This window comes from Parafrankia elaeagni, assembly GCF_000374165.1.
GTDB classification, from domain to species: domain Bacteria; phylum Actinomycetota; class Actinomycetes; order Frankiales; family Frankiaceae; genus Parafrankia; species Parafrankia elaeagni.
The window spans coordinates 57672-115191 of the sequence record NZ_KB893715.1; the positions used below are offsets into that span (position 1 = coordinate 57672).

Sequence of the window (57520 nt, forward strand, 5' to 3'; positions counted from 1 at the left end):
CGCGGCGACCTCCAGCTCGAAGTCGAAGCTCCTGGAACCCGGAGGTACCGGGACGTCGTCGTCGGGGCCGATGGTGGCCACCGGATTGGTGAAGTAGAAGAGCGGCTGGCGATAGAAGACCTTCGGTGGCCTGCCGTTCGGGCCCTGGTTCAACGAGGTGCCCACGATGTGCTGTTCGAACGTCATGAAGTCGCGGACCGACGGTGGCGTGGGAATCGGAGCACGCAGGCGGGCCTGCGTGAGCTCGACGACGCTGGCCGGTTCCCGCAGCGCGAGGCCGCCCGCGTCGCGCAGCGTCGCGGCATCGTCCAACAGATCCACCAGGCGGCCCGCACCCGGGATCTCGTAGAGCTGGTCGCCATGCGCGACGCCGACCCGGTCCCGGCCGGTCTCGTCGTCTGTCAGCTGGTAGGTCGCGAAGCGCATGTACTCATCTCCGGAGCAGTTGGTGGAACCGTCATCACATCGCTCCCGGTTCGGAACGATCTCGGCCAGCTCATGAGCGGAAACTGGTCGGAACCCGTCCAGGTCACCGGTGGCCTGGGAGACAGGTTAGACGAACAGTGTGCCTTACGTACTACCCTGAGGATCCCTCCTCGGGAAAAATCGTTCTCTACCCAGAGGGCTTGCAAAGTAGACAGATATCGTTCAATATGTCAAGTATCGATCGGCATCGTGGCTTCCGGTGCGGCGGCCCGTGGATCTCGGGCTCTCGGTCCTCGCGGCAGACGGCAGCGCGGTCTCGCGCCCGGCTGTGGGCGGCGCGGGCAACGGAGGGGTCCGTGCTCGATGGTTTCGGAGAGGTAAGAGATGAAACCTCTGATCGTTGGCCTTGGGGGCACGCTCCGATCGGGATCATCGTCGGAGACGGCGATGGAGCTGGCGTTGGAAGCAGCTCGTGACCGGGGTGCTGAGACTCTTTCCTTCACAGCCAAGGACCTCCAGCTCCCGCACTACGATCCTTCGGCGCGCGAGCGCACCGTCGACCAGCAGCGGCTGGTGGACGCGTTCCGGCGGGCCGATGGTCTCATCCTTTCGAGCCCGGGATATCACGGTGCCGTGTCCGGTTTGATCAAGAACGCACTGGACCACGCCGAGGACCTGGCGAGGGACGACCGTGTCTATTTCTCGGATCTTCCCATCGGATGCATCGGTGTCGCGTACGGGACCCAGGCCGCCACGAGTGTGGTGCAGAATCTTCGGACGATCGTCCACGCCCTGCGGGGGATGCCCACCCCCTACGGGGCGGCGGTTGTGATCGCCGAGACGAACTACAGGCAGGGCGAGTGGATCGACCCGGGAACCCGGGCGGGGCTGATCCTGGTGGGCACCCAGGTCTCCACCCTCGCCGCCGCGCTCGCTCCACATTTGAGGCCGGCCAGTATCGCCCTCCGCTCCGAGGCGGGCCGTGGCAGTCTCGGGGAATCGGGCCGCGGCACCTGCGCGACCGAAACTCCTCATCTCCGTGCGTGAGCTGACGACCGGAGCGTGACGGCCTGACACGCTGACCGCGCCGGTGATGGTTCAGGCCGTCACGCTCCGGTCAGAGCGGCAAGATCGGTCGAGGGGTCCACGAGCACAGCCGGGTCCGCCGTCGTGCCATCCCGGATCAGGCGGCGCAGGGCACGCACGTCGTCGGACCGGTTGATGCCCACCGCGCCGGTCACCACGCCGCCGCGATCAAAGATGGCGATTCCGTCGAGCGCGTCCAGGTCGCCACGCACGCGGACGCGGTCGTCGAACGACGGCCATCCGCATATCTGCAGGTTGACGTCGTACTGGTCCGACCAGCACCACGGGACCTCGGTGACCTTCTCCTGGTACCCGAGCATGGCCCGAGCCGCGGACGCGCCCTGGTGCTGGGCGTGCTGCCACTGCTCGGGCCGATGAGTGCCGCCGAACCGGGGCCGTGGGGCCCGTGCGACATCGCCAGCCGCGAAGACGCCGGGTATCGAGGTCGCGCAGTGCTCATCGACGATGATCCCGTCGGCCACGACGGCGCCGGCCCGCTCGGCGAGGTCGGTGTCCGGGACCATGCCGATGCCGAGCACGACTACCTCGGCCTCGATACGTGTGCCGTCAGTCCCGGTGGCGACCGTTGTCGCGCCGGTCCGCTCCAGCCCGTGGAGGCCGACGCCAGTCCGAAGGTCGACACCGTGAGAGCGGTGGATATCGCGGTAGATCGCTGCGACCGACGGTGGGAGAACCCGGCTCATCGGGGTGGATGCGGCCTCGATGACGGTGACCTCGCAGCCCAACGTGCGCGCGCTGGCGGCCACCTCCGCGCCGATGAAACCGGCGCCGACGACCAGGACTCGAGGACGAGTGGCCAGCGCGTCGCGCAGGGCGACCGCATCGTCTCGCGACCTCAGCGTGAAGACCCCCGCCACGCCGTCGGCCTGAGGCAGGGTCCTGGCCTTTCCCCCGGTCGCGAGCAGTAGCCGCCCGTACCGCAGACAGTCCCCGTCGTCGAGCCGGACGAGCCGGGCCACCGGGTCGATCGCGACCGCCTGGACGCCGGTGCGCAGCTCGATCTGGCGTCGGGTGAACAGCGTCAGAGGACGCAGAAGCTGGCGCTCGGGCGGTGTCTCGCCTCGTAGGACGTCCTTGGAAAGCGGTGGACGCAGGTATGGCACATGGGACTCCCCGCCCACAAGCACGACGCGTCCCTCGAAGCCGGCGGACCGGAGTCCGAATGCCGCGCTCACCCCGGCGACTCCTGTGCCGATGATCACGCAGCTCTCGGTCGAGCTCAACGGGCCGGCGGGCCCCACGGCGGAGTAGGTCACGCGCTGCCTCCAACATGCCTGATCGGCCGGCGGGTCGGGCATGACATGCGGTCGGCCCTTGTCGGCGTTCGTCGAAGGTACAGATGAGACAGATTATGTGCAAATAAATCCGACGGCGTTAGGCTGAGCCGCGATGCCACCTGCCACCGGCGTCGGCGGTCCGCTGACGGGCCGGGTCCCGCGGGAGCCTGGTGGATAGAGGGGAGGTCGGGCGGGCGATGGTGCCTGACACAGGACGGCTGGCGGGAAAGGCCGCGCTTGTCACCGGAGCGGGCAAGGGGATCGGCCGGGGCATCGCCCGCCGGTTCGCGCGTGAGGGGGCGGCGGTCCTCGTCGCCGAGATCGACGAGGCCGCCGGTGCCTCGGTGGCCGCCGAGATCGCCGAACTGGGCGGACAGGCGGTGTTCCTGCCCTGCGACGTGCGCGAGAAGCAGCAGGTGGTCACAGCTGTCGAGGAGACCTCCCAGAGGTTCGGTAGCCTCGACATTCTCGTGAACAACGCGATCGCTCTGTCGCCGAACGTGGTGCTGGAGGAGAAGTCCGACGAGATGCTCAGCTCGGTGCTGACTTCCGGGTTATGGGCGACCTGGTGGGCGATGCGGGCCGCGCTGCCGGCGATGCGAGCCGCCGGTGGCGGTCGCATCATCAACTTTTACTCGATCGACGCCGAGGCCGGTGCCTGGCTGCACTCCGACTACAACGCGGTGAAGGACGCAATCCGCGGCCTGACCAGGTCGGCCGCGATGGAATGGGCACGTGACAACGTCCTTGTCAACGCCATCGCGCCGGCCGTGGCCGGCAATCCTCTCGGTCGGGTCGGCGATCCGGAGGAGGACATCGCGCCGGTGGCGGTATTCCTCGCCTCCGAGGACGCCCGCTACGTCACCGGGGAGACCATCCACGTCGACGGTGGGCAGCACCTTCCCAGATACCAGAGCCGCCCCCCCGGCCTTTAGTCCCGCGGCACCGCTGATCCGACTCGGGCTCATCCAGTGCAACGCCTGAGCACATATGCACTGTCTGTTCTAGATGCAATGTCGATCACTTGGCGGGGCGGGTGTCGGGCGGCCTGTGGCCGGTCGTTCACAGGCGAGAGACACGGGAAGCCTGCTGACCGTCGGCGGCGGCGTGCGCTGACGAAGGCCCCCCGCCGGCTGTCCTCCCATCGGGCTCGCTTCCCGGATCGGCATCAGCTACCGATATCAGACCAGACGACTATCTGGCCAGACGACAACGAACGGTGCCGCCAGCGGCACCGTTCGTTGTCGTGGACCCTCGCTCGTCAGGGTCTGAGAATCAGAGTTTGAGAAGGGGGATGGCGTTCTCGCTGCGGATCTTCGCCTGGTCGGCCTCGGAAAGGCCGAGGCCGTCGGTGAGGTCACCGTCGTGGACGTCGGACCCGGCGAAGTTGTCTCCGTAGAGCATCTGGTCGACCCCGACCTCGTCGATGATCGCCTTACGCATGATCGGCGAGTGGATGTCGAGATCGTAGTAGAAGTGCGGGTTGTACTCGATCAGTTCTTTCTTGTTCTTCGAGTCCGGAGCCATCGTCTTGTTCGTCTGGTTGAACCGGCCGAGCTGGAACGGCACGAAACCACCAGCATGCGTGATGAGGATCTTCAGGTCGGGGAAGTCGTCGAGGACCCCGCCGTTCGTCATGTACCAGTAGAAGAGTGTCTCATCGCTGTTCATACCGATGATCGACGTGGTGTCGAACGGGTCGTCACACGCCCGGTCACCCCACGTCACCGACTGGTTGAAGCCGTGCACGAACACCAGCACACCCAGCTCGGAGATCTTCTCCCAGACCGGGTACAGTGCCGGGTCGTGGGCGTGGCGGCCGCCGAAGTTGTCCCCGCCGATGCTCACGCCCTGCGCCCCGAGCTGGGTGACGGCACGTTCGAGTTCCTTCGCCGCGGCCTGGGGGTCCTGCATCGGGATCTGCGCCCAGAAGTAGAACCTCTCCGGGTTTGACGAGCAGTACTGGGCGAAGCTGTCGTTGACCGTCTGCGCCCACCGGGTCGCGAAGTCCACATCGGTGTGGTACATGACCATGTGGAGCGGCATCGAGAGCACGACCTTGTCGATGCCCGCCCGGTCGAACGCAGCCAACCGCGGCTCCGGCTTCCACAGCTCCAAAAGCTGGTCCTGGGTCTTCGGGGTCGGCCCGCCCGGGTACCGCTTCGTGCCCAGCTTCCAGTCACCGATCCGCAGCGTACCGTCGTCCCAGAACGGACCCCAGTGCTCGTGCTGGTCGAACATCTCCGGGGTCATCTGATGCGCATGCAAATCAATCAACATGCTACGAACTCCTTTTGGATAATGTGCCGGGGGCGGGTGGTGCGAAACGCATTCTCTGTGACCGCCATTTCGATCATCGCTGTCGGCCGTTCGCGTACCGGGCTGTGCCTAGGAGAGGTTCGGCTGCTTGAGAGTGGCGCCGGCGTCGACCTTGAGCTGTAGACCGGTGACGTACCTGGACTCGTCGGACGCGAGAAAGAGGACGGCGTTGCTGACCTCTCGCGGGCTGATGTACGGAACGTTGGGCATGGCCTGCAGGGATGCGAAGGCCGACTCCGCGTCCTCGCGGGTCGGCGCCTCGAGATCCGGCCGGAACAGGCGGTACATCGGTTCGGACTGCAGCATGCCGGTGTCGCAGTTCGTCGGGTGCACCGCGTTGACCCGGATCATCTCCGGGGCGAGCGCCAGCGCGAGATCCCGTACCAGCGGCACGATCGCGCGCTTGGCGTGGGCGTAGCCGGCACCGCCTGGACCGTTCGTGGGGCTGTCCGTATGGCCGACGACCAGGGAGGCCACGGAACCGGTGGCGATGATCGAGGCTCCGGCGCCAAGGTGGGGCAGAGCCGCCGAGATAGTGTTGATCACCCCGACCAGGTCGACCTCGACCGTTTCCAGGAACGCGGCGGCCGGTAGATCGGCACCCAGCGGGCAGAGCCCGGCGTTGGCGACAACGATGTCCAGACGGCCGAGTTCGGCGATGCCGTCCGCGACAACGGAGACGAGAGCCGCCCGGTCCCGCACGTCGGCGGTGCGTGCGATGATCCGCCGGTCCAGCTTCTCGACCAGTGCGACAGTCTCGGCCAGATCGTCCGCGGTGGCGAGGGGGTAGTTGGCGAACTCGGTCTGCTCGCAGATGTCGACCGCGATGATGTCGGCACCCTCCTCGGCCAGCAGGAGTGCGTGGCTCCGGCCCTGCCCCCGGGCGGCTCCCGTAACGAAAGCGACCTTTCCTGATACTCGACCCATAGTGGCTCCCTTCAGTCGCCACACCCCGGGCTACCTGGTCGGCCAGCCGAGATGGCGAGAGTCATACTAGACGCAGACTGTTCTACATGTTCAAGTCTTGGATGGTAGTCGTGACGTTCTGGTGAGTGCCAGGGCGTTCCTCGGGACCGGCGCCCTCGCCGGCCTCCGGAGTCGTGGGCTTCGTCCTGACCTGTGCTCGCCCTGGCTGCGCGATGCACTCCTGTGCACGATCCGGACGAGCGTGTCGACGCCTGCCGTGGTTCGGGGCGCTCGTGTCGGGCCGTCGCCGCCGACCGTGTCCGGCCTCTGTCGGGACGCGGCTGGGACCGGTCCACAGACTGACCGCTTGACGATCAATGACGCAATACGTAATATACAAAATGCGTTAAAGTTGTTACGTCGTACTGGCTGGCAGGTCGGGACCACCTCGGACCGCCGGCCGATCTCCATGTCGTGCCGGTACGAACGAGGAACCGGTGCGACGTGGTACAGCGGCGACCCCCCAGTTAGGAGACAGCGATGGCCAGTCCGTCCACGACCCCCAGTTTCACCGATCGTGCTCAGCTGGACTGGATGATCTCTGTTGACGATCATGTTCTCGAACACCCGAGGGTGTGGCTGGACCGCCTGCCGGCCAAGTACGCGGAGGTAGCCCCCCAGGTCGTCCGCGAGGGCGACGAAGAGTACTGGGTGTACGAGGGGAAGAAGGTCCCGACGACGGGGCTCGGTGCCTCGGCCGGGCGAGCCCGGTCCGAGTTCACCACCAAGCCGCTGCGGTTCGACGAGATGCGGCCGGGATGCTACGACTCGAAGGCCCGGCTCGAGGACATGAACGTCGACGGGGTGCTCGCCTCGCTCTGCTTCCCGTCCTTCCCCCGCTTCTGCGGCCAGGTCTTCCACGAGGCCGAGGACCGTGAGCTCGCCCTGCTGTGCGTGCAGGCCTACAACGACTGGATGATCGACGAGTGGTGTGGCTCGGCGCCGGGGCGGTTCATCCCGCTGACGCTGATCCCGCTGTGGGATCCGCAGCTCGCGGTCAAGGAGATCGAGCGCTGCAAGGACAAGGGCGCCAGCGGCTTCTGCTTCTCCGAGGGCCCCTCCGCCCTCGGCCTGCCGTCGCTGTACGACGCCGGGCGCTACTGGGACCCGGTGCTGAAGGCGGCCGAGGACACCGGCATGGTGGTCTGCACCCACATCGGGTCGTCGTCGCGGATGCCGACCACCGCGCCCGACTGCCCGATGATGGTCAGTGTGGTGCTGCAGCCCCTCAACGCCATGAACAACCTGACCGACTGGCTGTTCAGCGGTGCCCTGGTACGTTTCCCGCAGATCAAGGTGGCGCTCTCCGAGGGCGGCATCGGCTGGATCCCGGCGACTTTGGAGCGTGCCGCCTACGTGTTGGACCGGCACCGCTACTGGGCCGGCAAGGACGGCGTTTCGATCAAGGGCCAGGACGGCGCGTCGCTTCCCCCCGAGGTGCTCGACGCCGACCTGCACCAGCTGTTCCGTGATCACATCTACGGCTGCTTCATCGACGAGGAGTTCGGGGTCGCGAACCTCGACGCCATCGGCATCGACAACGTCATGGCGGAGACGGACTACCCGCACTCCGACTCGTCCTGGCCGAACTCGCGCAAGGTGATCCATGCGCGGCTCGCCGGCCGCACCGACGAAGAGGTGTACAAGATTCTGCAGGGCAACGCGATCCGGGTCTTCGACTTCACTCCGGCGCCGATCCCGCAGGTCTGAGACTCGCCGTCCGTTGTCACCACCGACAGGAAGGGCGGGCCCCAGCTCACGCGGGGCCCACAGTGAGGAGGTCGCTCCCGTGCGCGTCACCGTCGACCACGACAAGTGCCAGGGGCATGCCCTGTGCTTTGGACTGGATCCCGAGAACTTTCCGCTCGACGATCTGGGCTACTCGGCGGTGGACGAACGGGTGATCCCTCCCGGCAGTGAGGACAACGCCCAGCGGGCCTACCAGGGCTGCCCTGAGCGGGCCATATCGGTGCACCTGTGACGCTGGCGGGAGCGGGGAGACCGTCCGCCGGCGCTCCGGCGCCCGCGGCCGAGATCCGCGAGGCTCCGGTGGGTGCGCGCATTCCCTGGCCGCAGTGGTCGGTGGACACCACGTACTTCTGGCGGGGTGGAGCGGACGGAGTGCTGCGCATCCTGCGCTGTGCGAGCTGCGCCCGGTTCGCGCACCCACCGACTCCTTCGTGCCGCGCCTGCGGACATGAGGGCCTGGGCCCGGCTCCGGTCAGCGGGCGGGCGACGGTCTTCTCCTACACGGTGAACCGGCAGCGGTTCATCCCGTGGCTGGAGGTTCCGTACGTGCTGGCGATCGTCGCCCTCGCCGAGCAGGACGACGTGCACCTGACCACCAGGCTGGTCGACGTCGAGCCCGAGGACGTGTGGATCGGTATGGAGGTCGGGGTCGTGTTCGAGCACCACGGGCGGGACGACGGCGCTGGCGGCGCCGATGACGTCTACCTCCCGCTGTTCTCGCCGCGGGCGGTGCGGCATGGGTGACCGGCGTCCCGAGGACGGCGCCGTGATCGGCGGCGTCGGGCTCTCGCGGCTCGGCCGCCGGCTGGGCCGGTCCGACCTGGACCTGACCACGGAGTCGTGCCGTCGTGCCGTCGCCGACGCGGGCCTCACCCTGGCCGACATCGACGGCTTGGTGGGCTGGCCCGGGGAGTACCCGGCTGCCCCCGGATTCTGCGGTCCCGCGACCGGCCGGGTCCAGGACGCTCTCGGGCTCGAACTGGTCTGGCACGCCGCCGTCCAGGACGGCCCGAGCCAGCTCGCCGCCGTGATGTCCGCCGTGTTCGCGGTGTCGTCGGGCTACGCCCGTCACGTCCTGGTCTACCGGACCACCTCGGAATCGACCGGGCAGCGCGGGGGCGGGCGCAACACGACCTCGCCGGCGGACGTCGTCGGAGTGGTCGGGCTCCAGGAGTGGTTGCGGCCCTTCGGTTCGGTCACGGCGGTGCACTGGCTGGGACAGGTGGCGCAGCGGTACTTCCACCTGTACGGCGCCACCCGCGAGCAGGTGGGCGGGCTCGCGGTGTCCTCCCGGCGGCATGCCGGTCGCAACCCGGACGCGGTCTACCGGACGCCCATCACCATCCAGGACTACCTGGACGCCCGGATGATCTCGGACCCACTCTGCCTGTTCGACTGCGACGTGCCGGCCGACGGCTCGGTCGCGATCGTGGTCTCGGCCGCGGACACCGCGGCGGACCTGCGTTCGCCGGTCCGGATCGCGGCCCTGGGCAGCGCGCTGTCGACCCGTCCCTTCTGGGACCAGTGGTCCCATCCGCTGGACTTCCCGTCAGCGGACGCCGCCCGCCAGATGTGGACGCGTACGGATCTGCGTCCGTCCGACGTGGACGTCGCCCAACTCTATGACGGGTTCTCCATCCTGACGCTGATCTGGCTGGAAGCCCTCGGTTTCTGCGGCCGCGGGGAGGCCGCGCAGTTCGTCGCCGGGAGCAGCCGCATCGATCTCGATGGTGAGCTGCCCCTGAACACCGGCGGGGGCCAGATGTCCGGCGGCCGGGTGCACGGCTACAGCCTGCTCTACGAGGCCGCGGTCCAGCTGCAGGGGCGGGCGGGCGAGCGCCAGGTGGCGGGGGCCGAGGTGGCGGTGGTGGGGGCCGGTGGCGGACCGCTGGGAGGCTGTTTCCTGCTCACCGCCTGATTCCACGGCTACCGCGTCCCACGGCTACCGCGCCGGGACGCCGTACTTCGTCGGCCCGTGTTTCCCTCTCGTGGAGGAGGCATGGGCCTCGACGTCGTTGCCGGGAGCCGTGTGCCCGTACCCGACTGCCGACCACACGCCGTGACTTTTTCGGCACGTCCACGGAGACTCTCGACGACGTCTTCCATTGCACTAATGAAACGAAGTATGTTCCCGCTGTCTCAGTTGTCTTGTTCACATAAGGGGGTAGTGGTGGCTGTCCGCAAGGGGGCAACCCGTTTAGTTTCACTGAGTCTGGGACTCACGCTTGCCGCGTCCTTAGGCCTGGCGGCATGTGGCAGTGACGACGACTCGTCGGACGCCTCGTCCGGCGGTGCCACAGCGGTCGGTCCGGAGCCGACCGGGCCGCCGATCAAATTCATGATCATCTCGCAGTTGACGGCGGCGAACCAGGCCGATACCACGATGTCCGTGGCGGCGGCGGAGGCCGCGGCGGCTTCGATCAATGCCAGGGGTGGCGTCAACGGCAGCCCGATCCGCATCGAAGCCTGTGACGACAAGTTCAACCCGAACACCGCCACGGCCTGTGCCCGTCAGGCTGTGACCGATGACGTCGTCGCGGTGGTCGGTGGAATCAGCGGCCAGGGCGACGCGACGAACCCGATCCTGGAGGAGGCCAACATCCCGGCGGTCGGCAACTACGCCATCTCGCCGTCCGACTTCTCCAGCGAGATCGCCTTCCCGCTGATGGCGGGTGCCCCCACGGCGATCGCGGGAGCGGCGCGCGCACTGGCGCAGGCCGGTGCGGAGAAGGTCAGCATCGTCTACACCGATATCTCGCAGGGCGCCGCGTCCACGGCGTTCGTCGAGGTCGGCCTCAGGGGCACCGGCGCGGAACTCGGTGCCAAGGTTCCGGTCCCGCTGGGCTCCACCGACGTGGCTCCGCTCGCCGCGGCGGCGGCTCGGGACTCCGACGGCATCGTGATCGCTCTGCAGCCCTCGGAAACGATCAAGTTCATTCAGACGGCCCGCCAGGCCGGCATCGACCTGCCGTTCGCGACGCCCTCCATCGACGCGGACCTGGTGGAGAAGCTGGGTGCGGCCGCGGAGGGACTGACGGTCGCCAGCCTGTACGCGCCGCTCACCTCGGACGTTCCCGGCATGAAGGCCTTCAAGGCGGACATGGAGCAGTTCGCGCCGGACGCCAAGCTCAGCGACTGGTCGGTAGGCGCCTGGCTCGCGGTGCAGACGGTGGCCAAGGTCATCGAGGAGGGGCAGTTGTCCGAGATCGACGGGCCCAGCCTGCTCGCCGAACTGGGCACAATCAAAAATCTGGACATGCAGGGAATCCTCCCGCCGTACTCCACGGACAAGCCGGCCAGCCTCCCCGGGCTCAGCCGGTTGTTCAACCAGAGCATCCAGTTCGGAAAGGTCGAGGACGGCGAGATCGTCCCGACGGACGGCAAGTGGGTGACCCCGCTGATCCCGGCGACTGGCGGCTGACACCTGGCCTCGCACGTCGCGGGCCGGTCCTCCTCGGGAAGCACCGAGGAGGACCGGCCTGTCTGCGACTGATGTAAGGCCGACTGATTTTCAGGTCGACCAGCGTCGGCTCGCGCGAGGTCAGCTCCAGCGGCTCGACGGGTACCTACGGCCGGTCCAGTCCGAGTTCGGCCGTCACGTCGCGGCCCGGGTCGCCGTCGGCCAGATAGCTGGTGTCGCCCCGGATCTGCCGCTCGACCAGAGCGAGGAAGAGCCTGCGGTAGCGCAGGCCAGCGGTGTCGAACCGGGAGTTCAGGTCCTTCTCACCGTCAGGGCGCAGGTAGAGGGAGTTCTGCGGTTTCAGCGCCCAGTTGTCCTGGCGCCCGACGAGATGGGCGGACAGCGGCATCATCGCCCGGGCCCAGGCCGGACCGCGCTGGGGGTTGAAGGAGACCGTGGTGCGACAGCGGTTCGTGCTCTCGGGGTTGGCGGGGTGGACCATCCGGACCGACATCCCCGGCCGGAAATCGCCGTGGAGCAGGCAGACCCCGCTGCGGACGTACACCAGCGTCACTGCCCTGAAGTCCTGGAACTCGGACTTGGCGAGCTGACGCTGCGCCTTCGGCGTCCGGCGCCCGGTCGCGGTGCGCGTCATCGTCACCGTCTCCGAGGTCGATGTCACCTCCACGACGTCGTCATCGGAGAGGGCGTCGCCGGTCAGCGACGAATGCAGGTAGTCGGCGTGGGTCAGGTCGAGAAGGTTTTCGCAGACCAGCTCGTAGCTGCAGTCGAAGACCACGTTGGCGAGCTGGTGACGACGCAGGCCGCGGTCCTCGGGGAGGAACGGGATTGCGGGGATCAGATCGGGGGAAGCGTTCGCCGGATCCCCGTACCAGACCCAGACATACCCATATCGTTCGACGCTCGGGTAGAACCCGCTGCCGCCGGTGAAAGAGCTCGCCCGCCTCCGGCCCCGCTCCCGATCGGCGGGCGAGTCCTCGCTGGCGACCAGCGAACCCTCCGAACGCCACAGGTGGACGGGCAGCCCGTGGATGGCGCGGCGCAGTCCCCGCCGGCCGACGAGGCTGGTGTGCGCAACGGGAAACCAGGTGTCGCGCAGGCCGAACGACCCGGGCCGGAAGTCCGTGGTGATCGAGGTCGAACGGCGTCGGGTCCGCTCGTCCGGTGCGTTGTCGCCGAGCGGGTCGTCGGTCTGCGGCCCACGGTCACCGGATACGTGCGGAACCTCAGTCGAGACAGCGCTGTAACCGGTGCTCATGACTTCTCCTGTTCGTCATCACGCGCTTGTTGTCGTTGTCGTGGGCTCCGGGTGGATGAGGTCGACGGCGGGATCCGCGACGGTGGCCGAGCGGTCAGCCGCCTGCTCCAGTCGGCGCGCCGCGCGGGTGCTCCGGGTCAGCGCGACGCGGGCCGCGACCAGGGCCGCGACCCCGCCTGGGCCCGCCACTGTGAGATGCCAGCGAACGACGGTCCGGTAGCCACCGGTCGGCGTCAGCCCCAGCGCGACACGGGCCTGGTGCAGCGCGGGAGTGGTGTCGCTCTCCACGAGGAGGAGGGAACCGCCGGAGGCGATGGTGACCGTGCTTGCCCGGGAACCGCGTAGCGCCCGATCGTAGGTCGCGATCCTGCGGACCGCGAAGGTCAGTCGCTCCCGGCGAACTGAGACGGCGGCGCCGTCAGGCTTCTGGTCGAGAACCCACGGGGCCGCGATCTCGTCTCCGGAGCCGAACAACCATCCCAGGCCGAGCGCCGCACCGGGGTTGACCAGCAGCGCGTCGGCGACCTGCCGATGGGGGGCGCGGACCTCGACGGTGCCGGCGAGTGTCCGTGGGCAGCCGGCGGGGGATCCGTCACGCTCCGCCGCCGCTCGGCTGGGCGCGCCACCGTCGAGCCAGCCGGGTGCGGGCGGCGCGGTCGCCGTCCCCCCGGTCCAGGCGAGGGCGAAGGGGCCCGTCTCGACGACGGGGAAGGCTGCGACGGCGATGCGGCTCGAAGGCTTCTCGCCCGGACGGAAATTGGGGATCAACGCGCACTGCCCGGAGCGGCCGTCAAAGGCCCAGCCGTGGTAGCCGCACTGCAGCAGTCCCTGTTCGTTGACCCTGCCCAGGGACAGCGGCAGCCGGCGATGCGGGCAGCGGTCGGCGAGCGCACACACGATGCCGGCATGGTCGCGGTAGACGGCCAGGGACCGTGCGCCCAGGAGCACCGGGACGGGACTGGTGGTGATCTCAGCCCGATGGCCGAGCGGCCACCAGGCATCGGCGAGAGCGAAAGACTGGCGGGCCGGGGGGGTTCGGGCGGCCGGCGCGCCGGGGGTGCCGGGAGACTCCCCGTGCGGTTTCTCGCCAGGAGCGACCTGGGCCGTTTGGGCAGGGCTGCTCGGCATGCCTACCTCGATTCTGCGTCACGACGCGTCACACGGATCTACATTTTAGGCGGAATCTGTCTCCTATGTGTAGATCATCTGTGGTGGGGTGGCGGTTCGGTGTTGTGTGCCTCGGGGTGCGGCCGACCTTGACCGTCGGGCTCGCCCGACCTAGCCTGAGTGCAGGTGTAACTATCTATGTTCAATATGTCTTAAGCTCATGGCGTCTCACGTTCGTGGCGTCTCACGTTCGTGGCGCCTCACGTTCAGGTGTCCTGTTGTCATGTGTCGTGGGTCCGGGCGTCTTGTGCCTGGGTGGGCGTGATGAATCCGCTTCCCCGAGAGGAGCTCGCGTGGAGCACCAGCTGTACATTGATGGACGGTGGGTGCCAGCTACTGGCGGCAGAACGCTGCCGGTCGTCAATCCCGCAACGGAGCAGGTGATCGCCGAGGTCGCCAACGCCGGGGCCGCGGACGTCGACCGGGCCGTGGCGGCCGCGCGCCAGGCCTTCGACACCGGCCCATGGGGAAGGACGACACCGGCCGAGCGGGCCGTGGTGCTCCGCCGCTTCCGCGACCGGCTCGTCGAACGCAAGCAGGAGATCACCGACCTCGTCATCGCCGAGGTCGGCACGCCCGTCTTCCTGGCCAACGGTCTCCAGGTGCAGGCGGCGCTCGAGCATCTGTCCGACATGGTCGACCGGGTGCTCACCACCTACTCCTTCAGCCGGCCGCTGCCGCCGTCAGTGGGTGCCCCGGGCCGAGCGAGCCTCGGTCAGGGCGTCGTGGTGCAGGAGCCGGCCGGGGTCGTCGCCGCGCTGACCCCGTTCAACTACCCGTTCCTGGTCGCCATCTCGAAGCTCGGCCCCTCCCTCGCGGCCGGCTGCACGGTGGTCCTCAAGCCGGCGCCGACCACACCGTTGACCGCGCTGCTGCTCGCCGAGGTTGCCGCGGAGGTGGGATTCCCCCCCGGGGTGCTCAACATCCTCCCCTCGGACGACACCGACGCGGGCCAGCGGCTGTCCTCCCATCCCGGGGTGGACGTCGTCACCTTCACCGGCTCGGTTCCGGTCGGGGGTGCGATCCTCGGCCAGGCCGCGCCGACCATCAAGAGGGTGGTCCTCGAACTGGGCGGCAAGAACGCCGACATCGTCCTGGACGATGCCGATGTCGAGCGGGCCGTCGAGCACTTTGCCTACAGTTTCGTCCGTAACAGCGGCCAGGGCTGTGGCTGCATGAGCCGCCTGGTGATCCACGAGAGCCTGCACGACGAGGCGGTGGAGCGGCTGACGGCGCTGGTCTCGTCGTTCAAGGTGGGGGATCCGCGTGATGCCGCGACGGACCTGGGCCCGATGATCAGCGAGGCGCAGCGGGCCCGCGTCGAAGAGTACGTCCGGATCGGGGTGTCCGAGGGCGCGAATCTGGTTCATGGCGGAGGACGTCCCGCTGACCTTGATGTCGGCTACTACGTCAACCCGGCGATCTTCACCGAGGTGAAGAGGACCATGCGGATCGCCCGTGAGGAGATCTTCGGGCCCGTCGCCGTGGTCATCCCGGTCGGGGACGACGACGAGGCCGTCGCGGTCGCCAACGACACCGACTTCGGGCTCAACGGTGCGCTGTGGAGTGGAGACCCCGCGCGCGGATTTGCTGTCGCCAGGCGGGTCCGAACCGGGCAGATCGCGCTCAACGGCGGTGGTGGCGGTATCAGCCCCCAGGCTCCGTACGGCGGGTACAAGCTCAGCGGCATCGGCCGGGAGTTCGGCGAGGCCGGGCTGGCCGAGTACCTGGAGACGAAGGCCATCCTGTGGGGCGTGGCGGCCGGCTGAGGTGAACCGGGCCGGCACGAGGGCCCCGAGCCGGCATCGGCTCGGGGCCCTCGTCGTCCTTCGGTCGCGCGGGTGCCGGCGGCTCTCGTGTCGAGGCCTCAGAGAATGGCGCCTGACTCCTTGTGGGCGATGATGTCCTCCCAGGACAGGCCCAGCTCCAGCAGAAGCTCCTCGGTGTGCTGACCGTGGGCGGGCGCGGCTGGTGTATCGGGCGGGGTCTCGTCGAACTGGACGGGGTTGGCGGCGACCGCCAGCGGCTGACCGCTGGTGGTCTCGAGGGTGCGAATCAGCCCGTTGGCGATGACAGCCGGGTCCTGGTGCACCTCGGCCGGGGTCTGCAGCGGAGCCCAGACGCCTTCGAAGCCGACGAAAGCATTCTTCCACTCCGCGAGCGTCTTCGACTCGAAGATCCCCTTGAGGGTCTGTGTGCATTCGCGAGAGTTGCGACCGCGAGCTCCGTGGTCGACGAACCGGGGGTCCTCGACCAGCTCAGGATGACCGAGCCGGGTGACGAGCTCCGCCCAGTACCGATCGGACTGGAGCAGGGTGAGGTTGAGGTGACGGCCATCGCTCGTGCGGTAGATGCCGACGGTCGGGTTCACCAGGTTCTCAGGGTCGTAGCGGAACACGTCCTGACCCTCGCGCAGCGGCGCGGAGGCGACATCGACCGAGAGGTTCCACAGCGCGACGCCCAGCAGCGAGACATCCACCACCGAGGGCACCCCGGTCTTCTGCCGCCGGTACAGCGCCGCCGTGATGCCGCCGGCGATCGACAGCCCGCCCGTCACGTCCCCGAACGCGGAACGCATCCGGGTGGGATGGGTCTGCTCCGGCGGGGACAGTGCGTAGCCGATACCGCCCCGTGCCCAGTAGGTGGCGGAGTCGAAGCCGCCCTGATCGACATCGGGGCCGCGCTGGCCGTGACCGGAACCGCGAACGTAGATGATGTCCGGATTGTGCTTGCGGATGTCCGCCAGCTCGATTCCTAGCTTGCGGCGGGCCTCCGGCAGAAAGTTGGTCACGAAGACGTCGGAGTTCTCCACGAGTTTGTAGAGCAGCGCGATTCCCTCGGGGTTCTTCAGGTCGATGCCGATGCTGCGCTTGCCCCGGTTCGGAACCTCGATCATGTAGTTGAGGCCGCCGGAGGCGGCCGGCATGAATCCGGAGTTGATGAGGCCCCGCTGGGGATCCCCGGACACCGGATGCTCCACCTTCACGACGTCGGCGCCCCACTCCGCGAGTATCGCTCCCGCCGCGGGGACGAACGTCCACATGGCGACCTCGAGTACCCGCACGCCCGCCAGCACGTCCGTCATCGACTACCTCCACAGTCATCGATTTCATCCGGCAGCCCGTAGGACGGTGCGGCCGAGGCCAGAGGATCGGTCAGGCGGTGCGCTCAGCTGAACGCCCGGACCGAAAGTTCGCTGATCACCGACCCGTGCGCCTGCCTGAGGGTGACCAGGACGGCCTCGGCCACCCGCTCCGGTGGCTGGGCCACGGCGCCCGAGACCCGGGCTTTGAACCCGCCGGCCTCCCAGGCGGCCAACGCTTCGGCCAGCATCGCCTCGTCCCAGCTGTCCTTGAAGGTGGTCACGGTCTGGCCTATGCGCAGCAATGTGACGCGGATGCCGTCGGCACGCAGCTCATGAGTCAACCCGTAGGTGATTGTCTCGAGCGCCGCCTTCGTCGCGGCGTACACCACCAGGTAGGGGAACGGGTCGGTGACCGACTCCGAGGAGATGTTGATGATCTGCGGCCGGGGCGATCGTCGCAGCAGCGGAACCGCGGCCCGCACGGTGTACATCGGGCCGAGCAGGTTGGTGCCCACCTCTTGGCGCAGCTCGTCATCGCTGGCCTGTTCGATCCGGTGGGGCCGCGCGGACGCGGCGTTGTTGATCAGCACGTCGAGCGCGCCGAACCGGTCGGCCACCTGCGCGAACGCGGCCCGCACATCATCGGGATCGCACAGGTCGGCGGGCAGCGGGAGAGCGGCTTCGCCCAGCTCTCCGGCGGCGGCGTCCAGGCTGGCTCCCGGGCGGGCGAGGAGTCCGACGCGGTAGCCGTCTGCGGCGAGTGCCCGGGAGATCGCGAGACCGGTACCTCGGGAGGCCCCGGTGACCACGGCGACCGGGCGACGCTCGGGGCTCATGCAACACCGTCCGCACCGTCGAGGCTGGGACGGTCGGCCCGGAGCATCTCGCGGGGTGTCCCGCAGGCATGTAACATATTGGGCATCGGATGTATATTACGTATTGAGTTCTGAGGGCGTCAAGGACGCCGCCCGGATACTCCAGCGCCTCGTCCGGTGTGCGTCGGGGTCGGCAGACAGGGACGAGCTGATTCGTGCCCTTCCAGCTGGAGGGCGCGAGCGCTCAGATCCGGTCGACCCTCCCACCGTCGACGGTGATGGTCTGGCCCGTGATGAAACTGCTGTCGTCCGTCACCAGGAAAAGCAGCGTACTCACCAGATCCTGGCTGCGGCCGTGGCGTTGGATCTTCTGGGCGGCGATCAGGCGGTCCTGCTCGTCGAGGGAGAGGGAACGCAGGGTGAGCCGGTTGTCGAGAAGGCTCGGGGCGATGCCGTTCACGCGGATGTTGTCCTTCGCCAGCTCGCTCGCGAGGGCGATCGTCAGTCCGTTGACTGCGAGTCGAGAGACGCCGTAGGGATTACGAGGCACGTACGCCGCCACCGACGACCGATTGATGATCACTCCTCCCCCGCGTGCACGCATGCTCGGCACACAGGCTCTGGCGGCCATCAGCGGGCCCAAGGCGTTGACGGCGAACAGCTCGTGGAGTGCCTCCCCGGAGATCTCCAGACTGCTCGCGTAGTACTGGCGGAGGTGTCGGCCCGCGTTGTTGACTAGAATATCGATGCCGCCGAAATGGGCGATCGCTTCCTCCGCCATCGCCTCGGGTGACCAGTTGTCGGTGACATCGACCGCGACGGCGATCGCCTCGCCACCCTTGGCCACGATCTCGGCCGCGGTCACATTTGCCTTGGCCACGTCGATGTCAGCGGCGACCACCCGCGCGCCCTCGTCGGCCAGAGCTCGGGAGAACATGCGGCCGACACCCCCGCCCGCACCGGTGACCACCGCGCACCTGTCGAGGAGTCTCATCGGCTTCTGGTGCCGTACCTCTGGATCGTCCAGGGTCACGTGAGGCCGCGGCCGGACGGAACAAGCTGGCTGGACCGGTGGTGCCAGATCGGTTGTTCCGTCGTGCCGGAGGTGGTCCTGGCCACCGGTCGGTTCATGCTGGCTCCGTCAGTCGACATACGTGGCTGGCCTCGAGCGGCCAGCCACAGCATGCGTCGCACTGTACAGAGGCTGTTTTACATGCGCTAGTCGCTGTGGAGGGCCGTCATGGCTGCCCGCCGGCCCCTACGGCAGCTGTGCTCAGCCTGTGGAGGCGAGCGGGCTATCCACTTCGGTCACGGTGCGTGCCGACAGGAAGTAGGGCGCGTGTGAGGTCGGCCTGGCCCCCTGGGCGGGGACGGTGGCCGTGTGTACAGGGAGACAGCCCAGCATCGACCGGGTGGCATCACGCAGGGAGACGCTCGCGTCGCTGCCGCATCCCTGTGGCACCTGCTGATACGACGCGGCCAGCCGGACCACGATCTCCGCGACCTGCCACGGATCGAGCCGCGCGAGATCCTGGCGAACGCTGCCCGCGGCGGGCGCGAGCGCACGTGCGACCGGGGTGATGAGTTCGTCGATATGGTCGGCCAGGAAAGACCGGACAAACCAGGGATCGACATCCACGACGTTCAGGAACTCGGAGTCGTGGGTGAAGGACAGCAGGTGTTCCACAACCACGTCGACCCGCCGATCGAGCCCCGGCTGGCTGGCGATCATCCGGTTGAGCTGCGTCTCGAAGGTCGTCCTCAAGTGCGTCGCGAGTGCCGCGAGCACCTCGTCCTTGGTCGAGAAGTACCGGTACACAGTCCCGCGGGAAAGGCCTGACTGGCGACTTATGTCGGCCATGGTCAGGCGCTGCGACCCCAGCCGCGCGAGGACCGTGAAGGCGCTCGAGAGGATCCGCTGCGGGGTGTCCGCGGAAGTAGCCACGTCTCCCAGTCTAGATCGCGATTCGCGAGTTCACGCTGTGACTGGCGACGCATTTTTGACGAAAAGTATCCAATGGACATTTATCGCCCAAACTGTTTAGTGCTACAGCTCACACGTAACTGGTCAGGTCTCAGGGCCACTCGCCGGGTTGCTTGACGGGGAAGCGGCTCGGGGCGGCGCGCCGGACGGCGTGGGGGTGGGAGCGTTCGCGGTGATCGTTGTGTTTCGTGGGCCGGGTGATCTCTGTGATGATCTGGTCGAGGGCGTCGCGCTGCCGGTCAGGGGAAAGGGCCGGCGGGTCGGAGAGCTGCCGGCGGATGACTCTCACGGGTGCGTCCGAACCTGACCCAGCCGGTTCGCTGTCTCCCCGACGTCGGCTCCCAGCGCTCCTCGAACCGGCCCCGGTCCGTGAGCGTCCCGGCCAGCCGGGACGCGATCTCCTCACTCCACCGCTACCGATCACAGGGTGCCGAGACGCGCGCCGAGCAGCTCCCGCACCTTGTCGAGTACCACGGCCGACCTGTCGGCGTCGACGAGTTCGGCATGTCTGCCGACCAGGCCTGCGCCCCGCCACTCCTGGGGGACGTCCGCCCCGCGTGGCATCACCAGAAAATGGAAGTGCAGCGCGTTCTCCCCCTGGTACATGGAGTACACGCGCTCGGCCCCGGTAGCCTCGCGGACCGCCCCGGTCAGGGCGACGAGCAGAGGTCCCAGCCGCAGCGCCGCCTTCTCGTCCACGTCCCAGGCGCCGTCGTTGTGCCGGTCCGGGAAGAGCATCATCCAGCCGGGGACCGGGACCGGGCTGGCTATCGTCCACTCGCCATCCCGGTAAACGATCTGGGCGTCCGTGGCGGATGAGCCGAGTTCGCAGATGTGACAAGCGGTCAAAGACATTCGGAGACTCCCATCCCCTCGCCCGGAGCAAGGGTCGACCAAGACCGAAGCGTCCCACAACGGTACACTTTTATCAAATCTTGTTCTTTTCGCATCAAACCGTCAAGTCTGGCTCCGGGATCCAGGGTGGGGCCGGTTAGCGGGAGCCGCCCGGCGCCAGTCCCGCGGGCAACGGTCCAGCGTTCCGCTCTCACTCTGGGCGCGCTGAACTTCGGTGGCGCGGCAGGATACGGCGATATCGGAGAGCATGCTGTTGAGCGCTTTCGGTGTCGGCATCAACATGATCGACACGACTGACTTCACCACGCCGGCGAGAGCGAGCGCGTCGTCGGGGACGTGCTCGCCCGGTCGGGCCGGCGCGGCGAGGTGCTCATCGTCACCAAGTGCGGCATGCGCCCGGGGTCGACGATCAACGACGGCGGAGCTTTCCGCCGTCACATCGCTGCCTCGTGTGAACGGCGGCGGAACGTACGGATTCAGCGCGCAGAAACTGGGGAAAACTCAGGAACCGAGTTCGGAGACCTCGTCCCATCGCGCGTCCACTCCAGCGGGTAGTGCCCGTGCCTCGCGGCCGAGGAGACGGTCGACCACCTGGTCAAGGTCCTCCGCGGAGCGCAGTCCGTTGGATGGATTCACCTGGGCATAGGAAAAGCATAGCCGGACGAGGATCTCTGCCACGGACCACGGGTCGAGCCGGGGAAGGCCGGAATGGTCGTCGCCCGCGACGGGAGCCAGCGCCCTCGCGACCGGAGTGACTATCTTGTCGAAGTTCCTCGTCATGAAGTCCCGGACGAGGGTCGGTTCGGAGACGAGAATCCGCGCAAGATCGGGATGGCGACCGAAGTCGAGAATAGCGGCGATCACTACGTTGACCCGACGATCAAGATCTGGATCGGAGGCCACGCCCCGTGTCACCGCTGACTCGAAGGACTCGAGGACGTGGTCCTCGATCGAGTCCAGCAGGGCGGCCCGGGAGGTGAAGTGTCGGTAGAGCGTGCCCCGCGAGACGCGGGCCTCGGCACCAACATCGATCATGGAAAGCTTCCGCACCCCGTGTCTGGCGATCGCGGCGATCGCACCCTCCCGAATGCGGTGCAGCGCATCGCCATTCTCCCTCATCGCCCTAGCATAGCGTTCTGAACAATCCCTGTTCAGTCCGATCCATCGCCGAGGCATGGCAGTTTCGGTGATCTGTCTCACTTTCATGCGCGAGATGAGGGCCCTCGTCTCGCACCTCAGCCGGCGGGATGCCCGTCCTCGCTGTCGGGTCTGACTCAACACCTCATCGCCGCGATGGCCCGGACCGCCGGGCGGGACGGCCTGAGCCTGCGCGGAGCCCCGCCGGAGCCGCAACCCGGCCGGCTCCGTACGGCTACCGGCCTACGCCCCGGACCTGAACCCGGCCGAGGGGGTGTGGTCCCAGCTCAGGCACACCGCCGTGGTGAACCTGGCCGCCCGCGCCCTCGACGAGGCCCACCAGGCGGTCAGGCGCAGCCTGAAACGGCTGCAGTACCAGCCCGCACGCTCCTCGGGTTCCTCGCGGAAACCGGCCTGGCCTGGAAGGAGCTGTGGTCAACATGGCTCTGAACACTGGAATTCAGCAACCGAACACCGGTGAGGTCGATGCTGGAAGCCAGGCTCCCAGCGTTCTCGCACATCCGGAACCAGCCTCTCCGCGATCCAGCAATTCACTTCTCAGCGATTGACTCCAGTCGGCGTCGTGGATTCTTGGGACGGCGGTCACTCCGAGGGGCCGACCCGTCGTGGACGACGTACCGACCGGTACCTGCTCGCTTGGCGGCGTACATGGCCACGTCGGAAGCGTTGAGGAGCGCGTTCGGGTCGGTGAGGCCCTCGTCGGACACCGCGATACCGGCGCTCGCGGTCAGCGTTACCAGGCCTTCGTCGAGGTCGATCGGGGCCGCCAGCCGGGCAATCACCCGATGGGCGACGCGTTCGATCTCGGGGAGGGAATCCACCTGCTCGCACAGAATGGCAAACTCGTCACCGGCGAGGCGGGCGACCACATCACCGGGACGCACCGACGTGCGGAGGCGATCGGCGACCTCGCGCAGGATGTGGTCGCCGGCCTGATGGCCGTAGGTGTCGTTGACCGCCTTGAAGCCGTCGAGATCAATGAAGACGATCCCGGTGCTCTGGTCGGCCCGGCCCAGGAGACGGGCGAGCCGGTCGAGCAGGGCGACGCGGTTGGGTAGATCGGTGAGGCCATCGTGCAGTGCGCGGTATCGGATGTCGTCCTCCATCGCGAAGCGTATGGCGGCCGATCCGAGCACGTCAGCGACGGCCCTGACGAAGTCCGCTTCGCGATCGGCGAGCGGCCCGCACTCCGGTTCGAAGTCCACTGACGGGGGGCGTTCTGCCCGCTGATGACCAGGGGGGGTGGATCGGAAGACGCTGATGATCGCGGTGGGTTCGCCGGGTCGCCCGATCGGCACCGGCGTCACCCACCAGCCGTCCATCCAGATGTTCTGTGCGGATTCCCGGGTGGACTCGTGGGCGGCAGTTGCTCCGATGAGAGCGGCCGGCGGTTCCGGTCCAGCCCGAGCGACCAGATGGGGGCCGTCCTCGTGGCAGGGGAGCTCGTGCAGGGTCACCGTGGCGCCGAGGTGCTCGGAAAGCACCCGGGCAGCGTGGCGCCACAGCGAACCCGGCTCGGCGGAGTTGAGCGCTCGGCGCGCGAGGTCGGCGATGGTGGCCTGCTCCGCGTAGGAGCGTTCGCGATCGGTGACGTCCGTGGCGACGATGGCAACGGAGGCCACCTGTCCTCGGTCGTCCAGGACCGGCATCATGTGCAGATCGGCGTATCGTCCCATTGTCTGGATGATCTGAGTCTGTGGTTGGCCGGCCAGGGCACCACGTACCAGTGCGAGGGCCGCTTCCTGCTCGATGAAGCCTTCGAAGATGTTGGTGCCAGGGGGGATCCTGAGGGTGGCACACATCCTCCCGTTCGCCCCGCCGCTCGAGAGCACCTTCCCGGTCTGGTCCACCAGGTGGATGGAGACCGGGCTGTTGTCCATCACCATCTGAAGGTTGCGGTGCGCCTCCTGCTGCTCGGACACGTCCTGGATCTGGCTGATGAGGCACAGCTCACCCCCCACGACCTCGGTGGTGGCGGTGACCGATATATGAACCAGGCTGCCGTCCGGCCGAACGAAGGATCTCACCATCCGGATATCGGAAAGTCTGCCATCGATCATTGACCGGCGGAGGTCGAGATCAGTTTCGAGATCGTCCCGTGGCACCAAGAGGTTCCAGGTCATGGCGAGCAGTTCTGTCTCGCTGAGGCGGAGTATGCGGCAGCAGGCCGGATTGACCCACCAGATGCGGTTGGTCTCCAGCCCCACGAGCATCGTGCCGATTTCGAGTCGATCGAGGAGTGCGTCGTAATCGATCTCGATGTCCAAAATCGACCACCCCCCGCGCGCACCGATGCAACAGCTGGATACCCGATCCAGCTACCTCGAAACACCAGGTATAATACATATTACTCTGTGTGCTCATGCTGGCCGATTGTGACAGCCTGTGGGCGGGTCGGGGGAGTGAGGGCTGTATCTCGGGTCGGGGCGCGCACGCGGTCCCGGCGGGAGTCGCCGATGCTGATCAATGCGGAGCTGACCGGAACGCGATGGGCATGTCCGCGTGCATGGATAAACGTCTAGACTGACAGTGTTCATCCTGCGCAATACGGTTGATGGAGGCTGGCTAGATGGCGTTGACCGGCCTGGAGATCCACCACCACGCGGTTCGGATGCGACCCGATGCCGTCGCCGAGACCCGCGCTTTCTACGAGGACGTGCTCGGGCTGTCCCCCGACCCGGGTGTCCGCGAGATTCCAGGCGTGCCGCTGTTCTGGATGGACACAGGCAACGACACTCAGATCCACCTCTTCGGCGTGGAAGGCGTGTCGAGGTACGCCCGCCGACCGGACCGGGATCCGTTCACCTCGCACGTGGCGTTCGGTGTCCCCGACATTCTCCAGGCGCGGACGGAGCTGGATCGACTGCACGTCGAGTACTGGTCGGTCGGGCGCGACAAACGTCAGCAGATCTTCCTCTACGACCAGGCCGACAACATGATCGAGCTGCATCAGATCGATACCTGTCGCTGCAGACAGAGCACCCGCCCGGCGCCTGGCGGGCCGGCGATCGACTGATCGGGCCGGCAATCGCCTGGCCCGTGCCCAGGCCGTGCGCGCGATCGGAACGGACACGACGACGCCCGGACTCTGGGCGCACAGTGGTGTCGCGGGACGCCCCGCTCGCTCCGGTCAGCGGGCCTGCATCCGGATCGCCCCGTCAAGCCGGATGGTCTCGCCGTTGAGCATCGGGTTCTCGATGACGTGCAGGGCGAGTGCCGCGTACTCCTCCGGGACGCCCAGCCGGTTCGGGTGCGGGACGGAGGCGCCGAGGGAGTCGCGAACCTTTTGCGGCAGTCGGGCGAGGATCGGGGTGTCGAACAGACCGGGCGCGATGGTGGTGACCCGGATCTTCCTGCTGGCCAGGTCACGGGCGGCCACCAGGGTCATCCCGGCGATGCCGGCTTTGGCCGACGCGTAGGGGATCTGACCGATCTGGCCTTCCCAGGCCGCGACGGAGGAGGTCAGAACGACGACGCCACGCTCGTCCTCGACCTCGTCGTTGCCGGCCATCCGCGCCGCGGCCAGTCGTAGGACGTTGAAACTGCCGACCAGGTTGATGCGGACGACCTGTTCGTAGGTTTCCAGCGAGCCGGGGTTACCATCCCGGTCGATGATCCGCAGCGCGCCTCCTCGCCCGGCGCAATGGACCACCGCGCGCAGGGGAGCCTCGTTCGTGGCGAGGTCGATCGCGGCCTGAACGGCTTCGGTCTCGGTGACGTCAGCGGGGGCGAACAGGGCGTTGATCTCGTGAGCCACCTCCTTGCCCGCGGACGTGGGCAGGTCGAGGATGACGACGCGGGCGCCTCTCGTCGCGAGTCGTCGGGCGGTGGCGGCGCCCAGACCTGATGCGCCGCCGGTCACGACGACTGATGCTCCGTTGACGTCCATAGGGCGGACTCCTGGGTGCGGCGGGCCGATCGGGTCGGCACGGTGGCTGTGTACATGCGCAGGGTGGGGTGTGCAGGCCAGGTGTGCGGGGCTGCAGCCGGGTCGACCCGGATCAGCGGCCGGCTGTTCACCGCGCCGGATTCGTCGCCCCGGAGGCATGCACACCGAGGGCTTCCACCAGCAGGGCCGCCCTCGTGTCCGGGTCGGGAACCCTTATGTCGGCGGACAGGAGAAGCTGATGCGTCGCTTCCGCTTCCGCTTCCGTGCTCGTGGTGCCAACCTTGCCCGGACAGATGTCGTCCGTGACGCCGCTAGTTGTGGGAGTGCAGTGGCTTGCCGGCGAGAGCGAGGTGAGCCTCGCCGAGCGCCTCGGAGAGGGTCGGGTGCGGATGGACGAGCTGGGCGACCTCGGCGGGGTGGGCCTCCCAGTTGGTGATCAGCTGGGCTTCGGCGATGAGCTCGCCGACCCGGTCGCCTACCATGTGGACGCCGACCACGGGACCGTCCTTGACCGAGATCACTGTCACGGCCCCCGCGGTGCGCAGAATCTGCGCCTTCCCGTTGCCCGCCAGGTGGTACGTGGCGGTACTGATCTCCCCGTGGCGTTCCCGTGCGGCGGCCGTGGTCAGGCCCACGGAAGCCACCTCGGGGTGGGAGTAGGTGACTCGGGGAATGGTGTCGTAGTCGATCGGGATCGGGTTCAGCCCGGCGAGCAGCTCTGCCACGAAGATGCCCTCGGCGAAGCCGACGTGGGCGAGTTGGAGCCCTGGTCGCAGATCACCGAGCGCCGAGATGGTGGGGATGTTCGTCCGGAGGTTCCGATCGACGAGGACGTGGCCGCGTTGCAGCGTAACGCCGACCTCGTCGAAGCCGAGACCGTCGGAGACCGGGCCACGCCCGACGGCGACGAGCAGCAGCTCGGCTTCGATCGTCGTCCCGTCCTCGAGGGAGACCGTCACCGCGTTGTCGGCGGTCTTGACCTCGGCGAACCGTGCCCCGAGGCGCAGGGCGATGCCCCGCTTGCGGAACGCACGCTCGAGCAGCTTCGAGCTGGCCTCGTCCTCGGCAGGCACCAGGTGGTCCAGTGCCTCGACGATGGTCACCTCGGCGCCGAACGAGCGCCAGACGGACGCGAACTCGCAGCCGATCGCACCCGCGCCGAGGACGACGGCCGAGCGGGGCACCCGCTCCAGCGCCAGTGCGTCATCGCTGGTGATGACCGTGCGGTGGTCGAGGTCGAGGCCCGGGAGGGTTCGGGTGGCCGAACCGGTGGCGAGCAGGACGTGCCTGCCCTCGATCACTCGCTCCCCGACGGCCACCGCGGTCGGGGACACCAGCCGGCCATGCCCCTGGACGATCTCGATCCCGCGGGCCTTCACCAGCCCGGTCAGGCCCTTGTACAGGCCGGCGATGACGGAGTCGCGGTACGCACCGACCTTCGTCATGTCGATGCCGTCCAGGGTGGCCCGGATTCCGAAGTGCTCGCTGTCGTTGACGGTGTCGACGACCTCAGCCGCGTGCAGGAGTGCCTTCGTGGGGATGCATCCTCGGTGCAGGCAGGTACCGCCGATCTTGTCTTTCTCGACGAGGACGACCCGAAGACCCAGTTCCGCGGCGCGCAGCGCGGCAGCATACCCGCCGCTGCCGCCGCCGAGAACAACCAGGTCGACGGGGCCGGCTGCTGTGTCCGTCACACCAGGGTCCCTTCGTTGATCGCGGTCATCACAAGGCAGTCACCACGGCCACAGTCCCGGTCGGCCGCGCGCGGGCCGCGGTGCCTGGTGCCGTGGCAGGCATGGTTCTAGAAGTTCGGACCAGGTTCTAGAAGTCCGGACCAGATGTCATCGTGCCGGCGTCGTCGCCCAGGCCCACAACCGAGTGGTCGTCAGGTGAAGGGGCCGATCGGTGGTGGAGCCGATGGCGCCGTGTACCTGATGGCCGAGTTTCACGACCACCTGGCGTGGCCCGGCCCGGCACCACCGCGCCGGTCGGGGACATCGTCACCGTGATCGTGGCCACCCCCGCCGGATCCACGGTCGGATCGGCGACGGCGAGTGGCCCCGGGGGCAGTGGGAACCCCTCGGCGGCCAGGAGCCCCCCGCCGAGAAGGACACTGTCCGCCAGGGGGAGGAGTGCCCCGAACTCGCCGGCGGCTTTGATCAACATGGCGGCCTCACGCAGGCCACCGCCGGATCCGTCCAGATCCCCTTTGGTGGAGATGCGGGTGAAGCCGATCCGGAGGAGTCGGTCCCCCCATCGGTGATCCCACGCGGTTGCGGCGTGGTGCTCGTCCTGACCGGCGGGGTTGCTCTCCGCGGTCGGGCAGGCGTAGCCGCCGGAGAGATCTCGCGCGGTCTGCGTGACCATCCATGCCTCGTCGAGGCCGTCGACCTTGGAGGCGGTGCAAGTCGCTTCGATCACTTACGCAGCCCCCTTCGATCGGTCGCACACCCTGGCGGCCATGGACCCTGTGCGGCGAACTCGGTCCGTCGTCATGGTTATAGCGCCTAGTGCACAGGGAGCACAATTTTTGTCGCTGATGTTTAGCTCGGGCGAGGCGGAGCCGGCGACGGAGACCTGGACAGAGATGTTAGCAATCGCTAACATCTCCCGCGCGGGTCAGTGCCCGATGACTGACAGTACCGACATCCCTTCGGCAGGGCCTCGCGACTGCGGCCTCGTGGGAGTTGGAGTCGAGCGCAGCGGACGGGAGAATGCGATGGGTCAGGCGTCCGGGAAGTCGACGGAATCTGTCGACCATGGCGGGAGTACTGCGGTCGCTGGGCCGGATCAGGCGGAGCGTGCCCTCGTGATCGGACTGAACGAGGGCGTGCTGACCCTGACCATTGATCGGCAGGCTCGGCGCAACGCGCTGAACGACGAGATCACGGACGGGCTGACCGCCGCCCTCCAGACGCCGCCGCCTGGAACACGGGTGATCCTGCTCCGCTCGGCCGGCGAGCGGGTGTTCTGCGCCGGCGCCGATCTCGCCGTGATGGAGAACGAGTCGACCGGCCTGGAACAGCATGCCGCGCGGGGGGGAATCCGTGGCGTGCTGATGGCGATGCGGGAGTGCCCCCTGCCGGTGATCGCCCGGGTACAGGGTCTGTGCCTTGCCGGCGGTGTGGGTCTGGCCGCCGGCTGCGATCTTGTGGTGGCCTCGGAGCGGGCGGAGTTCGGGCTCCCGGAGGTCAACCTGGGGCTGTGGCCGTTCATGGTGAGCGCGTTGTTGGCTCGGCACGTCTCGCCAAAGGTCGCGATGGACATGATGCTGACCGGTCGGCGGGTCGGGGCGGTCGAGGCGCGGTCGATCGGGCTGGTCTCCCGTGTGGTGCCGGCTGAGGACCTCGACGCGGAGGTGACGACCTTGGTCAAGGAGCTCGCGGCGCGGGCTCCCGTGGCGGTGCGGATGGGAAAGGAGGCGTTCACGGCGGCGGCCGAGACCTCTGTGCCGCACGCGCTCACCGCGATGCAGGCCCAGCTCTCCCTGCTCACCCAGACCGCCGACGCGGCCGAAGGCGTCGCGGCCTTCTTCGCCCGCCGGTCGCCGAAGTGGACCGGACGATGATGCGACCGACGATGGCGCGATCCGAGGACTGACGGTCGGCGGCCGGTCGCACTGGCGACGGCCTCGTGGTCGGGCTGACCGGCCGTGTGGCCGAGCTCCTCTCGACACGGACATTATCGACGACTAACGTTGGTCTTATGTTAGTAACCACTAACGTCGCCCCGCTGGCCTCGGACGGGCATTCGCCGGTCGCTGAGGTCGCTGCGCGGATCGAATCCGCCGCGCCGCTCCGGAGCAGGGTTGATGTCACCGCCGATTCGGCCCGCCGAAACGCCGCCGCAGCTGCCGATCTTGTCGGGGAGCTGAAGGGCAAACTTGCTCATGCCTCCCTCGGCGGGCCCGAGGCATCTCGTCGGCGGCACGTCGAGTGGGATCGCCAAACACGGCGCCAAGATGGTCAATGCGGTGGCCTGTGCTCGGGTTCCGAAGTTCACTGTCGTGATCGGTGGTTCGTTCGGCGCGGGAAACTACTCCATATGCGGCCGCGCCTATTCGCCGCGCTTTATGTGGACGTGGCCGAACTCGAGGATCTCGGTGATGGGTGGCGATCAGGCGGCGGCCGTGCTGTCGACCGTCCGGCGCGACGCGATCGAGGCGAGGGGCGGGCAGTGGCCCGCGCAGGAGCAGGCGGCCTTCGAGACGCCGATCCGTGATCAGTACGAACGGCAGGGCAACCCCTATTACGCCACTGCCCGGCTCTGGGACGACGGCGTGATCGACCCGGCGGACACCCGCACGGTGTTGGGTCTGGCGCTCTCGGCCGCGGCGAACGCGCCGCTGGACCCGGTCGGCTACGGCGTCTTCCGGATGTGAGGGCCGAATGTTTGACACTGTGCTGATCGCCAACCGGGGTGAGATCGCGGTCCGGGTGATGCGGACCCTGCGGGAGCTCGGTGTCCGCTCGGTCGCGGTCTTCTCCGACGCCGACGCCGACGCGCGACACGTCGCGGAGGCGGACGTCGCCGTGCGGCTCGGCCCGGCCCGCGCGCTGGACTCCTACCTCAACATCGGGAAGGTGCTCGCCGCCGCGGTCGAGACCGGAGCGCAGGCGGTGCATCCCGGCTACGGCTTCCTCGCCGAGAACGCGGCCTTCGCGCAGGCCTGCGCCGATGCCGGAATCGTCTTCATCGGGCCGACACCGGGTGTGGTCGACCTGATGGGAAACAAGATCGCGGCGAAGCGCACGGTCGCCGCGGCCGGTGTTCCCGTGGTTCCGGGCCGGGTCGAGCCGGGCATGTCCGACGCCGACCTGGTCACCGCTGCGACCGAGATCGGGTACCCGGTGCTGGTCAAGCCGGCCTCGGGCGGCGGGGGCAAGGGAATGCGGCTCGTCCGCGAGCCGGCCGGGCTGCCCGACGCGCTCGTGTCGGCCCGCAGAGAGGCCGCCGCGTCCTTCGGCGACGACACTCTTTTCGTCGAACGGTTCATCGACACGCCGCGTCACATCGAGGTGCAGGTCCTCGCCGACACGCACGGGCACGTGGTGCATCTCGGCGAACGGGAGTGCAGCCTGCAGCGTCGGCACCAGAAGATCATCGAGGAGGCGCCGTCGGTGCTGCTGGACGCCGCCGCCCGGGCGCGGATCGGGGCAGCGGCCGTCGACGTCGCCACCGCTGTCGGGTACGTCGGCGCCGGCACGGTGGAGTTCGTCGTGGGCGCGGACCGTCCGGACGAGTTCTTCTTCATGGAGATGAACACTCGGCTTCAGGTCGAGCATCCGGTGACCGAGCTGGTCACCGGGGTCGATCTCGTCGCCGAACAGCTCCGGGTCGCCGCCGGCGAGCCCCTGCGATTCACCCAGGCAGATGTGCGTATGACCGGCCACGCCGTCGAGGCCAGGGTGTACGCCGAGGATCCGGCCCGAGGGTTTCTCCCGACCGGGGGCGACGTCCTCGCGCTGCGGGAGCCGTCCGGGGCCGGGGTGCGGACGGATTCGGGTCTCATGGCCGGAGCCCCGGTCGCCGCGACCTACGATCCGATGCTCGCCAAGGTCGTTGCCTGGGCCGAGGACCGTCCCAGCGCCCTTGCCCGGCTCGACGCCGCGCTCGCGGGCACCGCGGTGCTGGGCGTGACCACCAACATCGCCTTTCTTCGCCGTCTGATCGAACATCCCGACACCCGTACGGGTCGTCTCGACACCGGTCTGGTCGAGCGCCATATCGACGCGTTGACGACCCATGGTCTGGAAGGCCCGTGTCCGTCCGGCGAACCCGATCCCGACGCGGCGCTGGAAGTGTTCGCTCTGATCAGCGCGACGAGGATGGTGCCGGGCGGGCCGGTCGTCGACCCGTGGGACGTGCCATCGGGATGGCGCCTCGGCGAGCCTGCCTGGTCCCGGTGGTCGGTCGTCACGCCCGGCGGTGGCCAGGGCGGGGCAGTGCGCGAGGTCGCGGTGCTGGACGGGGGAGAGGGCCGGCTCGCGGTGCGCCTTGACGGCGGCACTGCCCGTGAAGCCTCCTTGCGATGGCTCCCCGCGCCGCCCCCGGGGCAACCGGCCGAAGTGGTGGTCACCGTCGACGGCCAGGCCCGGCGATGGCTGATCGCCGTGACCGGGCGCACCGTCTGGGTGGGCGCCGGCGGCTCCGCCTGGCCGCTGACGGAGCGTTCCGTGGAGGCGGGTGATGACCGTGCCGCCGTCGCGGGCGGCGGGGAGGCACGCAGCCCGATGCCGGGCACCGTCGTGGCGGTGCGGGCCACTGCCGGGGACACCGTCGCGCAGGGAGCGCCGCTGGTGGTCGTGGAGGCCATGAAGATGGAGCACACGGTCGTCTCGGCCCTCGCCGGCCGGGTGAAGGACGTGCTGGTCCGGACCGGGGATTCGGTGGCGCTGGACGCGCTCCTCGCCGTCGTCGAACCCGACGTGGTCGGAGATCCCGACGTGGTCGTGGCCCCGAACGGTGGCGGGGACACCCTCCCGACGAGCTTGGCGAATGCGGAGTAACCGCGGACAACGGATGTGGGGAGAGGCTGATGTACCAGCCTGACGTGCACCGGACGGACGGTCTGCCCGACTCGGTGACGATCTACGAGGTGGGCGCGCGGGACGGGCTGCAGAACGAGTCCGCCGTCGTGGACGTCGAGGTGAAGGCCGAGTTCGTGCGTCGGCTCGCGGCCGCCGGCCTGAAGGCGATCGAGACGACCAGTTTCGTTCCGGCGACATGGATCCCGCAGCTGGCCGACGCGGCCGAGCTGCTCGAACGCCTCGGCCCGCCACCCGTCGGTGCCCGACGGCCGGTGCTGGTCCCCAACCTGCGGGGCCTGGAGCGGGCACTGGACGCGGGAGCCGTCGAGATCGCGATCTTCGGTAGCGCGACCGAGACCTTCGCGAAGCGCAACCTCAACCGCACTGTCGACGAGTCGCTGACGATGTTCGCGCCGGTCGTCGAGGCCGCCAGGTCCCGCGGTGTCGCCGTGCGCGGCTACCTGTCGATGTGCTTCGGCGACCCCTGGGAGGGGGCCGTCGCTCCCAAGCAGGTCGCGGCCGTGGCCCGGCGAATCGTCGACCTGGGTGTCGACGAACTCTCGCTCGGCGACACCATCGGCGTCGCGACCCCCGCCCACGTCGAGGTCCTGCTCGCGGAGCTGGCCGGCGTCGGGATCGGCCCCGGGATCCTCGCCGTGCACTTTCACGACACCTACGGTCAGGCGCTGGCCAACACCCTGCCCGCCCTGCGGGCCGGCGTCCGCACGATCGACGCGTCCGCGGGCGGGCTGGGTGGCTGCCCGTACGCGAAGAGCGCCACAGGGAACCTCGCTACCGAGGACCTGGTCTGGATGCTGCACGGACTGGGCATCGACACCGGCGTCGATCTCGCGAAGCTGAGCCGGACAAGCCTGTGGATGGCCCAACGGCTCGGTCGACCGAGCCCGTCACGGGTCACCCGGGCGCTCGCGGGCCAGCTCGCGGAAGAAGCCACCCAGGCGGGCGGCCAGTCCACGAATCATGAGACTGCCGCGGGGCGCGACGGGGCCGAGCCACCACGAACAGCGAAAGGGGCTGATGATGCCTGACACCCGGTTGAGCGAAGAGCACGAGACCCTGCGCAAGACGGTCGAGGAGTTCGCGCGGGAGGTGGTCGCGCCGGCCGCCGCCCACCACGACGAGGCGAAGACCTTTCCCTACGAAGTCGTCGCGCAGATGGCCGAGATGGGCCTGTTCGGATTGCCGTTCCCGGAGTCCTACGGCGGTCAGGGCGCCGACTACTTCGCGCTGTGCCTGGCGATCGAGGAACTCGCGCGGGCGGACTCGTCGGTGGCCATCACACTGGAAGCCGGGGTCGGCCTGGGCGCGATGCCGATCTACCGGTTCGGGACGGAGGCACAGCGGGAGGAATGGCTGCCGGTCCTGGCCGGCGGTCGGGCGCTGGGCGCGTTCGGCCTCACCGAGCCGGGCGCCGGCAGCGACGCAGGGGGCACCCGGACCACCGCCCGGCTGACGGACGGAGAGTGGATCATCAACGGCTCGAAGGCGTTCATCACGAACTCGGGGACGGACATCACCCGGGTGGTGACGGTCACGGCTGTCACCGGTGAGCCGGTCGACGGCCGGCCGGAGATCTCCTCGATCATCGTGCCGGTACCGACCCCGGGATTCGCCGCCGGGGCGCCCTACTCCAAGGTCGGTTGGCACGCCTCCGACACCCGACCGCTGTCGTTCCAGGACGTGCGGGTGCCGGCCGAGAACCTGCTCGGCGAGCGTGGCCGCGGCTACGCGAACTTCCTCCGGATCCTCGACGAGGGCCGCATCGCCATCTCGGCCCTCTCCGTGGGGCTCGCGCAGGCGTGCGTGGACGAGAGCGTGAAGTACGCGAAGGAGCGGGAGGCGTTCGGCGCGCCGATCGGGCGTAACCAGGCCATCGCCTTCAAGCTCGCGGAGATGGAGACCCGGACTTATGTCGCGCGGTCGGCCTACTATGACGCGGCATGGCGGATGCTCGCGGGCCTGCCGTTCAAGAAGGAGGCCGCGATGGCGAAGCTGTTCGCCTCGGAGGCGGCGGTGACCAATGCCCGCGAGGCGACCCAGATCCACGGTGGATACGGGTTTATGAACGAGTATCCGGTTGCCCGGCACTGGCGTGACTCGAAGATCCTGGAGATCGGTGAGGGCACCAGCGAAGTGCAGAAGATGTTGATCGCACGCCATCTCGGCCTCTGAGGAACGGGCGCATCAGATCATGAAGAAGATTGTCGAGGCCGTCCTGGCCCAGACTCCCCGTGGTGAAGCCCGGAAAGCCGAGTTCGCCGCCCTGCCGGTGCCCGACGCTTACCGGGGGGGTGGTGGTCCGTAAGGACGAGGTGGGCATGTTCGAGGGCCGGGCGTCGCGGGACAAGGACCCCCGTGAGTCCCTGCACCTGGACGAGGTGGCGACCCCCGAGATCGGGCCGGGTGAGGCCCTGGTGGCTGTGATGGCGTCGTCGGTGAACTACAACACGGTGTGGACGTCGATCTTCGAGCCGGTGTCGACGTTCGGGTTCCTCGCCCCGGCCGAGGGACTCGGCGTGCGCGACAAGGCCGCCCGGGCCCGCCACCTCACCGCCATCAACCGCTTCCGTGACGTGTAGGGATCGGGTTCTCCGTCGTCATGTACCCCCGGAATGCCTGGGCGCAGGCTGATAGCCTCCAGGAGGAGGAGGGGTGTGCCTGTGCCAGCAGAGGTCGTCCGACGCGTGCCGGACGAGGAGGCTCTTTCGGGTGATCCAGAGCATCGGTCATCCGAATGCACGAGCACGAACCCCGAGGTACTGGTTGACGACTCGGAAAGCGCCCGTCCAGCGAGGTCGAAGCCTACTCCTCGCTCGACCCGGCGGCAGGACCTGCTGCGCGCGGCGGCCCGCCTGTTCGCCGAGCGTGGTTTCCGAGGCGTGGGCATTGAGCAGATCGGTGCGGCGGTCGGGATCCGTGGGCCGGGTATCTACCGCCATTTTCCGAGCAAGGACGCGGTGCTGGTGGAGCTGCTCGTCGGGATCAGCCGGCACCTCCTGGACAGTGCCAGGGAGTCCCGTCGCAGTGGCGGGACTCCCACCGAGATCCTCGACCGCCTCGTCCGTCGGCATGTCGATTTCGCCCTGGAGAATCCGGATCTGATTGTCATCCAAGATCGTGATCTCTGGAGTCTCCCGGATGAGGCGGAGCACGACGTTCGGCGGTTGCAGCGGGCGTACGTCGAGCAATGGGTTCAGGTCCTGCGTCAGGTACGGTCGGGTCTCGATGTCCCGGCCGCCCGGGCGCGGGTCCACGCACTGTTCGGACTGATCAATTCAACCCCCCACAGTGCGAGTGACCTTGACCATGCCGATATGGCCGTCATGTTGCACGAGATGGCGATCGGCGCGCTCCGGATCTGAACGGGGGCGGGCCGTTCGCGTGGAGAGTGTCTCACCTCTCACCTCCCTGCCGGCAATTCCCGAACCGGGGTGGCAGCGGTTCCACCAGCTCCCCATCAACCCGTCCGGGACCAGCCGCCCGGCGAGGCTGCTCTCTAGCACATCCATGATCAGAGATGTATCCGGAGTAGCCGCGCAGGCCACGCATCGAAGATGCGGCCAGCATGGGAACGATCGGTTCCAGGTTGGCCGTAGGTAATTTGAACGAAGTGCGTATAGTGTGTTTAATTTGGTCCGTGGTCCGTGGTCCGTGGTCCGTGGTCCGTGGTGATGGTTCAGGCTGCGAGCTGGGGTGCCGCGAGCAGAACCTGACCGCGTCCATCAGGAAGTCTAGGCGGAGGTGTGCTGTGTCGAGCCGACGGCGAGCCCCGGAGGAGCCCGAGAACGTTCGGGTATCAGCGCCTGCGTCCTACGCTGCCGGCCTGGCGGGCGTCGGCCATGCCCTCGCGCAGTCTCGCGACCGGATGGGTGTCCGGCGCAGCGTAACCACGCTCCGCCTCGTCAACCAGGAGCACGGCTTCGACTGCCCCGGCTGCGCATGGCCCGATCCGGGCCCGGGGGAGCGCTCGAAGGCAGAGTTCTGTGAGAACGGAGCAAAGGCGGTCGCCGAGGAGGCGACGCTCCGGCGGGTGACACCCGATTTCTTCGCGGCGCATTCGTTGGCGGACCTGGCCGGTCGGTCTGGCTACTGGCTGGGCAGTCAGGGCCGGGTCACCGAACCCATGCACCTCCCGCCGGGCGCGGACCACTACGTCCCGGTCAGCTGGTCGGAGGCCTTCGGGATCATCGCCGGCGAGCTGGCGGCACTGGACAGCCCCGACGAAGCGGCGTTCTACACCTCGGGACGGACGAGCAACGAAGCGGCGTTCGTGTACCAGCTCTTTGCCCGGACGTTCGGCACGAACAACCTGCCGGACTGCTCGAACATGTGCCACGAGTCTTCCGGCGCGGCGCTGACCTCCACCATCGGGATTGGTAAGGGTTCGGTGACGCTGGCGGATCTGGAAGCCGCTGATCTGGTCCTGGTCGTCGGTCAGAACCCGGGTACCAACCATCCCCGGATGCTCTCGTCGCTCGAACGCGTCAAGCGAGCCGGTGGAAGTATCGTCGCGATAAATCCGTTGCCCGAGGCATCCCTTCTGCGATTCAAGAATCCGCAGCGTGCCCAGGGTGTCGTCGGACCGGGCACGAAGCTCGCTGACCAGTACCTGCAGATCAGGTTGAACGGCGACATGGCTCTTTTTCAGGCCTTGTCGCGGCGGCTTCTCCAGGCGGAGGACGCAGCCCCGGGCACGGTGCTGGACCGCCCGTTCCTGACCGAGCACACCACCGGATTTGCCGAGTTCGCCGAGCATGTCCACCACCATCTCACCGAGGATGAGATCGCGGAGGCCACCGGTCTGCGTGCCGCCGAGATCGACGAGCTGGCCAGCCGGGTACTTGCCGCAGACAAGATCATCGTCTGCTGGGCGATGGGCCTCACACAGCATGCCAACTCGGTCGCGACCATCCAGGAAGTCGTCAACTTCCTGCTGCTGCGTGGAAATATAGGACGTCCTGGTGCCGGTGTGTGTCCTGTGCGCGGGCACTCCAACGTGCAGGGTGACCGGACCATGGGCATCTGGGAGAAGATGCCGGAGACGTTCCTCGAAGCGCTCGGCGCCGAATTCGGATTTGAAGCGCCTCGCCACGAGGGCTATGACGTCGTCGAGACGATACGCGCCATGCGCGATGGTCGGGTGAAGGTCTTCATTGGCATGGGCGGGAACTTCGTCGGAGCAACGCCGGACACGGCGGTCACCGAGGCCGCTGTGCGCCGTTGTCGACTGACCGTTCAGGTGTCGACGACGCTGAACCGCTCCCATGTCGTGACCGGGCGGCAGGCACTCATTCTCCCCACGCTCGGTCGGACCGAGACAGACACGCAGGCCGGCGGTCCGCAGCTTGTCACGGTCGAGGACTCGATGGGCGCCGTCCATGCCTCCCGCGGCGCCCTTCGTCCGGCCGGGCCCGAGCTCCGCTCCGAAGTCGCGATCGTCTGCGGCATGGCTGAGGCGACGTCCGCGGCGCGGCAGCCGGCGGGGATGCCCGCCGGCCCCGCCGTCGACTGGGCCGGCCTCGCCGCCGACTACCGGAGCATCCGGGCCCACATAGCCAACGTGGTCCCTGGGTTCGCTGACTTCGAGCGCCGGCTCGCCGAGCCCGGCGGCTTCCTCCTGCCACACCCGCCGCGCGACAGTCGAACGTTCGACACCCCCACCGGGCGCGCGGCGCTGACCGTGAATGTCTGTGAGGTGCTCCGGGTCCCACCGGCTCACCTGCTCCTGCAGACTGTTCGGTCCCATGACCAGTACAACACCACGATCTACGGGCTGGACGACCGGTACCGGGGAGTACGCCAGGGTCGCCTGGTTGTCTTCGTCAACCCCCTCGACCTGGACAGGCTTGGCATTGCCGACGGCTCGCACGTCGACCTGGTGAGTGTCTGGGAGGATGGCCTCTCCCGCCGTGCGGAGAACTTCCGGGTCGTGTCGTATCCCACCGCTCCGGGGTGCGCTGCGGCCTACTTCCCGGAGACCAACATCCTCGTCCCTTTGGACAGTACGGCCAGACGAAGCAATACCCCGACGTCGAAGTCGCTCGTCATCCGTCTGGAAAAGCATGCGGAGAACAAGGAGATGACATGGCGCTGACCCGGACGGAACTCGCGGCGAGGGTCGCGAGAGAACTTGAGGACGGCCAGTACGTCAACCTGGGAATCGGGCTGCCGACGCTCGTACCCAATTACCTCCCGGCGGACGTCACCGTCGTTCTGCACAGCGAGAACGGAATTCTGGGTGTCGGCCCCTATCCGCAGAGCGAGGATGTCGACCCAGATCTGATTAACGCCGGCAAGGAAACGGTCACCGTCCTGCCTGGCGCCTCCTTCTTCGATTCCGCCGCGTCCTTCGCTATGATCCGTGGTGGTCACGTGGATGTCGCCGTACTCGGCGCGATGCAGGTGTCCTGCCGCGGCGATCTGGCTAACTGGATGATTCCCGGAAAGATGGTGAAGGGGATGGGCGGCGCGATGGATCTCGTGCACGGTGCCCGCCGAGTCCTCGTCATGATGGAGCATCTGGCCCGAGACGGCGGGTACAAGGTGGTGACAGAGTGCACTCTCCCGTTGACCGGTCGCGGCTGTGTTCACCGCGTCATCACCGATCTCGGAGTTCTGGACATCGTGGACGGAACGGGATTCGTTCTCCGTGAACTCGCTCCAGGTGTCGGACTGGACGATCTGCGCGCGGCCACCGGCGCCGATTTCACCGTGGCGTTGAACTGAGTCCTGGTGCCGTGACAGCTCGGACGTGGTCGGCGGCCATCAGCCGCTGATGACGGGTCGCTGCCCTGAATGAGTCCCGGGCGCCTCGCCCTGGTGCAGAGAGGCTCACCCTGGCCTACCTGCGTGACGTGCTCGACGGCGACCATGGTGGCTGGTCCGCGGTGCTTCAGGACCTGGGGGCAGGCCCCGGTCCGCTGGGGCTGTCGGGTCCCGCCAGGACCCGACACCGGCCGTCGAGCATGATCGATCCGCGTGGCCGTCATGCGCGGTCAGGCGGCGCTCACTGGTGTTGCGCCGGGGGGATGGCCTGAAGCGGATCGGCATCCGGCCGCTATGAGCACCCAAAATGGGCAGCCCGTTCCACTTGGGTAGGCTGAGTGCATGACCCCTCCCGTGGCGCCCGGGGGTGACCCTGCCAGCCGGCGGGCCGCCGCTGCCCCTGGCGTCACCGAGCTGCTTGCCGCCGCGGTTCGGTGCCGTCGGTAGCAGACGCCTTCCGCCGCCCGACCGGCACCGCGTTGATCAAGTCGCACACCCCGACGTCCGTGACCCGAGAGAGACTGGAGTAGCACATGTCCCAACTCGTCATTCCGGAGACCCACCGCGACCTGGTGACCTCCTCGACGGTGGCCTTGTCCACCTTCAACCCGGATGGCAGCATCCAGACCACCGCGGTGTGGATCCTCCTCGACGAGGACGGTGTTCTGCGCACGTCGCTGGCGAAGAATCGCAGGAAGTACCACAACCTGCTCGCCCGTCCGCAAGCGACGGTGTTCGCCATCTCGCCGACGAACCCGTACCACACGCTTGAGGTGCGCGCGCGGGTCGAGATGGTCGACGATGACCCGGAGCGTTCCACCATGGCCAGGATCATTGCCCCCTACGGCATGACGCTGGAGGCGATGGCAGACCAGGCGAAGGAGGACCGCGTGGTCGCCACCTTCCACGCGCTCCGTGTCCGGGCGGCGGGCTGAGGCCACCGTCGGGCCCCTGGACGAGGCCGTCAGAGTTGCCGGCGTCGACCCGGGAGGGCAGCCGCCAGTGCGGGAACGGGCCACGGCGGCCGGCCTGGCCTGCTCCACGCGATCTTCGACCGCTATCGCCCCGCTCTGGACCTTGACGGCGCGGCTCTCGGCCCTGATCTCACCGGTGCGGTGACGAGATCTACCGCCGGATGTCCCGGAAGTGGACACGTGAGCCGCGGATCATGCCAGCGATCTTCGCGGAGATACTGACTCGTCCTGATGATTCTACGGTCCTGCGGATGACCAGGGATCTCGTCCCGTACTCACCTCTGTCGAGCCCTCCTGACCTGGAGAGGGCCTGCGGCATCCTCGCCGAGGCCTTCGTGCGCGCCGTCGGCGTCGAGCCGGAGCAGGCCGGGCAGGGCGGCCATCGTGGTGGCAGTGACGAGCGGCGTCTGGCAGGGGGCCGGGGCGCGTCGTAGCTCGACGGGCCCGGCGCCCGGAGGGAGAGCCGCCACGCAGGCGTTACGCCTGCATGGCGGCATCGTGGAAGCGGCGCGCGTCGGCCCAGGAGGGGGTGTGGGCGGTGAAGCCGCCGTCAACCGGGATGGTGCAGCCGGTGATGAAGTACGCCCGGTCGGAGGCGAGGAAGGACACCACCTCGGCGATGTCCTCCGGATCGGCGAGCCGCGGGGTCAGGTGGTGGGTGAGCATCATCTCCTGCACCTCGGGGGGAAGGCCGGCCTCGAGCGCGGGCGTCTTCACCAGACCGAGCGCGAGGGCGACGGAGCGCACACCCTGCTTGCCGTACTGCGCGGCGATGTTGCGGGTGAAGCCGATGACCGCGGCCTTGGAGGTCCCGTAGGCGGGCCGGGAGGGCTCACCCAGCACCCCTGTGCCGGAGGCCGTGTTGAGGACGACGCCGCCGCCGCGCTCGAGCATCGCCGGGATGGCGTGCTTGGCGCCGAGCATGTAGCCACGCAGGTTCACCCGGAAGATCTGGTCCCAGTGCTCGGCGTCCATGTCGATGATCGCGCGGTCGCGGCTCATCGACGCGGGGGTCTGGAGGGCCGCGTTGTTGTGCAGGATGTCGAGACCGCCGAACTCGCGCACCGCGGTCGCGATCATCGTCGCGATCTGCTCCTCCTCGACGACGTCGACCGTCACTGCCGTGGCCCGGCCGCCGGCGGCCGCGATCTCCTTCGCGACCGCCTCGGCGGCGGCTCCGTTGATGTCCGCCACGACCACGGCCGCCCCCTCGCGGGCCAGCACTCGGGCGGTTGCGGCGCCGATTCCGGACGCGCCTCCGGTCACGATCGCCACCTTGTCGGTCAGTTCCGCCATCCTGATCTCCTTCGTCGGCACTGATGTTTCGCACTGAGAGGACGCCGTCGGGTGCCCGGGGCCGGGCACGCTGCCAGGACGGTGGGACAGCCGTTGATCTGGCCCTGCCAGCCGACCGACACGCGGCTGCCTGGCCCGGGGCCGGTGGCAAGCGTCCGCCTCCGGCCGCAACCGTGAGACTAATTGAACACGCGACGTACTATCTGGTTAACATAGATGCACCTGGGATCGCGGTCAAGATCGAATAAGCATAGTGAACAAGATTGGTATCGTCCGTCGTGGTGTAGATCATCGGTGCCGATTTCGTCGAACCGGCCGCCAGGACACCTGCCTCCGCGGCATGGGGCGAGCGGTCCAGCCTTCTGCGGATCGGCCCGTGGCTCGCGGCGGAGATCCTGCTCGTGTTGACTTTTCCCCAGCCAGGTCAGCCCAATGGCGCGTTCGCCCTGGTCGGTGGCGTCCACGCCGCCACTGTCACCACGACCTCCTCATGCGGCCGATGTAGGTGCCGTCGTCAGCGCTATAGTGCCTGGTGTACGGAAGATGCAACTAGTGTGCATAGTGTTTCGGGGGCGGTCGCGAGTGGTGGTGGGCCCCCGGCGGGTCTGCTCGTCCCTCGTCCTGCCCCCCGCACAGAAGAGGACTGATCGTGCCTACTCTCGCCATCGTCGGCGCCGGCTCCGGTATGGGCCTCGCCATCGCACGCACCTTCGGTGCCCGCGGCTTCGACGTTGCCCTGATCGCCCGCACCCCCGCCAAGCTGGAGACACTGGTCGCCCAGCTCGGCGAGGAGGGCATCACGGCGGTGGCGTTCCCCGGCGATGTGATGGACCGTTCCTCCCTCACGGCCGCTCTCGAGGCCGCCCGGAGCCACTTCGGTGCCATCGACGTGCTGGAGTACTCCCCGGCTCCGCGGTCCCCAGTGCCGGGTCTCACCATGGTCGTCCCCTCGGAGACGACGGTGGACAGCCTCCAGGCGCCGCTCGAGTACATCCTCTACGGCGGCGTCACCGCGGCCCGCGCGGTCCTGCTCGGGATGCGGGAGGCCGGCGCCGGCACGCTGCTGTTCACCACCGGCGGCGGCTCGGTCGACCCCAGACCCATGTTCGGCAACGTCAATCCCGCCGCCGCGGCGCTGCGCAACTGGGTCATCAACCTGCACAAGGAGTTGGACGGCAGCGGAGTGCAGGCCGCGCACGTGGCGATCAACGTCTGGATTGGTGAGAACGGTCCCGAGGGCATCCCCTCGGCCACGCCCGAACAGATCGCCCCCGTGTACTGGGACCTCTACGAGCAGCGGGACAAGTCCGAAATCGTCTACAACGGCTGACCGGCGCCGTGAGACGGCTTCGGCCGGGAGGAGAGGCGTGACCACAGAAGGCGGGCCGAGGCTTTGCCGGGGCTGTCTCCCGAACGACCGATGCAGGTACGGGATCGCTCACGAGCGGCTGACCGACGGGGTCCTGACTGTCGGTCTGCGCTGCCCGGCCCACTACGAGGCCGGGCAGGGAATTGCGCACGGCGGCTGGACCGCGGGGGTGATGGACGAGATCCTCGGCCATGTACCCGGCCACCACGGCCAGTTCGCGGTCACCGGGCAGCTGGAGATCGACTTCCTGCGTCCGGTTCCGCTGGAGCGGGACCTGCTCGGGCGGGCGTGGGTGGAACGCCGGGACGGCCGCCGCTGGTATGTCGCCGGAGTGCTGGCCATGGCGGCCGAGCGGCCTGGCGACCAGACGGAGCTGGCGCGGGCCCGGAGCGTGCTCGTCGCCCGGGATCAGGATCATTACCGCCGACATGCGACGTGGCTGGCCGACTGGGATACTGCCAGGCGGACGTGAGCGGGCCCCTGGCCCGCCCACGAAGTACCCGTTGCCAGCGCGGCCACTGACCGCGCTCCCGGCGGACGAAGAAGGGGCCGTGCCCCGGGGCCGCGGGGGACCGCCGCTACATGAAGTTTCGGGTGTGCAGGCCGGAGATCTCGGCCGATTCGGCCGCAGTGAACCCGATCCGTTCCAGCCGGTGGCGCCGTCCTTCGTCCATCTCCGCCTGCAGCCGCTGGACCGCGCGGAAGCCGGCGCCCACGGCTTCGGGGGTCCACTCTCCGGCGGCGAGCACCACCAGGGAGTCGAGGACATCCTGGTTGAGTCCGGCCGTGTGAGCGAGGGAGTCGTGGCGGCGCTCGACCGCGGCCCGTAACCGTCCCCGCAGCTCGGGTTGCCGTTCGGCATGACGTTCCAGATGGGCGACACCGAAGGCGACGTGCCGTGCCTCGTCCTGCCGGGCGAGGCGACACACCTGGCGGGTGACGGGGTCGGGAGCGTGCCGGTCGAGGAAGCCGAGCAGACTGAGAAAGGTGCCTTCGCCGAGGACGGAGAGCAGAAAAGACGCCAGGGCGAAGTCCGGCTCCCGCAACAGCGTGGACAGCGACATCCGCCCGCCTGCCGAGGATGTTCCCAGCGGCTGCCCCCGTGACGCCGCTCGGCGGGAGAAGACCTCGACGTGGCGGGCCTCGTCGGCGACCTGGACGGCGAGCAGCGCCACCACCTCGCGGAAGTGGGGATGGATACGGCCGAGCAGCCGCGCCGGGATGACCAGTGCCGCCTGCTCGTTCTCCACCAGATAGGTCATGATCTGGACGACGGCGCCTTCGATGTCGTCCGGGACCTGACCGCCGGGCCCGTCGGCCGCCGCACCCCAGTCGATCGCGGTCGCGGGGTCCCACTGGGATGCGGCGGCCTGTGCGTAGAGCCGTGGGACGATGTCGGCCCAGACGACGTCGCGTGACCGGAGGTCGAACAGGCCGGGGGGCACGTCGCCGACCTCGCCCGCCTCCACCAGCGCACCGCGAGCCGCGAGGCCCCAGGTGGGGTCAGGCTCCCCGACGATCCCCTCGACTCCCGGGCCGCCCGCGCGCCGGGCACCCGTCCAGCGCCCGCGCTCCGCGGCACCGACCTCGATGCGGCATCGTGTGGGGTGTTCCCCCTCCACCCGCCACACCCGATGCCCGCGGGCCCGTCCCCAGGCGGCGACGTGGACCGCCAGCGCGGGGGAGCGTCCTGTCACCTCCAGTTCCGCGCCCGGCGGGAGTCCGGCGACGGTCCGGGCCACCAGCAGATGGGCGCCCTCGTCCATCCCCAACCCCGCCAGGTCGAGCGTCGGGTGGGGAATCACGGCAGGTAGCCCCTCGCCGTCACCTCGCCGTGCGCGTCATAGAAGCCGCTGCGTCCGACCGCCTCGTCAAGGTCGGCATAGCCGGATGTGCGGCCCGGCCGCCAGGCGGTGAGTCCCTCCAGGTCGAGCAGCGGTCGCACCGCCGGGTCGGCGTAGGACATCGACAGCAGCAGGTCGACGAAGGCGGAGACCAGGTCAGCGGGCGCGCTGTCGACCGCTGTCATGTTGCAGTGGTCGTAGGGACCCGTGACGTCGATGACCCGGGTAGCTCCGGGGAGGAGCGTGCCTTCGGTGACGAACAGCAGGTGGTTGGCGTCGGTCATGCAGGCTGCGGTGACCTCGCCGGCCGCGAGGGCGCGGGCGGCGTCCCGCTCGCCGCCGATGTGGTCCCCGTGCAGCCCGACCCCGACGTCGAAGCGGCGCACGGTGACGTCCACACCGGGACGTAGCCCGCCACGCCGCAGGTACTCGAGCGGGATCAGGGTGGCCTGCGGCGAGTCGACCGCGCCGACCGCGACGGCCGCGCCGCGCAGGTCGGCGATCGACCGGACCGCATCGTCCTCGCGAACGACCACGACGGACCGCAGGTCGAGGTCGGTGTCACGCATGGCCACCGCGCGCACGGTCCGCCCTCGGGAGCGGGCGAGGCGCTCGGCCCGGATCCAGGCCAGCGGGGAGTTCCAGGCGGTGTGGATCCTTCCGGCGAGAAGATCCTCCACCTGGGACTCGTAGTGGGAGTACAGGACGTAGTCGAAGGGGAACCCGGCGGAGCGCAACCAGTCCCGGAAGCCGGACCAGATGGTCACGACCTTCGGGTCGTAGGCGACCGCCCCCATGATCATCCTCATGGTGCCGGCTGTTCGTCGAGAAGAGGCAGCCCGAGACACGCGCGCCCGACGAAGTCGTGCAGCGCCTCCGTCGTCGGCGCCATGACCCGGGCGGCGAGCGAGTCGCGGAAATGCCGCTCGAGATCGCGTTCCCGGCGCAGCGCGGATCCGCCGCACAGCCGCAGGACGCCGTCCCCGACCGCTGCAGCGGCCTCCGCCGCGACGGCCTTCACCTGCAGGACCCGCAGAGTGGCGTCCGGGCGCCCGGTCTCCAGCGCCACGAGGGTGTCCGCGAGGAAGGCCCGCGCCTCGTCCGCACGGATCCGTAGTTTCGCGAAGGCCGCACGGCTGGCGGGCCGCTGTGCCAGGGTCACGCCGAGGTGTTCCAACCGGGTCTCGGTGAGGTGCGTGGCCGCCTCGGCCAGCAGCGTCTCGACCAAGCCCAGCGAACAGGCCGCGGAGAGCACCAGGAAGGTCGGCAGAGCCGCCGCGAGCGCGACCTCCAGGCCCGCGCCGTCGGCGGCGATCATGGCTGACTCCGGCAGTCGGAGGGCGCTCGCCGCCATGGGCCGAGAGGCGTTCCCCCGCAGAGCGACACCATCGAACCCGCCGTTCACCGCCAGCCCGGTCGTGCCGGCCGGCACCAGCCACAGCGTCATGCCCGTGGAGTCGCCCACCGGCCGACTGGACCACACGTAGCTGTCGGCCTCCCCCGCTGAGGTCACCCAGCTCTTCGATCCGTTGAGCTCGACGCCGTCGGCCGCCGCCGTGGCGGTGCCCAACGGCGCCCAGAAGTGGCTGCGCGAGCCGAGTTCGGAGAAGGCCAGCGTGCTGATGTGATCGCCGGCGGCGATCGACCGGCGGACTTCGATCGGCCCGTGGGCCTCGATCACCGCCGTCGCCGCCAGGTGCATCGTGACGACCATCGCCGTCGAGGCGCACGACCCCGCCAGAGCCTCGACCGTCCGCACGGCATCGCGCAACCCCAACCCGAGGCCGCCGACATCCCGGGAGCTGAGCACGCCGAGCAGCCCCGCGTCCCCGAGCGCCCGAAGGGCCGCCCGCGGATAGGCGCCGTTCTGGTCGATCTCCCGGGCCTGGGGGTCGACGGCGGAGCGGATCACCTCCGCAAGGATGGAGCTCACCTCGGCGGTCGTCGTGGGATCATCAACTTTCAAGATCAATATTCCTTTTCCTCGCGGACCGCGACCGGCGCGGATCCAGCCCGGCGCACTGGTCGAGACGGGCACCGGACGGACCCCGGGCCCTTCCGCCGCGGGTGGCTGGTCGGCGGGTCGTCGGGTCGGTCGGGCCTCACTATTTCGGGCAGCACATTGAGCAGATGTGACAGTATCTGCTCTGCATGTTGCAGGCTACCCGGAGGTGTCGCTGTGCTGGATGAAGCTGAGGTTGTTCGCTACTTCGACGATCTGCGAGCCCTGGTTCAGGGCGACGGCGCGGACTTCACGCTCGTCGCGGTGGATCCGGCGACCCGCGCGGTGCGGGTCCGCCTCGAGATCGAGGACGCGTCCTGCCAGGAATGCGTGCTGCCCCGAGACTTTCTCGAGCAGGTCGCCCTGGATGCGTTCCGGCGGCTGGTGCCCGCTGTCCAGCAGGTGAGCATCGATGATCCCCGGGAGACGCAGGCTCCGGTCTGAGTTCTCCGACCGGTCGACGGCCGGCCGGCCATGACCCCGTTTGGCCGCCGCCTTCCGGACCGTCCGTTCCGGACCGTCGCGGGCCGGGTCGGCGGCATCAGTTCACCCACGTCAGCGCACGATGATGGTGAGGTCCTCGCGCCGGGGGACGAGTTCACCGACGACCGGATAGCCCGGCACTTCCCCCGCGACGAGGAGCCCGCCGGAGGTCTGCGCGTCGGCGAGCAGCAGCCGCTCGGTCTCCGAGACGAGGCTCAGATCGGCATGCGGGGCGACCCAGTCGAGGTTGCGCCGGCTGCCGCCAGGGACGTACCCGTCCCGCGCGGAGGATCTGGCGCCCTCCAGGTAGGGAACGGCGGCCGCGTCGAGAACGGCGGTCACTGCGCTGCCGCGTGCCAGCTTGTGCAGGTGGCCCAGCAGGCCGAAGCCGGTGATGTCCGTGGCGCAACAGGCACCCGCGGCGAGCGCGGCGGCGGCGGCGGCGCGATTGAGCGTGGTCATCGTGTCGATGGCGTGCGCGAACACCTCCCCGGTCCGCTTGTGCCGGTTGTTGAGGACGCCGAGCCCGAGCGGCTTGGTCAGAGTGAGCGGGTCTCCGGGCCGGCCGGCATCGTTGCGCAGCAGCCGCCGGGCATCGGCGATCCCGGTGACGGCCATGCCGTACTTGGGCTCGGGGTCGTCGATGCTGTGACCGCCGGCGAGATGGCACCCCGCGAGCCGCGCGATGTCGGCGCCGCCACGCAGAACCTCCCGGATCAGGTCGACCGGCAGCTTGTCCCGAGGCCAGCCCAGCAGGTTCACCGCGACGAGGGGGCGCCCGCCCATGGCGTAGACGTCCGACAGCGCGTTCGCCGCCGCGATGCGCCCCCAGTCGTAGGGATCGTCCACGACCGGGGTGAAGAAGTCGGCCGTCGCCACGACGGCGGTGTCACCGTCGATCCGGACGACCGCCGCATCGTCACCCGTGGCCAGGCCGACCAGAAGGTCCGGCGCCGCGTCGCCGACCAGCCCCGCGAGCAGGCCGTCGAGTTCGCCCGGAGGGATCTTGCAGGCACACCCGCCGCCCTGGGCGAACTGGGTCAGGCGGAGGGGTGTCTTCGACGATGGCACTGGTAGAACATATACCGTGCTACTTGTATAGTCAGCCCTGGAAGCGTGTGGGTGCCTGGTGGCCCCCTCGGTCTTCAAAACCGGTGTGGCCCGGCATCCGGGCCAGGCGGGTTCGATTCCCGTCCGCTTCCGCCAGACCGTTACCCTCATCCACCCCTCATGGAGCCGTCGATCGACACCGATCCCCGCCGCGACGTGCCACGCACCGACGTGGTCCTGGCGGACGACCGTCTCATCGCGGCCGGCATGCGCCTCGGCCACGAGCGGGTACGAGCAGCGGTCCGTTCGGCTCAGGACCTGGCCCGGGCCGGAAAGATCGCTCCCGAGGACGTCGTACAGGCCGCGATCGCCGCGCTGCCGGCCCGGGCCACCACGTTGCGCGAGGTCGTCAACGCGACCGGCGTGCTGCTGCACACCAATCTCGGTCGGGCGCCGCTGTCCGCCGCGGCCCGGGACGCGGTGTCCGCCGCTGCCGGGTTCGTGGACGTCGAGTACGACGTGGAGACCGGCCAGCGGGCCGATCGGGGCCGCGGGACGCTCGATGCCCTGCGCACGGCCGTCCCGGACGCCGGTGACGTCCTGGTCGTCAACAACGGGGCGGCGGCGCTGCTGCTCGCGGTCAGCGTGCTCGCCGCGGGGCGCGAGGTGGTGATCAGTCGTGGCGAGCTGGTGGAGATCGGCGCCGGATTCCGGCTGGCCGACCTGGTAGAGACGACCGGCGCCCGGGTGCGCGAGGTGGGCGCGACGAACCGTGCGACCCTGCGGGACTACGCCGAGGCGATCGGGCCGGACACGGGCTGCGTCCTCAAGGTCCATCCGTCGAACTTCCTCGTCACCGGTTTCGTCGCGGCGGTGCCGGTGCCGGACCTGGTGACGCTCGGTCGGCCGGTCGTCACCGACATCGGGTCCGGGCTGCTGCGGCCCGACCCGATGCTGCCGGCGGAACCCGACGCGGCCAGCGCGCTCAGCGGCGGCGCCACTCTCGTCACCGCGAGTGGGGACAAGCTGCTCGGCGGACCTCAGGCCGGGCTCCTGCTCGGCGCCGCCGACGTCGTCGCCCGGGCGCGCCGGCACCCCCTCTCTCGCGCCCTGCGCGTCGACAAGATTACTTTGGCCGCCCTGGAAGCCACTCTGCGTGGTCCCCGAACGCCGACCCACGAAGCCCTGCATGTCTCGCCCGCCGCACTGTGCGCCCGAGCCACCCGACTCGCCGAGCGGCTTCTCGCCGCCGGTGCGGACGCCCGGCTCGTTGCCACCGAGGCGGCTGTCGGCGGCGGCGGCGCGCCTGGGGTGGGACTCCCGTCGGCGGCTGTGAGCCTGCCCGCCCCGTACGCGATCGCGCTGCGCCACCGTGACCCGGCGGTCGTGGGCCGCGTGGAGAGGGACCGGTGCCTGCTGGACCTGCGGGCCGTCCCGCCGGACCGGGACGAGGATCTCTTCCGGGCGGTGACCGCGGTACACGGTGCCCTGTCGTGACCGGCCAGAGGACGCGTGACAGGGGTGGGGCCCGCGCGCCCGCGGGCCCACCGGGCACGACTGCCTCGGCGCCCACCATGCACGTCGTCGCGACCGCGGGTCATGTCGATCATGGCAAGTCGACGCTGGTCCGGGCGCTGACGGGGATGGAGCCTGACCGGTGGGCCGAGGAACGCCGCCGCGGCATGACCATCGACCTGGGCTTCGCGTGGACGGATCTGCCTTCCGGTCAGCGGGTGGCGTTCGTCGACGTGCCCGGGCACGAACGCTTCGTCTCGAACATGCTGGCCGGTGTCGGGCCGGTGCCCGCCGCGATCCTCGTCATCGCCGCCGACGAGGGGTGGCGGGCCCAGACCGAGGAGCACGTCGAGGCGCTGCGGGCGCTCGGCCTGCGCCACCTGGTGGTCGTAGTCACCCGGTGTGACCTCACTGACCCGACGCCCGTGCTGGCCGAGGTCCGTGGTCGACTCGGGGAACGGTCGCTGGAGCCGATCGCCGCGGTCGCGGTCAGCGCGGTGACGGGCCAGGGGCTGGACACACTCCGTACCGCGCTCGACCGGCTGGTCGCCGTGCTCCCCGGGCCGGCGGCGACCGCCCCGCTGAGACTCTGGGTGGACCGCGCGTTCACAATCCACGGTGCCGGTCTGGTCGTTACCGGGACGCTGGCTGCCGGCCGGATCGCGGTCGGCGACGAGGTCGACCTCGCGCCCGGCGGGCGCGGTGCCCGGGTCCGCGGCCTGCAGGTGTGCAAGGAGCGGCGCACGGAGGTCACGGGCGTGGCCCGGGTGGCGGTCAACCTGCGCGGTGTCGCGGCCGGCATCGTGCGCCGCGGGGACGCGCTCGTCGCGCCGGGCACCTGGCGCGCGGTCGAGGTCACCGACGTCCGGCTCAGCGAGCCGCTGCCCGCAGCCGAGCTGACCCTGCACATCGGTTCGGCCGCCGTCGGAGCCCGGGTCCGGCCGCTCGGTCCGGCGCCGTCACGGTTCGCCCGGTTGTCCCTCGCGGCACCGCTGCCGTTGCGGGTGGGTGACCGGGGCCTGATCCGCGATCCCGGACAGCACCGGATCGCCGCCGGCGTCGTCGTGCTCGACGTGGCGCCCGGGCCGCTGCGCCGCCGTGGTGGCGCAGCGGCCCGGGCAGCCGCGCTGTCGGCGGTGGACGTCCCGCTTCCCGACGACATGGTGCGGTGGCGGGGGTCGGTGCGTCGTGCAGACCTTCGCTCCATGGGAGTCTTCGGCGAGAGCCGGTCGTCGGTCGGAGTGCGGGACTGGCTCGTGTCACCGGACCAGTGGGCCCGCTGGCAGCGTTCGCTCGGCGAGTTTCTCGACCACCCGGTCGATCCCCTGGCCCGGGGCCGCACCCCGGCGAGTCTGGTCCACGACCTGTCCCTGCCCGACGCCGTCCTGCTCGACCGGCTGGTCAAGGCCGTCGGTGCGGTGTCAGTCGATGGGTGGGTGCGCCGCCCGGGGGCGGTGCCGCGGTGGGCCGACGCGACCGAGCAGGCTCTGACCCGCATCGAGGCACGGCTCCGGGCCGCTCCCTTCGCCGCACCGGAACAGCCCGAGCTGACCGCCCTGGGACTGTCCCGCCGGGAGCTCGCCGCCGCCGTCCAGGCCGGCCGGCTGATCCAGATCGACCCCGGCATCTTCCTGCTGCCGGGGGCGCTCGACGTCGCGGTGGAACGGCTGCGTCAGCTGCCCGACCTGTTCACCGTCGCCGACGTCCGGCGGGTGCTCAGCGCGACCCGCCGGGTGGTGCTGCCCCTGCTCCAACACCTCGACGCGGCCGGCCGGACAAGCCGCGTCGACGCGGCTCACCGCCGGGTCGTCCGCTGACGAGTTCCGCGAGAACGGGGCGGCCGCGTTCCCCGTCGGGGTCCTTGACCGGCGAGGTTCGACCCCGGAGGGCTCCCGGTGCGGCTGCCGCCCGGCGGCGCTCTGTGGGTCGGCGCGAGGGCCTGCTGGTCAGGGTTTGTGGCTCGGGCGCTGTCGCCTGGCGGCACGCAGCATCGCCTTGTACATCTGGCGGGGCCGGGGCGGGTCGGGCAGGGGTTGGGCGGTGGAGGCCGCGCAGGCCTGGAGGAGGTAGCCGACGAGACGGCGCCAGGCGTCGGGGGCCGCGTCGGTGGTGGCGGTCAGGACGCCGGCGTTGGCCATGAGGAACATCGGCATGTCCTCGGTGACGAAGTCGGCGCGGAGCTTCCCGGCGGCCTTGGCCCGCTCGATGAGGGTGGTGAAGTCGGCGAAGGCACGGTCGCGGGCGGCCTCGAACTGTTTCGCGGTGGGGAAGGTCATGGTCAGCACCGTGGTGAAGCCGCGGTCGCAGGCCTGCATGGCGCAGATCTGTTCGACGTAGCCGCAGAACCCGTGCCAGGGGTCGGGGTCGGTGAGCGCCTGGCGGGCGGCGTCGGCGTAGGCGTTCATCTTGGCCTCGAAGGCGGCCGCTATCAGGCCGGCGCGGGTTGGATACCGCCGGTAGAGGGTGCCGACGCCGACTCCGGCCCGCCGGGCGATGTCCTCCATCGGCACATCGAGGCCGAGTTCGGCGAAGACCTCGCGGGCTGCGGTGACGATGCGCTGTCGGTTGCGCTCGGCGTCGACACGAAGCCCGGTGCTGCTGGGGGACATGGGTGGTGGCGTCGAGGCCATCGCATCTCCTGAGGCAAGTGGAAGACACCGTCCACTTGTATGCTACGTTGTGTCCCTCAAGTGGAGAAAGCCATCCACTTCTTTCGTAAGGAGATCGACGTGCGTGCTGTTGTGATCGCCGAGGAGGGTGCGCAGCCGACGGTTGCCGAGCTGCCCACACCGCAGCCGGCTGCCGGTGAGGTGCTGGTACGGGTGCAGGCGTCCTCAATCAACGGGTTCGACCTCTCCGTAGCCGGTGGTCATGTGGCCGGGATGATGGAGCACCGCTACCCCTTGGTGCTTGGCAAGGACTTCGCAGGCACGGTCGCCGCTGTCGGGGACGGCGTGACCCGGTTCTCCGTCGGGGACGCGGTGTTCGGAGTGGTGACCAAGCAGTTCCTCGGTGACGGCGGTTTCGGGGAGTACGTCACGGTTCCCGAAGAGATCGGCATCGCTGCCCTGCCCGGGGGGGTCGAGGTGGCAGCTGCGGGAGCGCTCGGTCTGGCCGGCACGGCCGCGCTCGACGCGCTCGACGCGGTGACGCCACAGCCGGGTGAGACCGTGCTGGTCAGCGGAGCGACCGGAGGAGTCGGCGCGGTCGCGGTCCAGTACGCCGCCGCGTCCGGCGCACGGGTCATCGCGACCGCCCGCCCCGGCGAGGAAAGCGAGTTCGTCCGTAACCTCGGTGCCCACGAGGTGGTGGACCACACCGGCGACGTGCCCGCCCAAATACGCGCGGTCAGCCCCGGTGGCGTCGATGTGATCGTGCACCTGGCCGGTGACGGCGCGGTGCTGGCCGGGCTGCTGACGGAGAAGGGTCGGATCGCCAGCACGATCGGCTTCGGCCCCGACCAGCACCCGGCAGCCACGTTCGTCATGGCCAACCCGACCGGCACCACTCTGGACCGGCTCGCCGGCGATGTCGCCGCCGGTCGCCTGCGGGTGCCGGTCGCCCGGGCCTACCCGCTGGCCGAGGTGCCGGCCGCGTTCGGCGACTTCGCCGGCGGCACGGTGGGCAAGCTCGGTATCACCGTTGCCTCCTAGCAGTTCGGAACACAGGGACATACGGCGATGAACGTCACCCTATGGATCATTCAGGGCCTGCTGGCGGCAGCGTTCGCTCTGGCCGGCGTGCAGAAGGCCACCCAGCCGAAGGACAAGCTGGTGGGCCGCCTGCCCTGGGTCGAGGACTTCTCGCAGAACACCGTGCGGTTCATCGGTGTGGTGGAACTGCTGGCCGCGCTCGGGCTGGTCCTGCCCCGGGCCACCGGGATCGCGCCGGTTCTCACCCCGCTGGCCGCGACCGGACTCGCGATCACCATGGCCCTGGCCGCCGTGACCCACCTCCGGCGGCGGGAACCCTCCGGCATCGCGGTCAACGCCGTCCTGCTTGGGCTCGCTGTTCTCGTCGCGTGGGGTCGGTTCGGCCCCTATGGTCCCTGACCGGCACCCCACCAGGCGGCACGCCAGGTAAGTCCTCCCCGGCTCGACCGCCCCCGCGGGATTCCCCGCGGGGGCGGTCGAGCCGCCCCCTCTACCAGCCCAGCCCGGCCCGGCCCGATCATCCTGCGGCGAGCACAGCGGCGCTTCGTCTTCGCGGCGGGACAGTCCAACGTCAGGAGAACTCGTCATGTCCGTCCTCGTCATCGGTGCCACCGGCGGCCTCGGCCGTCTGCTGGTGACCGAGCTGCGCAAGGCCGCCCTCGCCCCGGCTGAGATCACCGCCGCCGGCCGCAACAAGGAAGTCCTCGACGCCTTCGCGGCCGAGGGTCTGCGTACCGCCCACGTGGAACTCGGCGACGCGGCCCGGATCCGCGACGCCGTCGCGGGACACGAGCAGGTGGTGCTCATCTCGGGCAAGGACCCCGACCGGCTGCAACAGCACCGCCACGTCGTCGACGCCGCCGCGGCCGCCGGTGTGCGGCACTTCTACTACACAAGCGGCATCCGGGCTGACGATCCCGGTTTCGCCCTCGGTGCCGACCACAAGGCCACCGAGGACAGCATCAAGGACGCCGGTCTGCGCCACACCATCCTGCGTAACGGCTGGTACATCGAGAACTTCATCCCCGCGATGCGGGTCGCCGCGCAGACCGGTGTTCTCACCGCCGCTGTCGGTGACGCCCCGATCTCTCCTGTCGGCCGCCGTGACCTCGCCCAGGCGCTGGCCGTCGCCGTCACCACCGGTGGCCACGACAACCGGACCTACCACCTCACCGGCGACCGCGATTACACCTACCACGACATCGCAGCCGCCATGGCCGACGTCCTGGGCACGCCGGTGCACTACCAGCCGGTCTCCGTCGAGGAGTACCGCGCGCTGCTGATCGGGACCGGGATCGACGAGGCGACCGCCGGGTTCCTCTCCGCGCTCGACCAGAGCATCGGAAGCGGCGTGCTGGCCCACGCCGGCAACGACCTCAGCCGCCTGATCGGTCATCCCACGATGTCCCTCGCCGAAGGTCTCCGGCAGGACCACTGACATCCAGCCCTGGCAGCATCGGGAGGAACCCGCACCATGAACGTAACCGTCTTCGGCGCTACCGGCGCCATCGGACAGATCGTCGTTGACGATCTGCTGCGCGCCGGCCACGACGTCACCGCCTATGCGCGTAACCCGGCCAAGATCCCGCCGTCCTGGGAGGAGAAGAGCGTGGCGGTGATCATCGCAGAGATCACCGACGCCGCCTCGATCGACAAAGCCGTGGCCGGTGCCGACGCTGTCGTCTCGGCGCTCGGTCCCAGCATGGACCGCAAGGCCACCGGTCTGCCCCTGGTCGAGGGCACCCGTCTTGTCATCGAGGCGATGCGGCGGCACGGTGTCCGGCGGTTCGTCGGCAACGGCACACCGAGCATCGTCGACGAGCGTGACAAGCCCACCTTCCAGCAGAAGCTCGTCGGCTTCATGGGACGCACCTTTCTGCCGCGCGCGTACCGGGAGCTGCTCGGCATGTCGGAGATCATCACCACCAGCGGCCTCGACTGGACCATCGTGCGTTTCAGCGCGCCCAAAAACGGCCCGGCGCGCGGGGTGCGGCGCCAGGGGTTCTTCGGCACCGACAAGATCGGCATGAAGGTCACCCGCGCGGATATCGCGGCCTTCACCGCCGCTCAGATCACCGACGACCGCTATGTCAGGGCCGCACCCGCGATCAGCAACTAGTGCGCCGACCACGATCCTTTCCGGGTTTGGTCAGGCCGCTTGTGATCGTGGTCGTTCCCAACGCGTTGCGGTGTTCGACGCGGGCGTGTCCGCGGACGCGCCCGCGTCGTGGGGCTCGCAGGACGGTGGGGTGGCGGGCCCTGCGGGCACGGGTGTCCCGCTCGTCGACGCCAGAGCGCCCGATCCCCAGCACCCTGCCCAGCGTTTCCTCACAACCCACGAACGTCTGTAGTCAGCGCACTAGGGAGCTGTTGTGACCTTCGAGCTCGGCGTCTACACCTTCGGCAACACCCCCCGGCTGGCCAGCGGCCGATGTGGTCCCACCGCTCACGCGATCCGGGACGCGCTGGAGGCGATCAAGCTGGCGGACGAGGTCGGGCTGGACTACTTCGGCGTCGGGGAACATCACATGCGGGCGATGCCACTGTCCTCCCCGACATCGCTGGTCAACGCCGCGGCCGCCGCCACGAACCGGATCACGCTGAGCACCGCGGTCACGGTACTGACGACGGACGACCCGGTCCGGGTCTACCAGCAGCTCGCGACGGCGGCGTCGATAGCGCCCGGGCGGGTCGAGCTGGTCGCCGGCCGCGGCTCGTCGGCGATCACGTTCCCGCTGTTCGACTACGACGAGCGCGACTACGACATGCTCTACTCCTCCAAGCTCCGGCTGCTCATGGCGATCAACGCCGGCGAGAACGTCACCTGGCACGGCCCGCACCGGACCCACCCACTACAGGGGGTCACCATCTTCCCCCGCCCGGAGCAGCCGCTGAAGATCTGGCTCGGCACCGGGGGCAGCCCCGAGTCGGTCTACCGCGCCGTCGAGTTCGGACTGCCGATGTTCCTCGGCATCCTCGGCGGCACACCCGAGCACTGGGCACAGTACGGGCACGCCTACCGCAGCGCCTGGGCCCAGGCCGGCCACCCTGCCGAGCAGGCCGACATCGCGGTCGCCGTCCACGGGTTCGTCGCCGACACCGACGCGCAGGCCCGGTCGACCTACCTGGAGTACGAGCACCGGATGATGGCCGAAGGCATGGCGGAACTGGGCCGCCCCGCCCCACCGCCCGGTGCCCGCGCCGCCGCGTTCGAGCGTGGCGGGATGGTCTTCGTCGGCAGCCCCAACGAGATCGCCGACCGCATCCTGCACCTGCACGGACTCCTGGGTCACAGCCGCCAGATCCTGCAGATGGACGTCGGTGGCATGCCGCACCGCGACGTCCTGCACGGCATCGAACTGCTCGGGACGAAGGTGCTGCCCCAGATCCGTGCCGAGCTCGGCGCACCATGACGCCGCGTGCCGGCCGCGCATCGACCGCGGGAGGTCCCGGAGCGTGGTCGATGCGCGGCGAAAGCGGTCAGGGTCGCAGGGCCGCCTGCTCCTCGGTCTCGACCTGGTTGTTCCAGTCGCGCTTGGCGGTCTGCCAACCGTCCTCGTCGTGCCCGGCCCGCCAGTAGCCGGAGATCGACAACCATTCCATCGGCACCCCCCGCTCGACGCGCAGCAGGCGACGCAGTGCCTTGACCGCGCCCGCCTCACCGTGCACGAACACATCTCCGGTGCCGGCCGGGAATTCGACCGCGGTGACCGCCTGGACCAGCAGCTCACCCACGGGCCGGTCACCCCGGTGTAGCCACTGGACCTCGACGCCGGCCGGCGTCCGCAGATCCTGTTCCTCCTCCCGGCCGGCGATCTCGACGAAGGCGAAGACCGGCCTGCCCGCAGGGATGCGGACGAGCGAGGCGGCGATGGCAGGAAGCGCGCTCTCGTCTCCCGCCAGCAGGTGCCAGCCGGCCCCGGGGCTGGGAGTGTAGGCGCCGCCGGGGCCGTTGAGCAGAATCTCGGTTCCCGGCGCGGCGGCGGCGGCCCAGGGCCCGGCGAGGCCCTGGTTGCCGTGCACCACAAAGTCGATCGTCAGCTCGCGGGCGTCCGGATCCCAGGCCCGCACAGTGTAGGTACGAGTCCGTGGCCAGTGCTCGCGTGGCAGCTCGGCGCGTATGACCTGCAGGTCGAACGGTTCCGGATAGGCCACCCCGGGGACGGGGAACAGCAGTTTGACGTAGTGGTCGGTGAAGTCGCCGGCGGTGAACCGGTCCAGGCCGGGGCCGCCGAACACGACGCGGACCATGTGGGGGGTGAGGCGCTCGGTGCGCAGAACCGTCGCGCGGTGCGGGGTGGGGAACCGTCGCTCCGCTGGACGGTTGGTCTGACCAAGGCGTTCTGCCATGTAGGTCGCACTCCTCGTCGTCAGTTGCCTGTGATGCGGGCGATCTGCTGGCGCCATGGGGTCGTCATCACGACCGACCTTCCTCCTGAGGGGCCGGATCGTCGTCGGTGGCGGGGTCCGACGGAGTCGGCCCGGAGCGACCGAGGCGGATCATGGCGCGGTACAGCGCGGTGGGGGCGGGTGCCGGCGGCG

Annotated in this window: 53 protein-coding genes, 1 tRNA gene and 2 pseudogenes (2 of these 56 only partly in view); 31 read left to right on the plus strand and 25 right to left on the minus strand. The window is 69.2% G+C overall.

What is annotated here, in order from left to right:
• A protein-coding gene (locus tag B207_RS33285; RefSeq protein WP_018636343.1) for a fumarylacetoacetate hydrolase family protein crosses the window boundary here: on the minus strand, positions 1-426 show its beginning. It extends 540 nt beyond the left edge of the window; 426 of the gene's 966 nt are visible here — the first part of the coding sequence; its start codon is at positions 424-426; its stop codon lies off the left edge, out of view.
• A gap of 384 nt (positions 427-810) precedes the next feature.
• Between B207_RS33285 and B207_RS33290 the strand changes: the two genes are divergently transcribed.
• Positions 811-1473: an NADPH-dependent FMN reductase gene (locus tag B207_RS33290; RefSeq protein WP_154675250.1), complete on the plus strand. Its 663-nt coding sequence runs from the start codon at positions 811-813 to the stop codon at positions 1471-1473.
• A gap of 59 nt (positions 1474-1532) precedes the next feature.
• On the opposite strand, the gene B207_RS0109780 is transcribed toward B207_RS33290, so the two are convergent.
• Positions 1533-2789 (minus strand): NAD(P)/FAD-dependent oxidoreductase, encoded by a 1257-nt coding sequence (locus B207_RS0109780; protein ID WP_018636345.1) that lies wholly within the window; start codon positions 2787-2789, stop codon positions 1533-1535.
• A 218-nt stretch (positions 2790-3007) separates the two neighbouring features.
• Here B207_RS0109780 and B207_RS0109785 point away from each other — a divergent pair, with 218 nt between their 5' ends.
• On the plus strand, positions 3008-3745 hold the full coding sequence (locus B207_RS0109785) for an SDR family NAD(P)-dependent oxidoreductase (protein WP_018636346.1): 738 nt from the start codon (positions 3008-3010) through the stop codon (positions 3743-3745).
• A 340-nt stretch (positions 3746-4085) separates the two neighbouring features.
• Here B207_RS0109785 and B207_RS0109790 read toward each other — a convergent pair whose 3' ends face one another.
• Positions 4086-5090, minus strand: coding sequence for an amidohydrolase family protein (locus tag B207_RS0109790; RefSeq protein WP_026310888.1), 1005 nt, complete (start codon positions 5088-5090; stop codon positions 4086-4088).
• Positions 5091-5198: 108 nt separating this feature from the next.
• Positions 5199-6056, minus strand: coding sequence for a mycofactocin-coupled SDR family oxidoreductase (locus B207_RS0109795; RefSeq protein WP_018636348.1), 858 nt, complete (start codon positions 6054-6056; stop codon positions 5199-5201).
• Positions 6057-6629: 573 nt separating this feature from the next.
• On the opposite strand from B207_RS0109795, the gene B207_RS0109800 reads away from it, so the two are divergent.
• From B207_RS0109800 to B207_RS0109820, 5 genes are all read left to right on the plus strand, one after another.
• On the plus strand, positions 6630-7805 hold the full coding sequence (locus B207_RS0109800) for an amidohydrolase family protein (protein WP_230204942.1): 1176 nt from the start codon (positions 6630-6632) through the stop codon (positions 7803-7805).
• 79 nt (positions 7806-7884) lie between these two features.
• Positions 7885-8076: a ferredoxin gene (locus B207_RS0109805; protein ID WP_018636350.1), complete on the plus strand. Its 192-nt coding sequence runs from the start codon at positions 7885-7887 to the stop codon at positions 8074-8076.
• On the plus strand, positions 8073-8588 hold the full coding sequence (locus B207_RS0109810) for a Zn-ribbon domain-containing OB-fold protein (RefSeq protein WP_018636351.1): 516 nt from the start codon (positions 8073-8075) through the stop codon (positions 8586-8588). The genes B207_RS0109805 and B207_RS0109810 overlap by 4 nt, the downstream gene beginning before the upstream one ends.
• Positions 8581-9762, plus strand: coding sequence for a thiolase family protein (locus B207_RS0109815; protein ID WP_018636352.1), 1182 nt, complete (start codon positions 8581-8583; stop codon positions 9760-9762). Before B207_RS0109810 ends, B207_RS0109815 begins: the two co-directional genes overlap by 8 nt.
• 81 nt (positions 9763-9843) lie before the next feature.
• On the plus strand, positions 9844-11265 hold the full coding sequence (locus tag B207_RS0109820; protein WP_084692077.1) for an ABC transporter substrate-binding protein: 1422 nt from the start codon (positions 9844-9846) through the stop codon (positions 11263-11265).
• 145 nt (positions 11266-11410) lie between these two features.
• Here the strand turns inward: B207_RS0109820 and B207_RS0109825 are convergent, their stop codons facing one another.
• Together B207_RS0109825 and B207_RS0109830 are read right to left on the minus strand one after the other, a co-directional pair.
• Positions 11411-12523 (minus strand): hypothetical protein, encoded by a 1113-nt coding sequence (locus tag B207_RS0109825; RefSeq protein WP_018636354.1) that lies wholly within the window; start codon positions 12521-12523, stop codon positions 11411-11413.
• Between the two features lie 18 nt (positions 12524-12541).
• Positions 12542-13651 carry a Rieske 2Fe-2S domain-containing protein gene (locus tag B207_RS0109830; RefSeq protein WP_018636355.1) on the minus strand — a complete coding sequence of 370 codons (1110 nt, stop codon included), beginning with the start codon at positions 13649-13651 and terminating at the stop codon, positions 12542-12544.
• 332 nt (positions 13652-13983) lie between these two features.
• Between B207_RS0109830 and B207_RS0109835 the strand changes: the two genes are divergently transcribed.
• A complete protein-coding gene (locus B207_RS0109835) occupies positions 13984-15459 on the plus strand; it encodes an aldehyde dehydrogenase family protein (protein WP_026310892.1) in 1476 nt (491 codons plus the stop codon).
• A gap of 98 nt (positions 15460-15557) precedes the next feature.
• Here the strand turns inward: B207_RS0109835 and B207_RS0109840 are convergent, their stop codons facing one another.
• The 8 genes from B207_RS0109840 to B207_RS0109875 form a co-directional block, all read right to left on the minus strand.
• Positions 15558-16775 (minus strand): CaiB/BaiF CoA transferase family protein, encoded by a 1218-nt coding sequence (locus B207_RS0109840; RefSeq protein ID WP_018636357.1) that lies wholly within the window; start codon positions 16773-16775, stop codon positions 15558-15560.
• 83 nt (positions 16776-16858) lie between these two features.
• Complete coding sequence (locus B207_RS33295) at positions 16859-17611, minus strand: SDR family oxidoreductase (RefSeq protein WP_018636358.1); 753 nt, start codon at positions 17609-17611, stop codon at positions 16859-16861.
• A 223-nt stretch (positions 17612-17834) separates the two neighbouring features.
• Positions 17835-18560 carry an SDR family oxidoreductase gene (locus B207_RS0109850; protein WP_018636359.1) on the minus strand — a complete coding sequence of 242 codons (726 nt, stop codon included), beginning with the start codon at positions 18558-18560 and terminating at the stop codon, positions 17835-17837.
• A gap of 303 nt (positions 18561-18863) precedes the next feature.
• The gene (locus B207_RS0109855; RefSeq protein WP_018636360.1) at positions 18864-19535 is read right to left on the minus strand and encodes a TetR/AcrR family transcriptional regulator; all 672 of its coding nucleotides are present in this window, start codon (positions 19533-19535) and stop codon (positions 18864-18866) included.
• Between the two features lie 130 nt (positions 19536-19665).
• Entirely contained in the window at positions 19666-19863 is a 198-nt protein-coding gene (locus B207_RS0109860; RefSeq protein WP_018636361.1) for a hypothetical protein, read from the minus strand.
• 131 nt (positions 19864-19994) lie between these two features.
• On the minus strand, positions 19995-20429 hold the full coding sequence (locus B207_RS33300; RefSeq protein ID WP_154675251.1) for an HIT family protein: 435 nt from the start codon (positions 20427-20429) through the stop codon (positions 19995-19997).
• Positions 20430-20930: 501 nt separating this feature from the next.
• Positions 20931-21635 carry a TetR/AcrR family transcriptional regulator gene (locus tag B207_RS36790; RefSeq protein WP_084692081.1) on the minus strand — a complete coding sequence of 235 codons (705 nt, stop codon included), beginning with the start codon at positions 21633-21635 and terminating at the stop codon, positions 20931-20933.
• A 482-nt stretch (positions 21636-22117) separates the two neighbouring features.
• Positions 22118-23854, minus strand: a complete 1737-nt coding sequence (locus B207_RS0109875; RefSeq protein ID WP_018636364.1) for a sensor domain-containing protein — start codon at positions 23852-23854, stop codon at positions 22118-22120.
• Positions 23855-24156: 302 nt separating this feature from the next.
• Between B207_RS0109875 and B207_RS0109880 the strand changes: the two genes are divergently transcribed.
• On the plus strand, positions 24157-24603 hold the full coding sequence (locus B207_RS0109880; RefSeq protein ID WP_018636365.1) for a VOC family protein: 447 nt from the start codon (positions 24157-24159) through the stop codon (positions 24601-24603).
• A gap of 114 nt (positions 24604-24717) precedes the next feature.
• Here B207_RS0109880 and B207_RS0109885 read toward each other — a convergent pair whose 3' ends face one another.
• The 3 genes from B207_RS0109885 to B207_RS0109895 all read right to left on the minus strand — a co-directional run bounded on the left by B207_RS0109885 (position 24718) and on the right by B207_RS0109895 (position 27897).
• Positions 24718-25476: an SDR family NAD(P)-dependent oxidoreductase gene (locus B207_RS0109885; RefSeq protein ID WP_018636366.1), complete on the minus strand. Its 759-nt coding sequence runs from the start codon at positions 25474-25476 to the stop codon at positions 24718-24720.
• Positions 25477-25787: 311 nt separating this feature from the next.
• Positions 25788-27170: a dihydrolipoyl dehydrogenase gene (lpdA, locus tag B207_RS0109890; RefSeq protein ID WP_018636367.1), complete on the minus strand. Its 1383-nt coding sequence runs from the start codon at positions 27168-27170 to the stop codon at positions 25788-25790.
• Positions 27171-27297: 127 nt separating this feature from the next.
• Positions 27298-27897, minus strand: a complete 600-nt coding sequence (locus B207_RS0109895; RefSeq protein WP_018636368.1) for a hypothetical protein — start codon at positions 27895-27897, stop codon at positions 27298-27300.
• Positions 27898-28285: 388 nt separating this feature from the next.
• On the opposite strand from B207_RS0109895, the gene B207_RS0109900 reads away from it, so the two are divergent.
• The 11 genes and pseudogenes from B207_RS0109900 to B207_RS0109955 all read left to right on the plus strand — a co-directional run bounded on the left by B207_RS0109900 (position 28286) and on the right by B207_RS0109955 (position 40200).
• Positions 28286-29044, plus strand: coding sequence for an enoyl-CoA hydratase/isomerase family protein (locus B207_RS0109900; protein WP_018636369.1), 759 nt, complete (start codon positions 28286-28288; stop codon positions 29042-29044).
• A gap of 363 nt (positions 29045-29407) precedes the next feature.
• A pseudogene (locus tag B207_RS38160) lies at positions 29408-29857 on the plus strand (carboxyl transferase domain-containing protein); the annotation flags it as partial.
• Positions 29858-29864: 7 nt separating this feature from the next.
• Entirely contained in the window at positions 29865-31985 is a 2121-nt protein-coding gene (locus tag B207_RS0109910) for an acetyl/propionyl/methylcrotonyl-CoA carboxylase subunit alpha (protein ID WP_018636371.1), read from the plus strand.
• 29 nt (positions 31986-32014) lie between these two features.
• Positions 32015-33055, plus strand: a complete 1041-nt coding sequence (locus B207_RS0109915; protein ID WP_018636372.1) for a hydroxymethylglutaryl-CoA lyase — start codon at positions 32015-32017, stop codon at positions 33053-33055.
• Positions 33048-34199: an acyl-CoA dehydrogenase family protein gene (locus B207_RS0109920; protein ID WP_018636373.1), complete on the plus strand. Its 1152-nt coding sequence runs from the start codon at positions 33048-33050 to the stop codon at positions 34197-34199. Before B207_RS0109915 ends, B207_RS0109920 begins: the two co-directional genes overlap by 8 nt.
• A gap of 19 nt (positions 34200-34218) precedes the next feature.
• Positions 34219-34522, plus strand: a pseudogene (locus tag B207_RS38165) (crotonyl-CoA carboxylase/reductase); the annotation flags it as partial.
• A gap of 189 nt (positions 34523-34711) precedes the next feature.
• Positions 34712-35389, plus strand: coding sequence for an SACE_7040 family transcriptional regulator (locus B207_RS0109930; RefSeq protein ID WP_230204945.1), 678 nt, complete (start codon positions 34712-34714; stop codon positions 35387-35389).
• Positions 35390-35775: 386 nt separating this feature from the next.
• The gene (locus B207_RS33315; protein WP_035740411.1) at positions 35776-38121 is read left to right on the plus strand and encodes an FdhF/YdeP family oxidoreductase; all 2346 of its coding nucleotides are present in this window, start codon (positions 35776-35778) and stop codon (positions 38119-38121) included.
• Positions 38112-38753, plus strand: coding sequence for a CoA transferase subunit B (locus B207_RS0109940; RefSeq protein ID WP_018636377.1), 642 nt, complete (start codon positions 38112-38114; stop codon positions 38751-38753). The genes B207_RS33315 and B207_RS0109940 overlap by 10 nt, the downstream gene beginning before the upstream one ends.
• Before the next feature lie 572 nt (positions 38754-39325).
• Positions 39326-39727: a TIGR03618 family F420-dependent PPOX class oxidoreductase gene (locus B207_RS0109945; RefSeq protein WP_018636378.1), complete on the plus strand. Its 402-nt coding sequence runs from the start codon at positions 39326-39328 to the stop codon at positions 39725-39727.
• 290 nt (positions 39728-40017) lie between these two features.
• Positions 40018-40200 (plus strand): hypothetical protein, encoded by a 183-nt coding sequence (locus B207_RS0109955; protein WP_154675253.1) that lies wholly within the window; start codon positions 40018-40020, stop codon positions 40198-40200.
• Positions 40201-40243: 43 nt separating this feature from the next.
• Here B207_RS0109955 and B207_RS0109960 read toward each other — a convergent pair whose 3' ends face one another.
• Positions 40244-41062 carry an SDR family NAD(P)-dependent oxidoreductase gene (locus B207_RS0109960; RefSeq protein WP_018636381.1) on the minus strand — a complete coding sequence of 273 codons (819 nt, stop codon included), beginning with the start codon at positions 41060-41062 and terminating at the stop codon, positions 40244-40246.
• 649 nt (positions 41063-41711) lie between these two features.
• Here B207_RS0109960 and B207_RS0109965 point away from each other — a divergent pair.
• Complete coding sequence (locus tag B207_RS0109965) at positions 41712-42392, plus strand: SDR family NAD(P)-dependent oxidoreductase (RefSeq protein WP_018636382.1); 681 nt, start codon at positions 41712-41714, stop codon at positions 42390-42392.
• Between the two features lie 37 nt (positions 42393-42429).
• Positions 42430-42903 (plus strand): PaaI family thioesterase, encoded by a 474-nt coding sequence (locus B207_RS37535; protein ID WP_063820898.1) that lies wholly within the window; start codon positions 42430-42432, stop codon positions 42901-42903.
• Between the two features lie 106 nt (positions 42904-43009).
• Here the strand turns inward: B207_RS37535 and B207_RS0109975 are convergent, their stop codons facing one another.
• The 3 genes from B207_RS0109975 to B207_RS0109985 are packed head-to-tail and all read right to left on the minus strand — an operon-like array spanning position 43010 to position 46247.
• The gene (locus B207_RS0109975) at positions 43010-44236 is read right to left on the minus strand and encodes a ferritin-like domain-containing protein (protein ID WP_018636384.1); all 1227 of its coding nucleotides are present in this window, start codon (positions 44234-44236) and stop codon (positions 43010-43012) included.
• Complete coding sequence (locus B207_RS0109980; RefSeq protein ID WP_230204946.1) at positions 44233-45084, minus strand: phosphate/phosphite/phosphonate ABC transporter substrate-binding protein; 852 nt, start codon at positions 45082-45084, stop codon at positions 44233-44235. The genes B207_RS0109975 and B207_RS0109980 overlap by 4 nt, the downstream gene beginning before the upstream one ends.
• On the minus strand, positions 45081-46247 hold the full coding sequence (locus tag B207_RS0109985) for an acyl-CoA dehydrogenase family protein (RefSeq protein ID WP_407671397.1): 1167 nt from the start codon (positions 46245-46247) through the stop codon (positions 45081-45083). The genes B207_RS0109980 and B207_RS0109985 overlap by 4 nt, the downstream gene beginning before the upstream one ends.
• Positions 46248-46454: 207 nt before the next feature.
• On the opposite strand from B207_RS0109985, the gene B207_RS0109990 reads away from it, so the two are divergent.
• Positions 46455-46721 (plus strand): hypothetical protein, encoded by a 267-nt coding sequence (locus B207_RS0109990; RefSeq protein ID WP_018636387.1) that lies wholly within the window; start codon positions 46455-46457, stop codon positions 46719-46721.
• A 111-nt stretch (positions 46722-46832) separates the two neighbouring features.
• On the opposite strand, the gene selD is transcribed toward B207_RS0109990, so the two are convergent.
• Entirely contained in the window at positions 46833-47831 is a 999-nt protein-coding gene (selD, locus tag B207_RS0109995; protein ID WP_018636388.1) for a selenide, water dikinase SelD, read from the minus strand.
• Between the two features lie 39 nt (positions 47832-47870).
• On the opposite strand from selD, the gene B207_RS0110000 reads away from it, so the two are divergent.
• The 3 genes from B207_RS0110000 (at position 47871) to selB (ending at position 51142) form a co-directional block, all read left to right on the plus strand.
• A tRNA-Sec gene (locus tag B207_RS0110000) sits at positions 47871-47966 on the plus strand.
• A gap of 24 nt (positions 47967-47990) precedes the next feature.
• Positions 47991-49307 carry an L-seryl-tRNA(Sec) selenium transferase gene (selA, locus tag B207_RS0110005; RefSeq protein ID WP_018636389.1) on the plus strand — a complete coding sequence of 439 codons (1317 nt, stop codon included), beginning with the start codon at positions 47991-47993 and terminating at the stop codon, positions 49305-49307.
• Positions 49304-51142 (plus strand): selenocysteine-specific translation elongation factor, encoded by a 1839-nt coding sequence (gene selB / locus B207_RS0110010; RefSeq protein ID WP_230204948.1) that lies wholly within the window; start codon positions 49304-49306, stop codon positions 51140-51142. Before selA ends, selB begins: the two co-directional genes overlap by 4 nt.
• A 129-nt stretch (positions 51143-51271) precedes the next feature.
• Here selB and B207_RS0110015 read toward each other — a convergent pair whose 3' ends face one another.
• Positions 51272-51955 (minus strand): TetR/AcrR family transcriptional regulator, encoded by a 684-nt coding sequence (locus tag B207_RS0110015; protein ID WP_154675254.1) that lies wholly within the window; start codon positions 51953-51955, stop codon positions 51272-51274.
• 99 nt (positions 51956-52054) lie between these two features.
• On the opposite strand from B207_RS0110015, the gene B207_RS0110020 reads away from it, so the two are divergent.
• The 5 genes from B207_RS0110020 (at position 52055) to B207_RS0110040 (ending at position 56391) form a co-directional block, all read left to right on the plus strand.
• Complete coding sequence (locus B207_RS0110020; protein ID WP_026310898.1) at positions 52055-52978, plus strand: NADP-dependent oxidoreductase; 924 nt, start codon at positions 52055-52057, stop codon at positions 52976-52978.
• Between the two features lie 27 nt (positions 52979-53005).
• Positions 53006-53377: a DoxX family protein gene (locus B207_RS0110025; RefSeq protein WP_018636393.1), complete on the plus strand. Its 372-nt coding sequence runs from the start codon at positions 53006-53008 to the stop codon at positions 53375-53377.
• Positions 53378-53564: 187 nt separating this feature from the next.
• Positions 53565-54416 (plus strand): NAD(P)H-binding protein, encoded by an 852-nt coding sequence (locus B207_RS0110030; RefSeq protein ID WP_018636394.1) that lies wholly within the window; start codon positions 53565-53567, stop codon positions 54414-54416.
• 36 nt (positions 54417-54452) lie between these two features.
• Positions 54453-55097 carry an NAD(P)-dependent oxidoreductase gene (locus B207_RS0110035; RefSeq protein WP_018636395.1) on the plus strand — a complete coding sequence of 215 codons (645 nt, stop codon included), beginning with the start codon at positions 54453-54455 and terminating at the stop codon, positions 55095-55097.
• 253 nt (positions 55098-55350) lie between these two features.
• Positions 55351-56391: an LLM class flavin-dependent oxidoreductase gene (locus B207_RS0110040; protein WP_018636396.1), complete on the plus strand. Its 1041-nt coding sequence runs from the start codon at positions 55351-55353 to the stop codon at positions 56389-56391.
• Between the two features lie 67 nt (positions 56392-56458).
• Here B207_RS0110040 and B207_RS0110045 read toward each other — a convergent pair whose 3' ends face one another.
• Positions 56459-57328, minus strand: a complete 870-nt coding sequence (locus B207_RS0110045) for a siderophore-interacting protein (RefSeq protein WP_018636397.1) — start codon at positions 57326-57328, stop codon at positions 56459-56461.
• Positions 57329-57395: 67 nt separating this feature from the next.
• Positions 57396-57520 carry the end of a TetR/AcrR family transcriptional regulator gene (locus tag B207_RS0110050; RefSeq protein WP_018636398.1) on the minus strand. It continues 619 nt past the right edge of the window, so only the last 125 of its 744 coding nucleotides appear in the window; the start codon falls outside the window, past its right edge; its stop codon occupies positions 57396-57398.

Bases quoted from the DNA above. Each gene is read 5' to 3' on its own strand.
- B207_RS33290 (WP_154675250.1), top strand. From the start codon at position 811: ATGAAACCTCTGATCGTTGGCCTTGGGGGCACGCTCCGATCGGGATCA.
- B207_RS0109785 (WP_018636346.1), top strand. From the start codon at position 3,008: ATGGTGCCTGACACAGGACGGCTGGCGGGAAAGGCCGCGCTTGTCACC.
- B207_RS0109790 (WP_026310888.1), bottom strand. From the start codon at position 5,090: ATGTTGATTGATTTGCATGCGCATCAGATGACCCCGGAGATGTTCGAC.
- B207_RS0109795 (WP_018636348.1), bottom strand. From the start codon at position 6,056: ATGGGTCGAGTATCAGGAAAGGTCGCTTTCGTTACGGGAGCCGCCCGG.
- B207_RS0109800 (WP_230204942.1), top strand. From the start codon at position 6,630: ATGATCTCTGTTGACGATCATGTTCTCGAACACCCGAGGGTGTGGCTG.
- B207_RS0109815 (WP_018636352.1), top strand. From the start codon at position 8,581: ATGGGTGACCGGCGTCCCGAGGACGGCGCCGTGATCGGCGGCGTCGGG.
- B207_RS0109820 (WP_084692077.1), top strand. From the start codon at position 9,844: ATGGGCCTCGACGTCGTTGCCGGGAGCCGTGTGCCCGTACCCGACTGC.
- B207_RS0109825 (WP_018636354.1), bottom strand. From the start codon at position 12,523: ATGAGCACCGGTTACAGCGCTGTCTCGACTGAGGTTCCGCACGTATCC.
- B207_RS0109830 (WP_018636355.1), bottom strand. From the start codon at position 13,651: ATGCCGAGCAGCCCTGCCCAAACGGCCCAGGTCGCTCCTGGCGAGAAA.
- B207_RS0109840 (WP_018636357.1), bottom strand. From the start codon at position 16,775: ATGACGGACGTGCTGGCGGGCGTGCGGGTACTCGAGGTCGCCATGTGG.
- B207_RS33295 (WP_018636358.1), bottom strand. From the start codon at position 17,611: ATGAGCCCCGAGCGTCGCCCGGTCGCCGTGGTCACCGGGGCCTCCCGA.
- B207_RS33300 (WP_154675251.1), bottom strand. From the start codon at position 20,429: ATGTCTTTGACCGCTTGTCACATCTGCGAACTCGGCTCATCCGCCACG.
- B207_RS36790 (WP_084692081.1), bottom strand. From the start codon at position 21,635: ATGAAAGTGAGACAGATCACCGAAACTGCCATGCCTCGGCGATGGATC.
- B207_RS0109880 (WP_018636365.1), top strand. From the start codon at position 24,157: ATGGCGTTGACCGGCCTGGAGATCCACCACCACGCGGTTCGGATGCGA.
- B207_RS0109885 (WP_018636366.1), bottom strand. From the start codon at position 25,476: ATGGACGTCAACGGAGCATCAGTCGTCGTGACCGGCGGCGCATCAGGT.
- B207_RS0109910 (WP_018636371.1), top strand. From the start codon at position 29,865: ATGTTTGACACTGTGCTGATCGCCAACCGGGGTGAGATCGCGGTCCGG.
- B207_RS0109915 (WP_018636372.1), top strand. From the start codon at position 32,015: ATGTACCAGCCTGACGTGCACCGGACGGACGGTCTGCCCGACTCGGTG.
- B207_RS0109920 (WP_018636373.1), top strand. From the start codon at position 33,048: ATGCCTGACACCCGGTTGAGCGAAGAGCACGAGACCCTGCGCAAGACG.
- B207_RS0109940 (WP_018636377.1), top strand. From the start codon at position 38,112: ATGGCGCTGACCCGGACGGAACTCGCGGCGAGGGTCGCGAGAGAACTT.
- B207_RS0109945 (WP_018636378.1), top strand. From the start codon at position 39,326: ATGTCCCAACTCGTCATTCCGGAGACCCACCGCGACCTGGTGACCTCC.
- B207_RS0109955 (WP_154675253.1), top strand. From the start codon at position 40,018: ATGACCAGGGATCTCGTCCCGTACTCACCTCTGTCGAGCCCTCCTGAC.
- B207_RS0109960 (WP_018636381.1), bottom strand. From the start codon at position 41,062: ATGGCGGAACTGACCGACAAGGTGGCGATCGTGACCGGAGGCGCGTCC.
- B207_RS0109980 (WP_230204946.1), bottom strand. From the start codon at position 45,084: ATGAGGATGATCATGGGGGCGGTCGCCTACGACCCGAAGGTCGTGACC.
- selA (WP_018636389.1), top strand. From the start codon at position 47,991: ATGGAGCCGTCGATCGACACCGATCCCCGCCGCGACGTGCCACGCACC.
- B207_RS0110015 (WP_154675254.1), bottom strand. From the start codon at position 51,955: ATGGCCTCGACGCCACCACCCATGTCCCCCAGCAGCACCGGGCTTCGT.
- B207_RS0110025 (WP_018636393.1), top strand. From the start codon at position 53,006: ATGAACGTCACCCTATGGATCATTCAGGGCCTGCTGGCGGCAGCGTTC.
- B207_RS0110030 (WP_018636394.1), top strand. From the start codon at position 53,565: ATGTCCGTCCTCGTCATCGGTGCCACCGGCGGCCTCGGCCGTCTGCTG.
- B207_RS0110035 (WP_018636395.1), top strand. From the start codon at position 54,453: ATGAACGTAACCGTCTTCGGCGCTACCGGCGCCATCGGACAGATCGTC.
- B207_RS0110045 (WP_018636397.1), bottom strand. From the start codon at position 57,328: ATGGCAGAACGCCTTGGTCAGACCAACCGTCCAGCGGAGCGACGGTTC.